Origin of the sequence: Micromonospora sp. NPDC048169, from assembly GCF_040652815.1 — a bacterium.
Classification (GTDB): Bacteria; Actinomycetota; Actinomycetes; order Mycobacteriales; family Micromonosporaceae; genus Micromonospora.
Genome location: NZ_JBEZMS010000012.1, coordinates 1 through 57,175, shown reverse-complemented (window position 1 = coordinate 57,175; position 57,175 = coordinate 1). Strand labels below are relative to the sequence as shown.

Below are 57,175 nucleotides of genomic sequence, written 5' to 3'. Positions count from 1 at the left end.
ATGGGCCCGTGGCCGTTCGACCGCCTGATCGAGGCCGTCGCACCGCTCTGTGCCGCGCACGAGGTGTTCGTCCAGACCGGCACGTCGGCGGTGACCCCGCCGTGCCCGCACGCCCCGTTCCTGCCCCTGGACGACCTGCGGAGTCGGCTGGCCGCCGCCGACGTGGTGATCACCCACGCCGGGAACACGGTGCGGCTGGTCCAGCGGCTCGGCCGGGTGCCGGTCGCGGTGGCCCGGGAGGCGGCACGGGGCGAGATGGGCAACGACCACCAGGTCGACTACCTGCGCGCGGAGGAACGCTCGGGCCGGGTGGTGGCGGTGTGGGACGTGGCCGAGCTGCCGGCCGTGGTGGCCGCGCATCCGCAACGGCAACAGCTGCTGCTCGCGGAACGCCCGTTGCCCGGCCCGGTCGACGGCGAACGCCTGGCCGCCACTCTGGACGCGCTCTGCGCCCGGCTGGTCCGATGAGCCGGGCCGACGAGGCGACGCGCCGGGCGGGTGTACGGCCCTTCGCCACCCACCCGCTACGCCGGTACGCGTTCGCCTGGGACGCGCTGTCCGGCCGCACCGGCCGGCACCTCGATCTGGGCTGCGGCACCGGAGACTTCCTCGCCGTGCTGCACGAACACGGCACCGTGACCTGCGAGGGCGCCGACCCGCACCCGGGCTACCTCGCCGAACTGGCGGCCCGCCATCCGGATCTGCCGCTGCACCGGCTCGGGGTCGGCGAGCCGCTGCCGTTCGCCGACCGCCACTTCGACTCGGTGAGCCTGCTCGACGTGCTGGAACACGTGCCCGACGAGACCGCGCTGCTGACCGAGACGCACCGGGTGCTCGCCCCCGACGGGCTGCTGGTGCTCACCGTTCCCCGGCGGCACGTCTTCACCTTCCTCGATCCCGACAACGCCAAGTTCGACTTCCCCCGGCTGCACCGCCGGATCTACTCGTGGCGGTTCGGGTCGCAGGTGTGGCACAGCCGGTTCGCCGACCTCTCCGACAACCTGCGCGGCGACATGTCGGTCGGCCGGGACCGGCACACCAACTACCGCACCGAAGACCTGCTCGGCCTGCTGCGCGCGACCGGTTTCACCCCGACCACTGTGACCGGCGCCAACCTGTTCTGGCGGTGGTTGCAGATCCCGGCGCTGCTCACCGGCGGCCCGGTGCGCCGCCTGCTGGAGCGCGGCATCCACCTCGACGGCCGGCTGTTCCGCTCGGCCAACCTCTTCGTCATCGCCCGGAGACTGCCGTGACCGTCGCCGACACCGCCCGCCTCGCCTGGTTCTTCGGCCGGCTCGCCGTCAAGGAACGGTTCGCGCCCCGGCTGCACGTACGGCCACTGGTCGCCGAGCTGTTCCTCACCGACAACTGCAACCTGCGCTGCACGAGCTGCGGCTGCTGGACCACGAACACCAAGGGTGAACTCTCCACCGACGAGTGGCGCGACGTCCTGCGTCAGCTCGTCGCGCTGCGCATCCACAAGGTCAACTTCACCGGCGGCGAGCCGCTGATCCGGCCGGACGCGCTGACCCTGATGGCGTACGCCCGCGAGGTGGGGGTACGCCACCTGCATCTGAACACCAACGGCATCCGTCTCACCCCGCCCGTGCTGGACGAGGTGCTCGCCGCGGGCGTACGCAGCTTCAACGTCTCCGTCGACGGCCCGACGGCGCTTGTGCACGACCGGATCCGCGGGCGGCTCGGCGCGTTCGAGACGACGACCCGGCACCTGCGGAACCTGATCGCCGCCCGGGACCGGCTCGGTCTGAAGGTACGGATGAACTTCACCGTCATGCGGGACAACGTGGACAGCCTGCCCGGCATCGCGGCGCTGGCCCAGGAGCTGGGCGTGACGCTCTATCTCAACCTCGTCACCGACCGGACGTTCCTGTTCCGCACCGACGCGGTCACCGACCAGACCGACGTGGCGGGCGACCGGCTCGACGCGGCGCTGGCCGAGCTGGAGGCGATGGCCCGGGCCGACCGGCGGTGGTTGCCGCGTTACTCGGAGCTGCGTTACCTGCGTGGGCACTTCGACGACCTCGTCCAGCGCGACCTGCCGTGCGCCGAGTCGCAGCTCAAGTTGATGGTGCACTCCCGGGGGGAGATCGGCGGCTGCTGGGCCCACGATCCGACCGCCTCGGTCCGGCAGCGCCCGATCGCCGAGATCGTCGACGCGCCGGAATACCGTGCCGAGCACGCGCGGCTGTTCCGCAAGGAGTGTGTCGGCTGCGGCAGCAACTACAGCCTCAACCTGCGCTGGCGGCCGGGCACCTACCTGGCCGACCGGCAGTGGCTGCGGGGGCGGCGCAGTCTTGCCTGAGCCGATGCGCCCGAGCCAGCCGCTGTACGACGCGCTGGCGTCCGGCTACGAGGAGCACTTCGCGGTGCCGCACCGGCGTGCCTACGACGACCTGGCGTGGGAGCGGGTGCTCGCGTTGGTGCCGCCGGGCGCCCCGGTGGTGGACGCCGGTTGCGGCGTGGGCCGGTGGGCGCGGCGGCTGCTCGACCTCGGCCATCCGGTGACCGGCGTCGAACAGGCGCCGGGGATGGTGGCCGAGCTGCGCCGCCGGCCGCCCGGTTCCGGCTTCACACTGGTCGAGGGTTCGATGACGGAGGTGACGCTGCCGGCTACGGCCGGCGCGGTGCTGGCGATGGGTTCCCTGCAGTACACAGCCGATCCCGAGCGGGCGGTCCGGCACCTGGCCGGGTGGTTGCGTCCGGGCGGGGTGCTGGCCGTGCTTGTCGACTCGCTGGTGGGCCTGGTCCTGGAGCTGGTCGGTGCGGGCCGGGATGACGAGGCGGTGGACCGGCTGGCCCGCCGGCGGGGTGTCTGGCGTGCCGAGGGGCACGCCGCCGACCTGCACCTGCTGGACCGGGCCCGGTTGGAGGCCGCGTTCCGCGCCGCCGGCCTGGTCGAGATCCGCAGCGCCGGGCTGCTGGTCAGCGCCGCCGCGCTGGGGCGGGCCGGGCTGGCCGGACGGCTGGACGCCGACTGGGACGCGCTGTTGGAGCTGGAGCGACGGCTGGGCGACGCCCCGGTCCTCGCCGACGCCGGCAAGCAGCTCCTGGTGACCGGTCGCCGCGCGCCGGGGTGACCGCCCGTCCCGGTTCAGTCCAGGCAGCGGCGGAGCGCGGCGACGACCCGTTCCGCCTGTTCCACTGTGAGCTCCGAGGACATCGGCAGGGCCAGCGCCTCAGCGTCCAGCCGTTCGGTCACCGGTAGGCGCTCACCGCCGCCGAGTGGGCCACTGTGGATTGCCGCGAAGTAGGGCTTGGTCCGCACGCCGAGTGCGGCCAGCCGCGTCGCCACGCGGTCGCGCCGGGCGAAGCGACCAACCCAGTGCACCCAGCAGTGCCGGTCCCCGGGGCGTACCCGCTGGACCTCCACCGGCAGGGCGGACGCCGCGGCGGCGTAGACCTCGGCCACCTCGCTCCGGCACCGGACCAGCGTGTCCAGCTCCGCGAGCTGGTCGACCGCGACGACGGCGTGCAGCTCGTTCATCAGCTCGGAGCGGGTCCAGCCGGCCGGTGCGGCGAGGACCGCCTCGGCGGCGTCGGTGGGCAGCACCAGCGCACCGCCGGCGCCGCCGGCCGACACCACCTTGGCGAAGCTCATCGAGTACGAGTGCGACAACGCCTGCTGTGCCACCGGCCGCCCCTGGTGCAGGCTGCCGAGGGCCGCGGCGGAGTCGGCCAGCAGGGCCACCCCGGCGGGGTCGCAGACCGCCCGCAGGGCCGGGTAGTCGCACGGGTTGCCGAACGTGTCGACGCAGAGCACCACTCGTACGCCGCCCCGCTCGATCGCGGCGGCGACGGCCACCGGGTCGATCGTCCAGGTCGCGGCGTCCACGTCGACGAAGCGCAGTCTGTAGCCGAGTTGGACCAGGATCTCCGCGGTCGCGGGGAAGGTGTAGGACGGCAGCACCGCCACGTCGCCGGGGCGGGCCGGGCCGACGGTGGCGGCCACCATGATCCGCAGGGCGGCGGTCCCCGAGGCGGTGACCAGCACCCGATGGTCGTCGTCGAGTTGCAGCTCCTTGCCGAGGCGTTCGGTCAGCTCGCGCGTCCACCGGTTGCCGTGCTTGACCTCCCCGCTGACGAGCGCCTCCTGCTGGCGGGCGACGACCGTCTCGGGGTGTGCCGGCGGGGGCGGTACGACGACCGGCAGCGGCGGCCGGAACAGGGGTGCCCGGTCGTCGTCGACCTCGGCCACCAGCTTCGCCAGGGCCGGGTGGAGCGGCTCGACCCGGTGGCCGGCGGCGGTCAGCTTGTCGGTGACCACCAGGCCGGAGCTGTCCGGCGCCGGGCGCGGCATGGTCAGCAGCGGCGCCGACGAGCCGCACAGGTCCCGGATCCAGGTGGCGAGGTCGGTCAACGGCACCGGTTCCCCGCCCACGTTCCATACGCCGGGGTCGATCCCGCGCAGGAGGAGCCGGGCGAGGGTGTCGGCGGGCAGGAAGCTGCGTACGGTGTCCGCGGTGACCGGCAGCGGCAGTCCCTGGCGGGCCCGGCGGACCAGCCGGGTGGCCACCCGGTGCTGGCCCGGGCCGAAGACGTTCGCGAGCCGGAGCACGGTCAGCCGGTCGGGCGGGATCGCGTCCGCGACGAGTCGTTCCTGCGCGAGCTTCGCCATCGCGTACGTCCACCGCCCTGTGGGGTCGGCGTCGGCCATCGCCCGGGCCAGTGGGGCGGCCCGCCACGGCGGGCAGGGTTCCCGGGCGAGGTCGCGCACGCGGGCGCACCAGCTGTCGAGTTCCCCGGCGGACCACGGCAGGTCGGGCGTGGTGTCCTCGGTGAGCGGGCCGGACGCGGCGCCGTAGACCTCGACGGAGGAGGTGAGCACCACCTGGCGTCCGGCCAGGCGGGGCAGGAGCCGGGCGGTGCTGACCGCGTTGTCCAGCGGCAGAGTCCAGGGGTGGCGGGGCCGGGGGTGGCTCGCGCCGAGCAGCACCACGACGATGCCGGGCGGCAACTCGGGTGGTTCGGCGGTGAGCAGGTCCGCCCTGATCCAGTCGAGGCCGGCGGCGGTGTTCGCCTCGGCGGGTGGGTGACGGTCCACGGTGGTGACTCGCGCGCCGGCGGCCAGCAGCACCTCGGCGGTAGCCGTGCCCAGGAAACCCGCCCCTCCGACGAGCACAAATTCATTCATGTTGTGCCTCCCCGTGATCCAGCACGATATCGCGGATGACGGCCGCGCGGAGGTGTCGGATAGCGGTCCGGGTTCGACGTCGGGGACGGCCAAAAAAGTCAGGCTTGACTGTTTGTTTTGGGCGGGGCAGGCTGTCTGCGTGTCGAGCCGAGTTCCACAGCAGGAGCGCAGCCGGGCCACCCAGGCCCGGTTGCTGGAGGCGACCGTCGAGTGCCTGGTGGAGCACGGCTGGTCCGGCACCACGACGACTGTGGTGGCGGCCCACGCCGGCGTCTCCCGGGGCGCCCAGTTGCACCACTACCCCACCAAGGCCGCGCTGGTGACCGCCGCCGTCACGCACCTGACCGAGCGCCGGGCGGCCGAGCTGCGCGCCGAGGCGGCGGTCCTGCCGTCCGGGCCGCAGCGCCTCGACGGAGTGGTGGACCTGCTCGCCGCCTCGTTCACCGGCCCGCTGTTCGCGGCAGCGCTGGAGCTGTGGGTGGCCGCCCGCACCGACGCCGAGCTGCGCGCCGCGCTGGTGCCGCTGGAGGCGCGGATCGGCCGCGAGATGTACCGGCTCACCGTCGAGCTGCTCGGCGTGGACGAGCGCCAGCCGGGGGTGCGCGAGTCGGTGCAGGCCACCCTCGACCTGCTTCGCGGCCTCGGCGTGGCCAACCTGCTCAGCGACGACTCGCCCCGCCGTTCCGCCCTGCTGAGCACCTGGAAACGCCAGCTCGCCGCGCTGCTCACCCCCGAGAGCCGGCGGCACTGATCACCTGACGCCCCACCCCCGCCCGGAGGCACAATGGTCGACCTGACAGCCCTGCTCGCGGACCTGGCCGCCGAGTCCGAACAACTCGACGCGCTCGTCGCGGACCTGCCGCCGGAGGGATGGGAGCGGCCGACACCGGCCCCGGGCTGGACCGTCGCGCACCAGATCGCGCACCTGGCCTGGACCGACCACGTCGCCTACCTGGCGGCCACCGACGAGTCGGCGTTCTTCGCCTCGGTCATGGCCGCGCCGGACCCGTCGCGTCTGGTCGAGGACGGCGCCGAGTCCTTCCTCGCACCGGCGCCCGCGCTGCTGGCCCGCTGGCGTACCGGCCGGTCGGCGCTCGCCGGGGCGCTCGCCGCCGTCCCGGCCGGGCAGAAGATCCCCTGGTACGGCACCAGCATGTCGCCCACCTCGATGGCGACCGCCCGGCTGATGGAGACGTGGGCGCACGGCGAGGACGTCGCCGACGCGCTGGGTGTCACCCGTACCCCGACCGGGCGCCTGCGCCACATCGCGCACCTCGGCTTCCGTACCCTCGGGCACGGCTTCGCAGCCCACGGCCGCGAGGTGCCCACGGCGCCGGTGCGGGTCGAGCTGACCGCGCCCACGGGCGGCGACGTGTGGGAGTTCGGTCCGGCCGACGCGGCCGACCGGGTGACCGGCCCGGCGCTCGACTTCTGCCTGCTCGTCACCCAGCGCCGGCACCGCGCCGACCTGGCCCTGACGGCCACCGGGCCGGTGGCCGACGAGTGGCTGGACGTGGCCCAGGCGTTCGCCGGCCCGCCCGGCGACAAGCGGGAGCCGGCGGACGGGGGCCCGGCATGAGCGAACGCACCGAGCGAAGCGAGGGCCGTGAGAGCATGCCCGACCGGCCCGCCATGAGCGTGCTGCGGATCGGGAACGCGTCGGGCTTCTACGGCGACCGCTTCGCCGCCTGGCGGGAGATGATCGACGGCGGCGAGCTGGACGTGCTGACCGGTGACTACCTGGCCGAGCTGACCATGCTCATCCTCGGCCGCGACCGGATGCGTGACCCGTCGCTGGGCTACGCGAAGACGTTCCTGCGCCAGCTGGAGGGCGTGCTCGGCACCGCGCTGGAACGCGGCGTCACGCTCGTCACGAACGCGGGCGGCCTCAACCCGGCGGGGCTGGCCGACGCGATCAAGTCGCTCGGCGACCGGCTCGGCCTCCAGGTCCGGGTCGGGTACGTCGAGGGCGACGCGATCCAGCGGCCGGACGCGCTGACCGCCAACGCCTACCTGGGCGCGTTCGGGATCGCGGCCTGCCTCGACGCGGGCGCGGACGTGGTGGTCACCGGGCGGGTCACCGACGCCTCGCTGGCTGTCGGCCCGGCGATCGCCCGCTTCGGCTGGACCCGCGACGACCTGGACGCGCTGGCCGGCGCCACGGTGGCCGGGCACCTGATCGAGTGCGGGGCGCAGGTCACCGGCGGCAACTTCAGCTTCTTCACCGAGTTGCCGGACGGCGGGCACCGGCCCGGCTTCCCGATCGCCGAGCTGCACCCGGACGGCTCGTCGGTGCTCACCAAGCACGCCGGCACCGGCGGCGCGGTCACCGTCGAGACGGTCACCGCCCAGCTGTTGTACGAGGTGGGCGGGCCGGACTACCTCGGGCCGGACGTGGTGACCCGGCTGGACACGGTACGGCTGGAGCAGGAGGGCCCGGACCGGGTACGCGTGTCCGGGGTACGCGGCACGCCGCCGCCGGACACGCTCAAGGTGGGCGTCAACAACCTGGGCGGCTTCCGCAACTCGATGACGTTCGTGCTGTGCGGGCTGGACATCCCGGCCAAGGCGGCGCTGGTCCGGGGCCAGATCGAGGAGTCGGTCGGCACGGAGGGGCTGGAGTTCACGCTGGCCCGCACCGACCACCCGGACACCGGCGACACGGAGGCGGCGAGCGCGCTGCTGCACGTACACGTGCGGGACGGCGACAAGTCGCGGGCCGGGCGGGCGTTCTCGGCGGCGGCGGTGGAGCTGGCGCTGGCCTCCTACCCGGGCTGCACGCTCACCACGCTGCCCGGCGACGCGACGCCGTACGGCGTGTTCACCGCCGACACGATCGCGCAGGACGCGGTCGAGCACGTGGCGGTGCTGCCCTCCGGCGAGCGGGTGCCGATCGCGCCGCCTACGGTGACGAGCAGTTTGCAGGGGGCCCTTATACAACACGAGGCGTTAACAGGGGGCCCTTCCTTGCACGACACCCGGCGGGGGGCGCTGGGTGAGCTGGTCGGCGCGCGGTCGGGCGACAAGGGCGGCGACGCCAACCTGGGCGTCTGGGCGCGTACCGATGCGACCTGGCCCTGGCTGCGCGACTGGCTGAGTGTGGAACGGCTGGCCGAGCTGCTGCCGGAAACCGCCGCGCTCACCGTCGAGCGGTACGAGCTGGCGAACCTGCGCGCTGTCAACTTCGTGATCCGAGGCCTGCTCGGGCAGGGCGTGGCCGCCTCCACCCGGTTCGACCCCCAGGCCAAGGCCCTCGGGGAGCTGCTGCGCTCCCGGGTGGTCGACCTACCGACGGAGGCACCCGCATGACCATCGTTGACACGCCGGAACGCCGGCAGCTGCGCGAGCTGACCCGCTCGTTCGTCACCCGGGAGGTGCTGCCGCACCTGTCCGACTGGGAGCGGGCCGGCGAGCTGCCCCGGTCGCTGCACGAGACCGCCGCGAAGATCGGCCTGCTCGGCATCGGCTTCCCTGAGTCCGTCGGCGGCAGCGGCGGCGACCTGCTCGACTCGATGGTGGTCACCGAGGAGATCATCCGCTCGGGTGGGTCGTCCGGGCTGGTCGCCGCGTTGTTCACGCACGGGATCGCGCTGCCGCACATGGTCGAGACCCAGGACGAAGGGCTGATCGACAGGTACGTCCGGCCGGCGCTCGCCGGGACGATGATCGGTGCGCTGGCGATCACCGAACCGGACGGCGGCTCCGACGTGGCGGGCATCCGCACCTGCGCGGTCCGCGACGGCGACCACTACGTCGTCAACGGGTCCAAGACGTACATCACCAGCGGGGTCCGCGCCGACTTCGTCACCACTGCTGTCTGCACCGACTTCCCCGGCTCGGGCTCGGTCAGCCTGCTGGTGATCGACAAGGGCACGCCCGGCTTCACGGTGGGCCGGCGGCTGGAGAAGCTGGGCTGGCACTGCTCCGACACCGCTGAGCTGTCCTTCGTCGACGTCCGGGTCCCGGTGACGAACCGGGTCGGCCCGGAGGACACCGGTTTCCTCGCCATCATGCAGCAGTTCGCCAACGAGCGGATCTCGCTCGCCACCCAGGCGTACGCGACCGCGCAGCGCTGCGTGGACCTGACGGTGCGGTGGTGCCGGGACCGCCAGACGTTCGGCCGGCCGCTCGTCGGGCGGCAGGTCGTCCGGCACAGGCTGGCCGAGATGCACTCCCGTACCGAGGCGGCGCGGGCGTACGTGCACGAGGTCGCCGAGCGGGTCGCCGCCGGGCAGCCGGTGGTGACCGAGGTGGCGGTCGCGAAGAACGTGGCGGTGTCCGCGTGCGACTTCGTCGTCGACGCGGCGCTGCAACTGCACGGCGGTTTCGGCTACATGCGTGACGCCGAGGTGGAGCGGCACTACCGCGACGCCCGGCTGCTCGGCATCGGCGGTGGCGCCACCGAGATCATGAACGAGATCATCGCGAAGGGCATGGGCCTGTGAGCACGACAGTTCTGCAGAGCACGATCGACCCGTCCGCGCCCGCCTTCACCGCCAACCGGGAGGCGCTGCTGGAACGCCTCGCCGAGCTGGAGGAGGCACTCGACCAGGCCCGGGGCGGTGGCGGCGAGAAGTACGTGACCCGCCATCACGGTCGCGGCAAGCTGCTGCCCCGGGAGCGCATCGAGCTGCTGCTCGACCCGGACAGCCCGTTCCTGGAGCTGTCGTCGGTGGCCGCGTTCGGCACCGACTTCCCGGTCGGCGCCAGCACCGTGACCGGCATCGGCGTGGTCGAGGGCGTCGAGTGCCTCATCGTGGCGAACGACCCGACGGTACGCGGCGGCGCGATCAACCCGTGGTCGCTGGCGAAGACCCGGCGGGCGGGTGAGATCGCGGCGGCCAACCGGCTGCCGATGGTGAACCTGGTCGAGTCGGCCGGCGCGGACCTGCCCACCCAGGCGGAGATCTTCATTCCCGGCGGCCGGGTGTTCCGTGACCTGACCCGGCTGTCGGCGCAGCGGATCCCGACAGTGAGCGTGGTCTTCGGCAACGCCACCGCCGGCGGCGCGTACGTGCCGGGCATGTCGGACTTCACCATCATGATCCGCGACCGCTCGCAGGTCTACCTGGCCGGACCGCCGCTGGTGAAGATGGCCACCGGCGAGGTCACCGACGACGAGTCGCTCGGCGGCGCGGCGATGCACGCCACCACGTCCGGCCTGGCCGACTTTCTCGCCGAGGACGAGCGCGACGGCATCCGGCTGGCCCGGCAGTGCGTCCGCCGGCTCAACTGGCGTAAGCAGGGCCCGGCGCCGCGCAACCCGGATCCGTTGCCGCCCCGGTACGACCCGGAGGAGTTGCTCGGCATCGCCAGCGCCGACCTGAAGGTGCCGTTCGACCCGCGCGACGTGCTGGCCCGGGTGCTCGACGACAGCGCGTTCGACGAGTTCAAGCCCGGCTACGGCACCGCGCTCGTCACCGGCTGGGGTGAGCTGCACGGCTACCCGGTCGGTGTGCTGGCGAACGCCCGGGGCGTGCTGTTCAGCCAGGAGGCGCAGAAGGCGGCCCAGTTCATCCAGCTCGCCAACGCGGCGGACACGCCGCTGATCTTCCTCCAGAACACCACCGGCTACATGGTCGGCACCGAGTACGAGCAGCGCGGCATCATCAAGCACGGCGCCATGATGATCAACGCGGTGTCGAACTCGAAGGTGCCGCACCTGACCGTCAACCTGGGCGCCTCCTACGGCGCCGGCAACTACGGCATGTGCGGCCGGGCGTACGAGCCGCGGTTCCTCTTCACCTGGCCGAACGCGAAGTCGGCGGTGATGGGCCCGGCGCAGCTCGCCGGTGTGCTGTCCATCGTGGCCCGGCAGGCGGCCGCCGCCCGGGGACGCGAGTACGACGAGGACACCGACGCCGCCATGCGGATGATGGTCGAGCAGCAGATCGAGTCGCAGTCCGGGGCGCTGTTCCTGTCCGGGCGGCTCTACGACGACGGCGTGATCGACCCCCGGGACACCCGTACCGTCCTCGGGTTGTGCCTGTCGGCGATCCACAACGGACCGGTGAAGGGCGCCGACGGTTTCGGCGTCTTCCGGATGTAGGGGGCGTACCCAAATTGATCACGAAGCTCTTGGTTGCGAACCGGGGGGAGATCGCCCGCCGGGTCTTCGCCACCTGCCGCGCCCTCGGCGTGGCCACCGTCGCCGTGCACTCCGACGCGGACGCCGACGCGCCGTTCGTGGCCGACGCCGACCAGGCCGTCCGGCTACCAGGCAACACACCGGCCGAGACGTACCTGCGCATCGACGCCATCCTGGACGCGGCCCGGCGCTCCGGCGCTGACGCCGTCCACCCCGGCTACGGCTTCCTGGCCGAGAACGCCGAGTTCGCGGCGGCGGTGACCGACGCGGGCCTGACGTGGGTCGGCCCGTCGGCGAAGGCGATCGCCGCGATGGGCGACAAGATGGCCGCCAAGGCGCTGCTCGCCGACGCGGGCGTGCCGATGCTGCCCACCTGGACCGACCCGGCCGAGGTGACCGCCTTCCCGGTGCTGGTCAAGGCCTCCGCCGGCGGCGGCGGCCGGGGCATGCGGATCGTCCGCGACGCGGCCGGGCTGGCCGAGGCCGTCGCGGGCGCGCGCCGCGAGGCGGCGGCGGCGTTCGGTGACGGCACGGTCTTCATCGAGCGGTACGTGGAACGCGGCCGGCACGTCGAGGTGCAGATCTTCGGCGACGCCCACGGCACCGTCGTGGCCCTCGGGGTACGCGACTGCTCCATCCAGCGCCGCCACCAGAAGATCGTCGAGGAGGCGCCGGGCGTGCTGCCCGACGACGTGCGGGCGGCGCTGCACGAGGCGGCGGTGGCGGCCGGGCGGGCCGTCGACTACGTCGGTGCCGGCACGGTGGAGTTCCTGCTGGCGCCGGACGGTCAGGTGTACTTCCTGGAGATGAACACCCGCCTCCAGGTGGAGCACCCGGTCACCGAGCTGACCACCGGGCTGGACCTGGTCCGGCTGCAACTGCTCGTCGCCGAGGGCGAGCCGCTGCCGGTCACCGCCACACCGCCGGCCGACGGCCACGCCATCGAGGTACGGCTGTGCGCCGAGGACCCGGCCCAGGGTTTCCGTCCGGCCACCGGCACGCTGCACCGGTTCGCGATCCCCGGGGTGGCCGCCGAGTTCGGCCCGGCCCGGGGGCTGCGCCTGGACTCGGGTGTGGTGGACGGCTCGACGGTGAGCGTGCACTACGACTCGATGCTGGCGAAGCTCGTCGCCTGGGCGCCCACCCGCACCGAGGCGGCCCGGGCGCTGGCCGGCGCACTCGCCCGCGCCGAGCTGCACGGCGTGGCCACCAACCGGGACCTGCTGGTCCGCGTGCTGCGCAGCCCGGAGTTCGCCGCCGTGGACCTGGACACCGGCTTCCTGGACCGGCACCCGGAGGTGTTCGAGCCGCTGCTCCCCGCCGAGCAGCTTCCGGTTGCGGCACTCGCGGCGGCGCTCGCCGGGGCCGCCGCGCGCCGGGCGGTCGCGCCGGTGCTGGCCGGTCTGCCCTCGGGCTGGCGCAACGTGCCGTCCTTCCCGCAGGTCACCCGCTTCACCGGCCCGGGTGACGAGGAGATCGAGGTGCACTACCGCCTCGACCGCACCGGCGCCCTCGCCGAGTGGGGAAGGAAGGGCCCCCTCTTAACGGATCCGGTAGAGGAAGGGTCCCCTGTTAACACCGAGCTGCCGGTGGTCGAGCTGGTGGCGGCCGCCCCGGACCGGGTGGTGCTCGACGTCGACGGGGTGCGGCTGGCCTTCCGCGTACACCGGGCGGGGTCGTCGGTCTTCGTGGACGGCCCGGACGGGGCGGCGAGCCTCACCGAGCTGCCCCGCCTGCCCCTGCCCACCGCGGAACTCGCGGCCGGGTCGCTGCTCGCGCCGCTGCCCGGCGCGGTGACCCGGGTGCACGTCGAGGTCGGTCAGCGGGTCGCCGCCGGTGACCTGCTGCTGACGCTGGAAGCGATGAAGCTCGAACATCCCGTGCTCGCCCCCGCCGACGGCGTGGTGACGGAGCTGCCGGTACCGGCCGGCGGCCAGGTCGAGACGGGTGCCGTACTTGCCGTGGTGGACCCCGAGGAGGACCCGCAGTGAACTTCGACCTGACCCCCGAGCAGGACCAGCTCCGCGACGCGGTGCGGGAGCTGGGCCGCAAGTACGGCCACTCCTACTTCGTGTCGAAAGCGAAGGCCGGTGAGCACACCACCGAGCTGTGGCACGAGGCCGGCCGGCTGGGCTACCTGGGCGTCAACATCCCCACCGAGTACGGCGGCGGTGGTGGCGGCATCACCGACCTGACGCTCGTCTGCGAGGAACTGGCGGCGGCGGGCTGCCCGCTGCTGCTGCTCGTGGTCTCCCCCGCCATCGCCGCCACGATCATCCACAGGCACGGCACGGAGGAGCAGCGCAAGAAGCACCTCCCCGGTCTCGCCGACGGCTCCCAGAAGATCGTCTTCGCGATCACCGAGCCGGACGCCGGTTCGAACTTCCACCGTCTCGCCACAGTGGCCCGCCGTGACGGCGACGACTGGCTGCTCAGCGGCCGGAAGATCTACATCTCCGGGGTGGACGAGGCGGGGCACGTGCTCGTGGTCGCCCGCACCGAGGACGCGTCCACCGGCAAGCTCAAGCCGGCCCTGTTCATCGTGCCGACCGACGCGCCCGGTTTCGAGAAGTCCAAGCTGGACATGGAGATCCTGTCGCCGGAGAACCAGTTCCTGCTCTTCCTCGACGACGTCCGGCTCCCCGCCGACGCGCTCGTCGGCGAGTCGCTGGACGCCGGCCTCCCGGCGCTGTTCGCCGGGCTCAACCCGGAGCGCATCACGGTGGCCGCGATGGGTGCCGGCACCGGCCGGTACGCGATCGACAAGGCCAGCGACTACACGTCCACCCGCAAGGTGTGGGGCGGGAACTCGATCGGCTCCCACCAGGGCGTGTCGCACCCGCTGGCACACGCGGCCGTCCAGGTCGAGCTGGCCCGGCTGATGATCTACAAGGCGGCCACGCTCTACGACGCGGGCCGCGACCTGGAAGCCGGCATCTCGGGCAACATGGCCAAGTACGCGGCGGGCGAGGCCGCCGCACTCGCCGTCGACACCGCCGTGCAGGCGCTCGGTGGAGCCGGCATGACCACCGAGTACGGCGTGTCGACGCTGCTCGGCGCGGTACGCGCCGGACGGATCGCGCCGGTGAGCCGGGAGATGATCCTCAACTTCGTCGCCCAGCACGTCCTCGGTCAGGACAAGTCCTACTGACCCACCCGTCCGGTGAGTGGAACGTCATGGGTGTCTCCGGCCCGCTTTGACACCCATGACGTTCCTCGCCTCGGCGAGCGCCGGGTGGGCCCGGGGTACGGCGGGTGCCCGATCACCCGCCGTACCCCGGGGGTCCATCAGCGGACGGTCAGCGAGCCGACCGCCGGACGCGGCGTCGCCACCGGCGGCAGCCGCTTCGGCTCGCCCCGCCTCGGCTCGCCGGCCCGGGCCAGCTCGCTCTTCGACGCGTCCGCCCGCTCGGCCGACGCCTCCTCCTGGAACGGCTGCGCGTCACCGACGCAGAGCGTGCCCTTGGCCGGCAGCTTGCCGGTGAGCAGGTAGGCGTCGATCCGGCCGGTCGCGCACGCCGAGGTGCCGTACGCGGTGTGCCCCCAGCTGTCGCTGCTCAGCAGACGGCTGTTCGGCAGCAGCTTCGCCGAGCTGACCGCGCCCTGGTAGTTGGTCGCCGGGTCCCAGTAGTTGCCGACCACCAGCACCGGAGCGGCGGTCACCCGGTTGAACGGCCCGGTCCAGGCGTCCTCGTCCCGCACCGTCCAGGTGTTGCGGGCACAGGGCGAGGTGCCCCAGGCCCACGCCCGACCGAAGTACGGCGCACGCTTGTCCTCCTTCGCCGACAGCGCCGGCCAGGCGTCGGCGTTCTTCGGGTGGTACGCGTCGGTGCAGTCGACGGTCAGGAACGTCTCCAGCCCGTTGTCGTACGGGAAGTCGTACCCCCGCTGCTCCCGGGCCTGCGCGGCGCGGGCGGCGAGCGCCTTGCGGGCCGACGCGGTGGCGGCCTTGCCGGCGGCCGGGTCGGTCAGCGCCAGAAGCTCGACGGTGATCTCGACCACCGACTGCCAGCCGTACGGGTCGTAGAGCGAACCGAGCGTGGCCCCGACGAAGTCGGCGTAGCTGACGGTGAACGAGCCGAAGTCCGGGTCGTCGATCACCACCGGCTTCTTGCGCAGCCGCTTGGCCACCGTGTCGTACACGGCCAGCGGGTTGCCGTGGGCGGCCACCTCGCACTTATCGGCGCCGGCCTTGCCGCACCGGACGAGAATCTCGCGCAGTGCCCGGTAGGCGCCGTCGGCGCTGCGCAGCCGCGTCTCCTGGAGCTGGTTGCGGGCGCTGCCCTGGCCGACCCAGGCGTTCGGGTCGAGCACGCCGTCGACGACGAGGGCGCGGAAGCGGTCCGGAAACATGTTGGCGTAGTACTGGCCCAGCGCGGTGCCGTAGCTGAAGCCGAGGTAGCTGAGCAACTTGTCGCCGACGGCCCGGCGCAGCACGTCCATGTCGCGGGCCACCTCGGCGGTGGACGCCGCGCCGGTCAGCGGCTTGCCGGTGGTGGAGCACGCCTTGCCGACCGCCTTGGACGCGGCGACGTACGCCTTCTCCTCCGCCTTAGTCCACGGGAACGCGACGTTCAGCCCGGCGTACGCCCGGGTCTGGTCCTTCACCGAGCGGAAGCACTTGATGTTCTCGCTCGCCTCGACGCCGCGCGGGTCGACGCCGACGATGTCGAAGCGGTCGAGCAGGTCGTCGCCGAGGAAGTAGGGCGCGGCGAGCGCGATGCCGGTGCCGGAGCCACCCGGGCCGCCCGGGTTGAGGAAGAGGCTGCCGACCTTGTGCTGCTGGTCGCGGGCCTTGACCCGCAGCAGGGCGACCTCGGTGGTGGCGCCCTTCGGGTTGTCGTAGTCCAGCGGCAGCCGGACCGTGGCGCACTCGGCGTAGTCGTAGCAGGCGTACCAGTCGAGCTTCGGCGTCGGCACGCGGTCGACACGGCGTGCCTCGGCGGCGCTGGTCCTGTCGTACGCGGGCGGTTGCGGGGTCGCCGCGGCGGCGGGCGCGACGGCCGGTCCGGCGAGGAGGACGCCGGCGATCCCGATTGCGGCCAGGGATCGGAATGTACGGGGCATGAGGCTGCCTTCCGTCGGGGAACAAGTGCGTCGAGGAGACCTCGACCCTCGTCACTCTAGGGATCGGGGGGCACGCTGGTGGGCCCCAAACGGGGATCGATACGGCAAACGACCAAAGGATGTAACGATTTTTTCTCGATCGTCGCTACTCGCCGCTCCGAAGTGGAGCGTTGCTGACGGGAAGCCGTCTCATCCCGCCGGTTGACAGGTCGACGTGCTGGGCCATGCTTGTCGGGTGAGATCGTTCCCGAAGCCCGATGCGCGGGTGAAGGCCGTCGTCGCGTCCATGGCGACGGTGGCGGCGGTGGTGGCCCTCGCCGTGTGGCGTCCGCCCGGCATCCTGTCGGTCGTACTGGCCCTGGCCTGCGTCCTGCTCGCCATGATCGCGGGAGTGACGATCACCGCCGCCCGCCAGCCCGGCGGCACCGGCGTGCCGGCTCCGCAGTCGGAGAGCTGGCCGGTCCCCCACGCCGGCTATGGAGTGGACGCCGACACGCTCGAGGCGATCGACCCGCGCGCGGTACGGAACCTGCGCACCCCGGCGGGTCAGCCGATCGACGCGGACACGCTGGAGACGCTCGACCCACGGGTGGTACGCGGCATGCGGACGCCGGCAGCCGTGGACGCCGACACGCTGGAGACGCTCGACCCGAGGTCGGTGCGGCAGGGCCGGACCGTGAACGGGCTCAGCGACCGGTGAGCGTGGGGCCGGCGAGGGCGTTGACGCCCCGGCCCGCCAGGCAGCGGTAGGTGCGGTCCGCCTCGGCCTCCGGCGGCAGCACCTCCAGGTTCCACCCGCTCGCCGACTTGCCGCCGCTGACCAGCCGGAACGTGTCGGCGTTGCACACCTTGCCGACGGCCGGGTCGGCCGCGACCTTCTCGTGCCGGGCACCGGTGAGCCCCGCCGGCAGGTCACCGGCGGCGTAGGTCTCCCAGGTGTGCTGGCCGTCGCACGGCACCCGGCTCGCCTCGGCGCGGTCGCGGCGCAGCCGTACCGGACCGAAGCACTCCAGCTCGTCCGCGCAGCGCGCCCCGGCGGGCAACCGCACGTCGGCGGACGCGCATCCCGGTGCCGGCGCCGCCCCGGCCACACCGCTTGTTGCCGGCGTCGGCACGGCGGCCGGCGTGTGGCCGGCGGCCACCCAGCCGCCTCCGGCCGAGGCGGCGAGCGCGAGCACCCCGGCACCGCCGAGGAACCAGCGCCGGGGCCAGCGGCGGCCACGCGAGGCCACCGTCGGGTGGTCGTCGTCCGAGGGCGGTCGCGGGTTCGGCCCACCGCCGCTGTGGAACCGGCCGCCGTCGTACAGGCCGCCGGTCGCCGGGGCGCCGTCCAGCGGCAACGAGGCGAGCAGGCCACGCAGCTCGACCGCCGAGGGCCGCGCGCCCGGGTCGTTCGACATGCCCAACCGGAGTACGTCGATCAGCTCGCCGGGCACGCCGGGCAGGCCCGGGATCGGCTGCTGGAACATCTCCAGCACGGTGACCAGGCTCGGGTTGCGTTCGGAGTGCCAGCGCGGCGGGCGGCCGTACATCAGCGCATAGAGTGTGGCGCACAGCGAGTAGACGTCCACGGCGGGCGTGGGCGGGCTGTGGTTGAACGTCTCCGGCGGCGCGTACGCCGGGGTGAGCGCCTCCAGCATGACCGAGGAGTCACGGAACTCGGCGAGCACCGCCAGGCCGAAGTCGGCGAGTACGGCCGAGTTGAACTCGGAGTGCAGGATGTTCGCCGGCTTGACGTCGCGGTGCAGGACGCCCGCCGCGTGCGAGTGCGCCAGCGCGTCGGCGATCTTAACGCCGAGGTCGCGGGTCTCCGCCGGGCCCAGCGGGGAGGTGCGCATCCGCTCGGCGTACGAGCCGTCGCACAGCTCCATGATGAGGTAGGGGTGCTGGTCGACGGTGACCCCGACGTCGAACAGGTCGACCACGTGCGGGTGTGACGACATCCGCCCGGCGGCGCGGGCCTCGCGCAGGAAGCGGGCCTGGTCGCGCTCGCTGTCCAGCGTGCGGTTCTCGATCTTCACCGCGACCTCGCGGCCCACCGAGATCTGGGTGGCCCGGTAGATGGTGGCGTAGCCGCCCCGGGCGAACACCTGCAAGTCGGTCAGACCGGGCACGATGGGCAGCCGTACGGCGCCGGGCGGGGTCTCGGTCACGGCTCGAAAATACCCAACGATCCGGGCCCGTCAGCGCGCCGCGTCGGTGGCCGGCACCGGACCCGGGACGGAGTCGGGCGTGACGGCGGCCCCGCGCCGGGCGTCCCACCACAGGCCGACGGCTGTCGCGACCGCGCCCAGCCCCTCCCACGCGGCGACCGCGAAGAAGCGGTCCGGCGCGACGTCGGAGAGCACCGCGATGGTGAACACGGTGAAGGTGACCAGGCGGAACCACACGGTGAACCGGTAGAACGGCCGCCACTCGGTGGCGACGGCGAGCAGGTAGTAGACCCCCATGTTGAACGAGGCCATCGAGGACGCGGTGAGGAACGTGCCGGTGTAGTCACCCGGAGCGCGCTCGGCCGGCACCTCGAAGCCGAGCAGGCGCAGCTGCGTCTCCGGCCAGATCAGACCGAGCGCGCCGAGCAGCAGCGCGAGGAGTCCGAAGACGGCGATCGTCCAGCCGGCGCCCGAGCGCGGCAGCCTCATCGTTCCTCCCCAGCGTGTCCTGCCGGTGACACGTACGCGCACCGGGAGGCGACAGTCGATCCACGACTGTCGCCGACCCACGCTAACCGGCCACCGGGCCGAACACATCCCCGGAACCGTCAGAACAAGCGGCGATCAGCCGCCGGAGAGGCGCACCCGCAACGCGTCCGCGACCATCCGCTCACTGCGCTGCTCGGTGGCGTACGCGAGGCGTACCGCCTCCTCCGCGCTCGTCAGCGCCTCGGCCCGGCGACCGCAGGCGTCGAGCGCCTCGGCCAGCACCAGCCGCGCCACCACCTGACTGCGCACGTCCTCGGCGGGCGCGGTGATCGACCGCTGGGCCCAGTCGAGCGCCTGCTCGCGCTGGCCGTGGGCGAGCAGCGCGGCGGCGTACCGGGCCATCGTCTGCCGCCGGGAGAACAGCAGCGAGGGCGCGTTCGCCGCACCGGTGGCGACCGGGGCGAGCAGCCCCACGGCGGTGCCCGGATCACCCGCCGCGAGCCGGGCCATGGCGAGCAGCACGCGCGGCGCGACCTGGGCCGGCGCCTGCGGGTTGTGCGGCTCCACCCGGGTCAGCACCGACCGGGCCTCCCGCTCGGCGGTCTCGTGGTCGCCCATGTCCAGCGCCACGAAGCCGCGCAGCGTGCCGGCCATGCCGGTGAGCAGCGGGTGGGTGGTCCGGTCGGCGTATTCGAGCGCGTCGGTGAGCAGGTCGCCGGCGTGCTCCGGCTCGCCCAGCCCGCGCGCCACCACCCCACGCACCACCAGCGCGAAGCCCTGCCCCCAGTCGTCGCCGACCTCGGCGAAGTCCCGGTACGCGCGGCGCGCGGCCCGGTCCGCCTCGGCCAGGTCGCCCAGCTCGGCGGTGGCGTACGCCTCGACCGCGCGCAACGTACCCACCGCCCACGCCTCGCCGACGCGCTCCCCGAACGGCAGGAACACCCGCGCCATCCGGCACGCCTCCCGCAGCCGGCCCGCGAGCAGCCGGGCGAACGCCGTGGTGCCGCGCAGCCAGGCCCGCCCGTACGGGTCCTTCAGCTCGGCGAACAGCCGGGCGGCCCGGCCGAGTACCGCGTCCGTGCCGGCGAAGTCGCCACGGGTGGTGGTCACCCAGGCCAGGTTCTGCAACGACCACGCCTGGCCGCGGGGATCCCGCGCGGCGAGACTGACCTGATAGGACGCGGCCAGCCGGCTGCTGGCCTGCCCGAGCCGGCCGGCGATGAAGTCGGCCATGCCGAGCCGCCGCATCGCCGACGCCCGCAGGGTGGGCAGGCCGGCCTCGGTGGCCACCTGCAACGCCTCCTGCCAGTTGCACTCGGCCCGCTCGGCGTCACCGAGGGTCTGCTGGGCCTGCCCGGCGAGCAGCAGCGCGGCGGTCCGGGTGGCCGGGTCGGCGGTGTTCGCGGCGATCTTCTCGGCGAACGCGAGCGCGTCGGCCGGGCGGCCGATCTGGAGCAGTGCCCGGGCGTGCGTCACCCGGTCGGCCGCCGGCACCCCGTCGCGGGCCAGCTCGGCGGCGCGCTCGGCGTACTCGACGGCCAGCGCCGGCTCCCCCGACCGCAGCGACCGGCGGGCGGCCCGGCCCAGCGCGGCCACGCCCAGCGGGGTGACCGCCCGGGCCGGTGCGTCCGGGCGCAGCTTGACCGCGTCGGCGAGGACTGTGGCCCGCTCCACGTGCTCGGCGACGAAGTCGTCCCGGGCGGCCTCGGTGAAGGTGCCACCCGGAGCGGCACCGGTCCCGTCGACGCTCTCCGGCGCGGCCCAGCGGGCCAGCGCCGCGTGCCGCTCGGCCAGTTCGGCCTTGCTCACCCCGGCGTACGCGGCCTCGCGCATCAGCGGGGTGGCGAAGGCGAACCCGCTGCGGGTGCGGTGCAGCATGCGCCGTTGCAGCAGCTCCTCCACCGCCCGGTCCTCCTCGACGGCGGCCACCGCGGCGGGCCGCCCGTCGCGTCCGACCCGCTGCTCTCGCAGCGCCTCCAGCGCGCCCGCCGGTACGGTGTCGCCCACCACCGCGGCGTCGCGCAGTGCCGAGCGGGCGTTCGGCGGCAGCGCGTCGATACGCGCCGCGAGCACTGCGGCCAGGTCCCGGGAGAGCAGCCGGCTGCCGAGCGAACCGGGTGCGAGCCGCCAGCCGACATCGACGCCCCGGCCGGGCCCGGCGGTGAGCGCTCCGCGCTCCATCAGCAACGTGACCAGCTCGGCCAGGTAGAACGGATTGCCCTGCGCGGTGGCGAGCAGCCGGTCCGTGTCGGCCTGGGGCATGCGGCCACCGGACAGGTAGCTGGTGAGCAGCCGGGAGGCGTCCGCGCCGCGCAGCGGCGGCAGCGCGTGCACCTCGGCGTCCGCGACGCGGGTGAGCGCGCCGGCGGTGCGTACCAGCTCGGGGCGGCCGAGCAGCAGCACCAGCACCGGCCCGCTGAGCCGGTTGAGGGTCAGCGCCAGCGCCTTGAGCGTCTCGGCGGTGGCGTCGTGCAGGTCGTCCACCACGATCACCAGCGGCGCCTCACCGGCGAGCGCGCTGAGCAGGTCCGCGACAGCGGTCGGCACCGCCTCGTCGTCGGGTGGCGGCCCGGCCGCGTTCCACTCGCCGTTCTCCGTGGCGGGCGGGAGTTCGGCGTACCCGAGCAGGGCCAGGAGCTGGTCCACGGCGATCGGCGGCGGGTCGCCGGGCAGCCGGGACAGGCGCTGGCCGAGGCGGCGCAGCCGCTCCTCGACGGCCGCCCGCGTCACCGCCGTGGCCGCGTCACCTGGCAGGCCGACGGCGGCCCGGACCAGGTCGGCCAGCGGCGCCAGCCGGCGGCGTTCGCCGAACGCCGCGCAGCGCACCGACAGCACCCGGGCGCCGGTGTGCGCCGCGTACCGCCCGGCGCCGACGTCGTAGCCGGCGGCGAGGCGTTCCACCTCGGCAGCGAACCGGGACTTGCCGATCCCGGCCTCGGCGGTCATCAGCAGCACCCGGGGCTCGCCCCGGTCGATCACCTCGGCGAGCCGGCCGGCGACCCGGCCGATCTCGGTCTCCCGGCCCACGAACGGCGCCTCGTCGCCGAGGCCGGACCGGGTGCCGGGCGCGTCGAGCAGGCCCAGCAGCTCGTACGCCTCGACCGGCTCCCGCTTGCCCTTGAGCCGCAGCGGGCGCAGCGCCCGCCAGGACGCGACGTGCCGGGTGGCGGCGGAGGTGCGCGCCCCGGCGTAGACCGCGCCGACGGCGGCGGCGTCGGCCAGCCGGGCGGCGGTGTTCACCGTGTCGCCGATGACCGTGTACTCGATCGCCGCCTGGATGCCCGCGATCACGTCCCCGGTGTTGAGGCCGACACGCAGGCCCAGCGGTGCGCCGCCGCCGCGCTCGTCGTCGAGCACCCGCCGCACCGCGCGCTGCATGGACAGCGCGGCGCGGACCGCCCGCTCGGCGTCGTCCTCGTGCGCGACCGGGGCGCCGAAGACCGCCATGATCCCGTCGCCGGTCAGCTTGTCGACGTGCCCGCCGAACGTCTTCACCGCACCCGCGAGGGCGGCGAGCACCCGGTCGGTGACCGCGCCGACCCGTTCCGGGTCCAGGTCCTCCGACCAGGAGGTGAAGTCGGACAGGTCGCCGAAGAGCACTGTCACCACACGGCGCTCGGCGGCGGGCAGTGTGGCGGCGGCAGGCAGCGCCGCCCCGCAGTTGTGGCAGAACCGCGCCCCGGGCACGGCAACGGTTCCGCACACCGGGCAGGTCACGGCTGCTCCACTCCGAGGTGTTCGAGCTGGGCCCGGACCGACCACTCGGCGGCCCACCACAGCGACCTGTCGACGTCGGCGTAGACCACCGCCACCACCTCGGCCGCGGTGGTGGCGCCCGCGGCGACGGCCGCGCGCACCTGGTCCAGCCGGGCCCGCCGGTGGGCCAGGTAGAAGTCGGCCGCCACACCGCAGTCGGCGAGCGCCGGGCCGTGGCCCGGCAGCGCCGGGATCTCCCGGTACGCGGAGAGCAGTTCAAGGCTCGACAGGTAGTCGCCGAGGTGCCCGTCCGGGTGGGCGACCACTGTGGTGCCCCGGCCGAGGATGGTGTCACCGGTCAGCACGACGCGGTCGCCGTCGTGCGCGGCGAGCAGGCAGACCGAGTCGGCGGTGTGCCCGGGGGTGGGCAGCAGCCGCAGGTCCAGCCCCAGGTCGAGGGTGGTGTCGGCGGTGAGCGGCTCGCCTCCGGCGGTGTGCGCCGGGTCGGCGGCGAGCACCGGCACGCCGTCGAGCAGTTCGCGCAGCCGGGGCGCGCCCTCGGTGTGGTCCGCGTGCCCGTGCGTGATCAGCACGAGCCCGATCGGCCCCTGCGCCGCGATCGCGGCCAGATGACCCTCGTCGGCCGGCCCGGGGTCGACCACGACGGCCGGCGCGTCCGGCCCGGCCCGCAGGACCCACGTGTTCGTCCCGTCGAGCGTCATCGGCCCCGGGTTCGGCGCACGCAGCAACGTCACCCACGCCGGCAGCTCCTCCGCGAGCGCTCCCGCGGCCCCGGCCATCCGCCCACCCATGGCTGCGATCGTACGACTCCGCCCGCCGCTCCCCGCGATCTTGCGGTACCGGCCCGAGCTTTGTCCCCGTCTGGGGCTTCTGCCGGGGCGGCAACCGCAAGATCGCGGGCGGGGGAACGGCCGGGTCACGCGACCTCGACGATGACCTCTACCTCTACCGGGGCGTCGAGGGGCAGCTCGGCCACGCCCACGGCGCTGCGGGCGTGGCGCCCGGCCTCGCCGAACACGGCGCCGAACAGGTCGGAGGCGCCGTTGATCACGCCGGGCTGTCCGGTGAAGCCCGGTGCGCTGGCCACGAAGCCGGTCAGCTTCACGACCTTCACCACGTTCTCCAGCCCGACCAGTGCGTCGATCGCGGCGAGCGCGTTGAGCGCGCACCGCTGCGCCAGGTCCTTCGCCTGCTCGGCCGAGACGCCGTTGCCGACCTTCCCGGTGGCGAGCAGCTTGCCCTCGGCCATCGGCAACTGGCCGGAGACGTAGACGTGCTGCCCGGACTGGACGGCCGGCACGTAGCTGGCCACCGGCGGCACCACCTCGGGCAGTTCGAGGCCGAGTTCGGCGAGCTTCGCGTGGGGTCCGTTGCTCATCCGGGTCAGCCCTTCGGACGCTTCAGGTACGCGACGAGCTGCTCCGGGTTCGGGCCGGGGACCACGGAGACCAGTTCCCAGCCGTCCTCGCCCCAGTTGTCGAGGATCTGCTTGGTCGCGTGGACCAGCAGCGGCACCGTGGCGTATTCCCACTTCTGCATCGGAGGAGGGCTCCCTTGCCTGACTTGGACTTCGGTCAGGCACAGCCTACGGTCCGCCGCCGTCACCAGGACGCGGGACGCGGCTCCGGCGGCAGTGGCGGCTCGCCGCACGGGCCCTCGTGCTCGAAGGGCTGCGGACACCGGCTGCGGTCGGGCAGCAGCAGGTCGCAGAAGACCCGGTGCCTGTTGTTCTGGTCGTCGGCGGTGGAGACGGTGGTCTCGCCCGCGTCCAGCTCCACGAGGAAGCCGAGCGAGGTCGCCACGGTGCCGGCGAGCGCGGTGGCCGCCGCCAGGTCGGATACCCGGACCGGCAGGTGGATGACGTAGCCGGGCTCGTCCTCGTCCCGCCCCTTCCCGCCGGGGCGGGGAAGCGTCCGGACCACCTCGGCGGGAAGGCCGTAGGACCGCTCGTTGAACGGCAGCTCCGCCTCCCCCGGCCGCCCGGCCCAGTCGCCCGGAAACTGGGCTCGGGGACTGTTCTCCGCGTCGCGCATCCGTCGCCTCCGGGCGTCGTACCTGTTCACCAAAACCGCCATTCGGCTCGGAACCGTCCCCGGTCCGGCTCTCCGCGTCTGGACGAACGTAGAGCCTCCACCAACTCCCGGCAACGGGACGCGCACGCCTGGTCACGTCGAGTCACATTTACGACACAAGGCTGGTCGGGAAGGCGATAGCCGGTTTCCGTCCGATGGGGCGTGTACGCGGGGCTGGCAAGCGCCTCGCCGACCGTTACCCTTCCGGCTGGACGCGCGCCGACGCGCGCCCGCACACCTCGACCCGTGCCCGTCGCCTGGGGCGGCGACGGGAGCCGCAACCCGGGGGAGACAGATGACCCAACCACCCGCCGGTGGCGACGCCGGCACGCCCGGCGACCCGAATCCGCAACCGCCGCCTCCCGGCGGCGCGCCGCCGGGATCCCCTCCCACAGCCGGTCCGCCGGCGTACCCGTCCGGCGGCACGCAGCCGCGCAAGCGACCGGCCGCGCTGATCGCTTCGCTGGTGCTGGCCGCCGCCGTCCTGCTCTGCGGCGGTGGGGGCACTGCCGCGTTCCTCGCGCTGCGCGACAGCGAGGACGGCCAGGGCGCGAAGGAGCCGCAGGTCGCGGTGGACGGCTTCCTCAAGGCCGTCTACCAGGAGCGCGACGCCGAGAAGGCGGCCGCGTTCGTCTGCTCGGCGGCCCGCGACGACGAGAGGATCGCCACCAAGGTCGCCGAGGTGCGGGAGTACGTCGCGCAGTACCAGAACCCCCGGTTCCGCTGGGCCACCCCGACAGTCGACAACCAGACCGGCGACCGGGCCACCGTCTCCGCCCGGGTGACCATGACCACCGCCGACGAGAAGGTCGCCGAGCAGGCGCTGCGCTTCACCGTGGTGCGGAAGACGGGTTGGTGGGTCTGCGAGGTCGGCTGATCCCACCGGCCGGACAGAGCTGGTCCCAACGGCTGGTTAGGCTCGACGGGTGGCAGCTAGTGAGCAGCCGGCCGAGTCCGCCGGCAGATGGCCGGCCCGCCTGCACGTGGTGACCGGCAAGGGCGGCACGGGTAAGACGAGCGTGGCCGCCGCGCTGGCCCTCGGCCTGGCCGCCGGGGGCCGGCGCACCCTGCTCGTCGAGGTGGAGGGCCGGCAGGGCATCGCCCAGTTGTTCGGCACCGACCCGCTGCCGTACGAGGAACGGCACCTCGCCGACGCGCCAGGCGGCGGTGAGGTGCGGGCGCTGGCGGTCGACGCCGAGGAGGCGCTCCTCGAATACCTGGACATGTTCTACAAGCTCGGCGCCGCCGGCCGGGCGCTGCGCAAGCTCGGCGCGATCGACTTCGCCACCACCATCGCGCCGGGCCTGCGCGACGTGCTGCTCACCGGCAAGGTCAAGGAGGCGACCACCCGGACCAGCGGGTCGCGCCGGACGTACGACGCGGTGGTGCTGGACGCGCCGCCGACCGGGCGGATCGGCCGCTTCCTCAACGTGACGGCGGAGACCGCCCGGCTGGCCAAGGTCGGCCCGATCAAGACCCAGAGCGACGGTGTCTCCGCGCTGCTCCGGTCGCCGATGACCGCCGTGCACGTGGTCACGCTGCTGGAGGAGATGCCGGTCCAGGAGACGCTCGACGCGGTGGCGGAGCTGACCCAGCTCGGTTTCCCGGTCGGCCGGGTGATCGTCAACGGCGTCCGCCCGCCGGTGCCGGCCGGGCGGGCGGTGATGGCGGCCGAGCTGAAGCGCGGGCTGGCCGCCGCCGGCCTGCCGACCGACGGCCCGACCGTGGCCGGGCTCGTCGAGGAGGCTCGTGACCAGCAGGTACGCCGTGAGCTGGAGGACTCGCTCCGCGGTGACCTGGTGGATCTCGGCCTGCCCCTGGTCGAGTTGCCGCTGCTGCCCGACGGGGTCGACCGGGCCGGGCTGGAGACGCTCGCCGAGGCCCTCGTCCGGGCGGATTGACTCACACCTGCGGCCGGCACGGAGCAGAGTGCCCCTCGGGACCGATACGCTCGATTGGTGCCTTCCGAAGACGCGGCGCCTCCGCTCGACGTCGACCAGATCCTCGCCGACGACGGCGTACGGATCGTGGTCTGCTGCGGGGCGGGCGGAGTGGGCAAGACGACCACCGCCGCGGCGCTGGCGTTGCGGGCCGCCGAGCGGCACGGCCGGCGGACGGTGGTGCTCACCATCGACCCGGCCCGCCGGCTGGCGCAGTCGCTCGGCCTGACCGAGCTGGACAACACACCCCGCCAGGTCAAGGGCATCGACGTCGAGGCCAGCGGCGGCGAACTGCACGCCATGATGCTGGACATGAAGCGCACGTTCGACGACGTGGTGCTTCAGCACACCGACCCGGCGAAGGCGGCGGAGATCTTCGCCAACCCCTTCTACCAGGCCATGAGCTCCACCTTCGCCGGCACGCAGGAATACATGGCGATGGAGAAGCTGGGCCAGTTGCACGCCCGGGGCGAGTGGGACCTGATCGTGGTGGACACGCCGCCGTCGCGGTCCGCGCTCGACTTCCTTGACGCGCCGGCCCGGCTCTCCCGGTTCCTCGACGGCCGGATGCTGCGGCTGCTGCTGGCCCCCGCGCGCAGCGGCGGGCGGAGCATGTTCAGCCTGGTCACGGCGAGCTTCGGGATGTTCTCCAAGGTGGTGCAGAAGGTGATCGGCGCCCAGCTGCTCACCGACCTGTCCGGCTTCGTGGCCGCCCTCGACTCGATGTTCGGCGGGTTCCGGCAGCGCGCCGAACAGACGTACCGGATCCTGCAGGCCCGGGAGACGGCGTTCCTGCTGGTCGCGGCGCCGGAGCCGGACGCGGTCCGGGAGGCCGCCTACTTCGCCGGCCGCCTGCGCGAAGAGCGGATGCCGCTGGCCGGGCTGGTGCTCAACCGGGTGCACCGGCCGGCGGCGGACCTGTCCGCGGCGGAGAGCCTGGCCGCCGCGGAGCGGCTGGCCGGCATGGGCGGGCACGAGGGCGCCGCCGAGGTGTTGCGCGCGCACGCCGCGCTGGCCCAGCAGGCGGTACGCGAGGAGCGGGTGGCGGCCCGGTTCACCGAGGCGTTCCCGGCGGTGCCGGCGGTGTCGGTGACCGCGCAGCCCGCCGACGTGCACGACGTCGACGGGCTGCGGACGATCGGCGAGGCGATCAGCCGGAGCTGACCGGGCCGGTCAGGTGGCCGTGGTGACCAGGACCTTGTCCTTGCCGGCCTTCTCCTTGGCGTTCTTCTTCATGGCCGCCTCGAACATCTTGCGCCAGCTGGTCACCTGCGGGTGACGGCGCAGCAACGCCCGGCGCTCGCGCTCGGTCATGCCACCCCACACGCCGAACTCGATCCGGTTGTCGAGCGCGTCGGCCAGGCACTCGTACCGAACTGGGCAGCTCCGGCAGATCCTCTTCGCCACGTTCTGTTCGGCGCCCTGTACGAACAACGCGTCCGGGTCTCCGTTCTGACACGCCGCCAGTGACGGCCAGTCAGTGATCATGCCCATCTGTACACGTCCCCCCTTGCAGTACCTACCGACTTCGCGCGAGCAGCCCCTCGTACATCCCCCGGTCGTTCGCGCCGGCCTCCCCAGGGAGGCACGAACGACACATGGCTGCGGTCGCCGCCACCATCATGCTGTGTAGTCGCCCGATTACGCAACGTTGTCGGCGAAATCCATCATTCCGGACACTCCCGGCTTCCCGGGCTTTCGCCCCGCGACTACCCGGCCCGACTACGTGAAAACGCTGCGCCGCTCCCGGAGTTCGGCGAGACTTCCGCCGGATCTCACGCAACCTCGGACCAGGGCTCGTGCGTTTAGCACAACGAGGCCGGCGCGTGCAGGAAATGGGGAAAGTTCCCCGCGCGCCCGCCGTTCCCTGCTCGCGTACCCTGTCGAGGTGACCTGGATGCGGAAACGTGACCACAACGTGCTGACCAACGCCGCATCGCTGCTGATCTGCGGCCTACTGGCCGGAGTGGTGGTCGCCGCGGCGGCCTTCCCCGTGGCGGCGATGTCCGGACTGGCCGCCAAGGCGGGTGCGGAGACGTTCGAGGCGCTGCCCAAGGAGCTGACAGTCGCCCGCGCCCCGCAGATCACCAAGCTGCTCGCGTCCGACGGCAAGACCGTGCTGGCCACGATGTACGACGAGAACCGCAAGGACGTCAAGTTCGAGGACATCTCGCCGTACATGAGGCAGGCCATCATCGCGGCCGAGGACCACGACTTCTACAAGCACAACGGCGTGGACATCAACGGTGTGGCGCGCGCCTTCGTCAACAACCAGGCCGCCGGCTCCTCCCGGCAGGGCGCGTCGACGCTCACCATGCAGTACGTCCGGCTGGCCATCTCCTACTCGGCCACCCACCCGGCCGACGTCGTCGCCGCGACCGAGGACACCAGCGGCCGCAAGCTGCGCGAGATGAGCCTGGCGCTCCAGGTCGACAAGGAACTCTCCAAGGACGAGATCCTCCGGCGCTACCTGAACATCGCCGCGTTCGGCAACGGCGCGTACGGCATCTGGGCGGCCAGCCAGGTCTACTTCAACAAGCCGCCGAGCAAGCTCGACATCCAGGAGTCGGCGATGCTCGCCGGCATGGTGAAGGCCCCCACCTCGTTCGACCCGACCACCAAGTCGGGCTACCCGGAGGCGGCCGGCCGGCGCGACTACGTCATCCAGAACATGGTGCAGATCGGCGCGATCACCCAGCAGGAGGCCGACGCCGCCAAGAAGATCAAGCTCGTGGTCAAGGGCAAGCGCACCCCGAACGGCTGCACCCAGACCACCACCCGCTCGTGGGGCTTCTTCTGCGACTACCTCTACCGCTGGTGGCTCCAGCAGGAGACGTTCGGCGCCACCTCGTACGACCGTGAGCGGCGGCTCAAGAGCGGCGGCTACACCATCATCTCCACGCTGGACGTCCAGGCCCAGAAGGGCGCCGACAAGGCAGTCCGCAACAAGCTCGGCGAGAGCAGCAAGGCGGCCCGCATGGTGGCCGCCATCGAGCCGGGCACCGGCCGGGTCCGCGCCGTGGCGGTGAACCGGAACTTCAAGCTCGACGACCCGGCCGACCCGCAGAACAAGATCTCCAGCGACCCGAAGAAGGCCAAGAAGAAGATCCGGGGTAACTACCCCAACACGGTGAACCCGCTGGTCACTGGTGGTCCCGGCATCGCCGGCTACCAGGCCGGCTCGACCTTCAAGATCTTCACGCTGGTGGCGGCGCTGGAGAAGGGCTACCCGCTCAGCTACCCCATCAACGCGGGGCCGGTCTTCAAGTCCGACTACCCGGTCGAGTTCAACTCGCCCGCCGCCTGCCCGGGCACCAACAAGTACTGCCCGAAGAACGCCAACCCCGCGATGGCCGGCATGCACAACATGTGGAGCGGCTTCGGCTTCTCGGTCAACACGTTCTTCATCGACCTGCAGCAGCGGGTCGGCGCGGAGAACGTGGTGAAGGCGGCACAGAAGCTCGGCATCTCGTTCCGCTCGTCGAGCGACGCGCAGCTCGCCGCCAACCCGCACCAGTGGGGCGCGTTCAGCCTCGGCGTCTCCCAGACCACGCCGCTGGAGCTGGCGAACGCGTACGCCACGCTGGCCGCCGACGGCAAGTACTGCGAGCCGATCCCGGTGCAGGAGATCCGTGGCCCGGACGGCGACAAGCTGGACGTCGCCAACCCGCGCTGCGAGCAGCGGATCAGCACCGAGGTGGCCCGCGCCGCCGTGGACGCCGCCCGCTGCCCGGTCGGTGACCGCTCCTCCACCACCAAGTGCGGCACCCCCACCGCCGGCAACGTCCGTGGCATCGTCGACGCTCCGGTGGCCGGCAAGTCCGGCACCACCGACTCGGAGAAGACCTCGGCGCTGGTCGCGATGACCAAGCAGTACGCGGTGGCCGGCATCATGGCCGACCCGGACTGGCCGCAGACCACCCAGAAGATGGGTCACGACGTGCCCACCGGCATCAACCCGGCGGTCTACCAGACGCTGCGCGACGCCATGAGGGGCAAGGAGCGGAAGAACTTCACCCCGCCCAGCGGCAAGATCGTCCTGGGTGACCAGCGTTCCATCCCGGGCGTGAAGTGCGAGTCCGTCGAGACCGCGAAGTCCCGGCTGAAGGGCGCCGGCTTCGAGCCGGTGGTCTCCAGCAACAAGGTGCCGTCTGAGTGCCCGGCCGGCACCGCGGCCGGCACCAGCCCGGACGGGCGCACCATCAAGGGCGGCGTGGTGATGATCGAGGTCAGCTCCGGCAAGGGCACCACCCCGGAGCAGGGCGGCGGCGCGACGCCGGACCGGCCGGGTGGCCCGGGCGGACCAGGTAACGGCCGACCGGGACGACCCGGGAACTGATTCCAGACAGCAGACAGCGACGGCCACCTCCTACGGGAGGTGGCCGTCGTCCTTTCCGCACTACGGGAGCGCCGGCTCAGAGGCCGAGCTGGCGGCGTACCTCGGCGGCCACCCGGCCACCCTCGGCCCGGCCGGCCACCGCGGCCTGGGCGGCCTTCATGGCCGGGCCCATCTGCGCCTTGCCGGTGAAGCCACCCGCGGCGAGCGCCCCCGAGACCAGCTCGGCCAGCTCCTCGTCGGGGAGCTGCCTGGGCAGGTAGCGCTCCAGCACCTCACCCTCGGCGGTCTCCTTGCCGGCCTGCTCGGCGCGCCCGGCGTCGGCGAAAGCCACCGCCGCCTCCCGGCGCTTCTTCGCCTCCTTGGTCAGCACGGCGAGCACCTCGTCGTCGCTGAGCTCGCGCTTTTCCCGGCCGGCGACCTCGGCGTTGCCCACGGCGGCCAGGGCCATCCGCAGCGTGGAGGTGGTCAGCTCGTCGCGCGCCTTGAGAGCGGCGCGCATGTCGGCGGTGAGACGGTCCTTCAGCGTGCTCATGGACGGTGAAACTACCCTGAACGCCATGCGAAAGCGCACACTATTCCGGCTCGCGGCCGGAACCGTCGCCGCCGGTGCGGCCACCCTGGCGTACGCGTCGCTCATCGAGCGCAACATGTTCACCCTCCGCCGGTACGACGTACCGGTCCTCCCGACCGACGCCGAACCGCTGCGGGTACTGCACCTGTCCGACCTGCACATGACGCCCGACCAGCGACGCAAGCAGGACTGGGTGGCCTCGCTGGCCGCGCTCGACCCCGATTTGGTGGTGGTCACCGGCGACAACATGGCGCACCCGGAGTCCGTGCCGGGCGTGCTGCGCGCCCTGCAACCGCTGCTCGACCTGCCCGGCGCGTTCGTCTTCGGCTCCAACGACTACACCGGGCCGGTCTTCAAGAACCCCTTCACCTACTTCCTGCCCGACCGGGAGTACACCGAGGGCGTGCCGCTGCCGTACGAGGAGCTGCGCGACATCCTCACCGGCGCGGGCTGGGCCGACCTGAACAACGCCCGCACCACGCTCAAGGCCGGCGGGCGGGAGATCGAACTCGTCGGCGTCGACGATCCGCACATCGAACGCGACGACTACGACGCCGTGGCCGGCCCGGTCAGCGGCGACGCGGCGCTGTCAATCGCGGTGTCCCACTCCCCCGAGCCCGTGGTGCTGGACCGGATGGCGGCCGACGGCTTCGGTCTGCTGCTCGCCGGCCACACCCACGGCGGCCAGGTGTGCGTGCCCGGGTACGGCGCGCTGGTGACCAACTGCGGGCTGCCCCGCTCGATGGCGCGCGGACTGCACCGCTGGCCCGGCTCGGACTCCTGGCTGCACGTCTCCGCCGGCCTCGGCACCCACCCCACCGCCCCCATCCGCTTCGCCTGCCCCCCGGAGGCCAGCATCCTGACGCTGATCCCCCGCTGACGGTTCCCCGCCCCGCCGCCCTTCAGATCTTGGTACGCGCCCGCCCCTCCGGGGGCCGATCCGTACCAAGATCTGCCGGGGGCGCGGGGCGGGGGGTACCGAGTTTGACCGTGCGGGCGGGTGGGCTACTATTTGTCGGCACGCCTCGGGGTGTGGCGCAGCTTGGTAGCGCGCTTCGTTCGGGACGAAGAGGTCGTCGGTTCGAATCCGGCCACCCCGACCAGGTAAGAGGGCACATCCTATCGACGGATGTGCCCTCTAGTGCATCCTGGGTGACCAACTGAGTGACTACGCCTCAGCCGTCGGCGCGAAGATGCGATCCATGACCGCCGCGCCTTGGAGCAATACCGGCCGGAGCTGATGCCGGTAGACGAGTTCCGTGACGGTCGTGCCGGAGTGGCCGCACAGGTCGGCAATGTCTTCCAGGCTCACCCCGCTGTCGGACAGCAGCGACACGAAGCTGTGCCGGAGTTCACGAGGGGTCCAGGCGGCCGGATCGAGACCAGCCAGGGTGACGACGCGGCGGAAGGCCCGGCGGACGTTGGCCGCGTCAAGGGCGGTGCCGACAGTCGAGGCGAAGACCAGTCCGAGCGGTTGCCAGTCCTTGCCGGCACTCTGGCGCTCCTGGTCCTGACGCTGGCGATGACGGGTGAGCGCGGCAACGCACCGCGCGGGTAGGGCGAGAGTGCGCCGAGACTTGCGGGTCTTGGTATCGCCGCCGTCCCGGTCAGAGCGCCACACCTGCATAGACGGCGGAACCGGCGGCACGGCGTCCGACTGCCCGTCGAGGTCGACATGGTCCCAGCGCAGAGCGCGCAGTTCTTCGGTGCGCGCACCGGTCAGCAAGGAGAGCACGACGTAGGCGTGCAAGCGGGTTCCCTCAGAGGCGTCGAGGACAGCCTTTGCCTGATCCAGCGTCAGGGACTTGGAGGGCCGTCCCTCCTGGCCGCGCGGGACGGTGCACAGCGCGACGACGTTGCGCTTCACCTTGTCCCGGGCCATCGCCCGACTCACCGAGCGGTTGAGGCACCCGTAGAGGTCACGAAGTGTGCGGGTGCTGAGGCTGGTGGCCTTGTCGGCTAGCCACCGGTCGACGTCCTGGGCGCGAAGCTCGCGGAGCTTCCGAGCGCCGAGCGCGGGGATGATGTGGGTGCGGCACAGGATCTCGCACTTGCTCTTGGTGCGGTCTGATCGGCCGTTGAGTCCGTAGGTGAGCCAGTCGGTGACGGCTTCGGTGACGGTGTAGTGGTGCTCGGCGATGGCGAGCCCGTCTTCGTAGTCGCGGATCTTCTCCCGCAGTTTGGTGCGGGCTTCGGTCTTGGTCTTGCCGCTGCCTTTGCGCACGATGCGCTTGCCCGCCGGGGTGTAGCCGACGGTGACGGTGGCGATCCAGCGTTGCCGGGACTCATCCCAGTGCAGGCCGCCTTCTCCTCGGGCGCGGCGGGTGGTCATCGGGTGCCTCCTTTCATGGCTTCCAGTTCGAGCAGGTCGACGTAGGCGGTGATCGCGGCAGCGGGAACGAGCCGGGTACGGCCCTGCCGGACGGTGCGCAGCCGACCGGCGCGGATCTGTTCGTAGATCACGGACCGGGAGAGGCTGAGTAGGCGCATCGCTTCGGGGATGCGGTAGAGCGCCTTGGCGGGTGTGTGGAGGGCGGGTGCGGTCAAACGGTGCTCCTTCCATCGGGGACAGGCTGACCGTCAAGGCTGTCTTGACGGTGGATCGGTGGCCGGGTCAGGCGGCGGCGAGTAGGGCGTCTCGGGCTGCTTCGTGTCGCTCTCTGGCCATGGCGGCGGCGGTGTTGGCCAGGAGGGCGTCTCCGGTGGTGCGCCAGCCGGAACCGGCGTAGGTGAGCAGGCCGACGATCAGCGTTGTCTCTTGGTCGTCGGGTTGGTCGGCGTGTTCGTGGCCGGTTTCGGTGCGTCGCCAGATGGTGCGGGCGTCGCGGAGGAGGCGGAAGGTGACGGAGTAGCGGCGGCTTTTGGTGAGGAAGTGGCCGCCGAAGCCGAGCATGTGCGCCCAGCGTCGGAGCTGTTGCCAGTCGCGGTGGCCGCCGAGGGTCCAGCAGGCGTCGATGAGCCGTTCCGGGTGGGTGCCATGCTCATTCGCGTAGAGGTCGATGACGTCGCCGTCGAGGCGGCGGGAGACGTGCCCGGTGGCCTCGGTCGACTTGGTGGCGTACTTGGCGAGGTAACCCGCGACCTTGCCGTCGGTGATCTCACCGTCGGCGGTGATCGCGCGCACGTCGATGCCTTTGCCGGGGTCGCCCCAGGTGATGTGCCAGCCTTCGGGCCGGTTGGGGTGGGGGCGGGTGGTGAAGGCGACGGTGGCGGCAGCGTGTTCGATCGCTGCGACCAGGTCGTCAACGCCGAGGCCGACCGGGGCGACGATGGCGTCGGGGTCGGGGTCGACGCCGTCGAGGCGGACGATGGCGTGGTAGTGCACGACGGCGCGGCGTTGCATCTCCGCGACCTTCCCGAACGAGGGTTTGACCGGTGCCACGCGGCGGACCGTGCCGCTGGCGGTGACCTGAACGACCGGCGGGAGGCCGAGTTGCCGGGCGCGGCCGTTGAGGTGGCGGGTGACGGCGATGGTGGTGCGGCGCCACAACTCCGGCGCGGCATGGTTCCACACCACTTGGGCGTCGTAGTCGTAGCAGTCCAGGCACAACGGCTGTCCCAGCCGGGCATCGTCTGCCTCGTGTCTGGCCCAGCACACCGTCTGCTGCCCGTGCTGGCAGGGCCGGGCGGTGGGGTCGGTGGCGCGGCGGGGGTGGCAGGGTTCGGCGCGGCAGTCGCAGCGGCGGCGGCCGGCGCAGGTGTGGCGCTTCACGACCCGGGTGTGCACGGTGCCGAACGACGGCGCGGTGAACGTCGAGAACACCGCCGGATGTCCGGCGACTGTTGCCGGGATGCCTTTGCCGCCGGTCAGGCCCGCGCGGAGGAGTTGGTAGGCGTCGCGTTGGTAGGTGCGGGCGCAGGACGGGCAGACCGCGTGGCGGCGGTTGCCGCACGGCTTGTAGATCTCCCCATCCGGCAGGTCGGCCGTGGCGGTGGAGGCGAGGAGTTGGCCGGTGGTCCGGTCGATGGTGGCGACCTCACCGGCCAGGCGGATGGGGTGGGAGCAGCCCGCGGCGGCTTTCACGTGGTCGAGCCAGCCGAAGTAGTCGGGGGTGGTGGCCCGGTGGAACGCGGACTCGTCGCGGCCGGTGAACGAGCCCGGCGAGCCGACGACGGGGCGGGTGGGCCGAAGCCCCGGACCAAGACGAGCCTGGTCCGGGACAACGGCGATCAGGTCAGCGGCCACGGGTGCGGGCCGCCTTCATCGGGAGGTGGGTGATGTGGCCGGTGGCGAACGGGTTGGGTCCGTCGAAGATCCGGCCGAGCAGGGACGCCACAGCAGCGGGCAGCTCGGCCCGGTGGTGTTCCCACAGGTAGATGTCGCGGACGAGTTGGTAGGTCTTCGGCAGCTCGATCCCGTCACGGGCGGCGAGGATCTTCATGCGGCCGATGAGCTGGACAGGTTCCCAACCCCGGGCAAGCCGGGGTTGACGCCAGCGGTAGCCGGCAGGGGCGGGGATGGTGGTCATTAGGCCACCGCCCGCATGGTCGTGGTGACGGGGATGGCGGTTTCGGTGATGGTGTCGAGGCTGGTCAGGTACAGCCGGGACAGCGGCCCGTTCGGCAGGGCTCGCAGGTGGATGACCGGGGCGAAGGCGGCGGGGCAGCCGTCGATGCCGGTACGCACGATCAGGTCGTCATCGACCCGCAGGATCGTGGTGGACAGGTGGCCGGGGTAGCGGGCGACCGTGACGCCCTGGTCGACCAGCGGCAGGTAGGTGGCCTCGGCCGCGATGGCGCGGGCCGTGTCGATGGGGTTGGTGGCGGTGTGCGGGTCGCTGACGATGACCCGCACTTGAACGCCCCGGGTGGCCTTGGCGACCAGGAGACGGGGCAGGTTGGGGATGAGGTCGGGTAGCCCGAAGTCGCCCATGATGACGACCTGTCGGTTGGCCTCAGCGAACAGGCGGGGCCACAGGTCGTGCGGGACGGTGGCCCGGCCGGGCCAGCAGGCGGTGAGTTCGTCGGTGCCAGCGATCTTGCTGGTGCGGTTGCCGTGGATGGTGGGCCACAGGTAGGTGACATCCACGTCGAGCAGCCGCGCGGCCTGGTAGGCGGTACGCGGGTGCGGGTGACGATTGGCGTTAAGGATCCACCGTTCGACGGTCTTCGGATCCACACCGAGCTTGGCGGCGAAGTCAGCCGGCGACTCGTTGAGCGAGAGCAGAGTCTCGCGGAGCCGTTCGTTGCAGGGACTGGTAACGGTGCGCAGGGTGGTGGGCCGAAGGTCAGCGAGGGACAGGTGCGAGTGAGCACCAGTCGGCGTGTCGAACGCCGTCACAGGGTGGCGGATCGACGTGGCCGTCATCGGGCCACCGCCAGCGTCTCCGCCTCGACCTGGGTAAGACCGCCCCAGCAGGAACAAGGGAGAGATGAGGCGGGGTCAGCCCCGTAGCCGTGGCACTGGTCGCAGACGCCCCAAACGGTCTGGGTGAAGTCGGAGATGCACTCCGAGGACTGGCAGCCCTGGTGGCCGCACATGATGCAGTAGCCGGCGAAGTTGTGACGCGGCGGTCGGGCAGAGGTGTCCGGTGCCGGGACAGTGGTTGGGTTCGTGGTGAGCACGGACAGGCAGGCCAGCAGAGCAGCCCGATCGAGGACTGCGGGCAGGTTCAGCGCCTTTCCAGGGGCCAGCGTGTCCCGAAGCGTCGCCAACGCAGACAGCAGGCGAGCATCAGACAACGCCGGAGAATGACCCGAGGCGCAGACAGCAGGGTGAACGGTAGGCTGGACAGGCATCGTGTTGGTCCTTTCGCAGAGGGAACCGATGCACCTGGCCTCAGCGGGTAGCCGCCCGCTGGGGCCTCTTGTTGTCAGGTTGTACCAACAACAATGCCTGTCTATCAGTCCGATGGTGCACGGGTCAAGGGGTTGTTAGCGTGTAGGTACAACTCCCGTTAGGAAGTGCCATGACCCTCAATCCGGCCGACTCTCGGCCGCTCTATCAGCAACTCGCATCGATGCTCAGGCAGCAGATCCAGAGCGGCGAGCTTGCACCGGGTGACCGGTTCCCCACCGAAGGCGAGCTTTCCGACCACTACGGCATCAGCCGGAACACCGTGCGTCTCGCCCTGGACGTCCTCCGCAATGAAGGACTGATCGTGTCCCGACGCGGACGCGGCAGCTTCGTACGCTCCGAGCCGCCTATGCGCTACTACGCCTCACTCACTGGCTCCCGTCGCAAACGGTTGGAGGCCGACCGGCGACGAGACACCTTCAGCCAGCAGATCGAAGCCCAGGGCAAGACACCTCGACAGGTCAGCACCGTCGAGGTTGTGCCCGCGAGCGACGAGATCGCCTCACACTTGCAGCTCCGGCCCGGCGATCCCGTAGGTGTGCGGCGCAGGGTCATGTACGCCGACGATCAGCCGCTACAACTCGGCGACAGCTACTACCCGCTGAACATCGTGCGAGACAGCAAGATCATGAACCCGGCCGACATCATCGAAGGCACGGATCAAGTGCTCGAAGACTTGGGCCACATCCCGACGCGCTATGAGGACGAGATCACCTGGCGGATGCCGAGCGCGGACGAGGCCACGAAACTTCACCTCGGTCCGGCAACGCCAGTCGGCCGACTTCTGCGAACCAGCTTCGACCAGGAGGACCGACCGATCGAGGTGTATCAAGTGATCCTGCCCGGAGACCGTCACGTTCTGCTCTACGAGGTTGACGCCGAATGAAGCCAACACCGGTGACACTGACGGGTTGTCTGATCCGGCTCGAACCTCTCGGGCCGCAGCACGCCGCCGATCTACTGGCAGCCGCAGCGCACGACGAAATCTGGACGCACCTCGACGAGCCCACGCCTCGCACCAGCGAGGCGATCAACGCCTTCATCAGCGACGCGCTACGGGATCAGGAACGCGGGCAACGACTCCCATTCGCCGTGGTGGACCTTCGCAGCGGGAAGGCGATCGGAAGCACGAGCTACATCGACATCCGCCCGAACGATCGCACGCTAGAGATCGGCTGGACCTGGCTCACGCCCAACTCCTGGGGAACCGGTGCCAACACCGAAGCCAAGTTTCTCCTGATGCGGCACGCGTTCGAGGTGCTCGGCGTCGGACGAGTAGCGATCAAGACCGACCTACGGAATACAAGATCACAGCGCGCCATCGAACGGCTCGGAGCACACCGGGAAGGCGTGTGGCGCAACCACCGTCTACTCAGCACCGGCCGATACCGCGACAGCGTCTACTACAGCGTCATCGACTCCGAATGGCCCACCGTCCGCGACAAGCTCGCACCAGCAGTCCAGTAGCCCAAGACGACCAGGCCAGCGGCCGACTGCCGACCGCCGACCAGGCGGTGAGAACTTTCTGTACGTCTTCAAGGCGGCCCGCAACGGGCCGCACGCGCCGCCGCCTGGGCGCGCGTCCGTCGCTCCGCTGGCGCTCCGACTCCGGCCACGCAACACGCCCGGCGGCTGGCGCGGAAGCGGGAAGCCCAAGGGGCCGCCGCAGAACGACAGGGGCGTTGACCGGATGGAGGGTGGGCCGGCAGCCGGCCGGGCCGCGCGGCCACGAGCCCGCGCGACGTAGGGGAGCGGACGCCGGCCGCGTCGGCGAACTGGCGGCGGTCGCGGGGTTGCGGTTACTGCGCCTCCGGCGGGGGCGCTCGGGCTCCGAGATGGCTGCAACCCCGTCGGCGCGTTGCGGTCCGTGGGTGGTTGCGCGGGCCATCCCGCCAGCCGACGACCCGGGCGAGCCGAGCAGACCACCGCCCGACCCGCCAGCGTCCGAACGTGCGTCAAGGCCGTCTTGACATGGCGGGCCGGGCGGCGGCCCGCTCCCCGGTGGGCGGGTCGACGGCAGACGGGATGGCGAGCAAGCCGCAGCTTGCGATGCAGCAGTAGCCTCAACTCCCGTGAGCTTCGACCTCGTGGCGCAGATCGTTGTGGGTGTACTTGGTGTGCTTAGCGCGTCAGTGCCGCTACTAGGCAACCGACAAGATCGCAAGACGCTTCAAAGCGACCTCAGACAAGATCTTGACCTCTTGACCCGAATGCCAGACGGGGACTTGAAGCGACGGTTTGAACAGCATGCAACTCGCACTATGGATGAGCTTGAAGCGGCTCGCGATCGTCGCCGTGATCCGTTCGGTATCACCCTTGCGATATGCTTCATTGCTTTTTCTACGCTTGGCGGCATTTGGGCTATTAACGCGGGTGGCTGGTGGCTGTGGAGCCTGATTCTGGTTGCCTTCGCGTTCACTCTTGGGGCAGGTGGGTTGGCCCAGGACATGAGCAAGAAGAAGCGTGATGCGAAGGGGCGTCCGGTCGAGTGATCTGGACTAGGACCGTGAGTGACTAACTGAGCGACAACGAGGGTGGACAAGGCTGGACGTGCAGGGATGCCGGGGGATCATTGTGGCAGCTCGGCCCTCCGGCTGGCGCAGGTAGGCCGGCGGCGATCGTTCCTTCGGGACGAAGAGGTCGTCGGTTCGAATCCGGCCACCCCGACCAGAGGTAAGAGGGCACATCCGATGATCGGATGTGCCCTCTGCGTTTCCCGGCCCCGCCCACCGTCGCAGTAGGATCCCGCCATGCCACGGCCGGTCGTCTTCGACCTCTTCCACACTCTGGTCCACGGCGCCGACGACGAGCGGGACCGGGTGGTCGGCGAGATGGCTCCGATCGTCGGGGTGGATCCGGCGGCGCTCGTCGCCGCGTACCACGCGACCTGGCGGGACCGGCTGGTCCGGTGGGATGCGGAGGAGACCGTCCGCATCCTCGCCGGGCGGCTCGGCGGTACGCCGACCGACGAGCAGGTGGCTGAGGCCGCGGCACACCGGCGCGCGCTCGCCCGTCGCGTGCTCGGCCGCGTCTCGCCCGCCACGCTGGACGTGCTCGACGCACTGCGCGAGCGCGGGCACCGGCTGGCGCTGATCAGCAACGCCACCTCGGAGACGGCCGAGGCGTGGGCGGACGCCCCGCTGGCCCGGCGCTTCGACGTCGCGGTCTTCTCCTGTGCCGTCGGGCTGGCCAAGCCGGATCCGGCGATCTACCGCACCGCCGCGCAGCGGCTGGACGTCACGCCCGCCGACTGCGTGTACGTGGGTGACGGCGCGGACGGCGAGCTGGCGGGGGCGGCGGCGACCGGCATGATGGTGCTGCGCACCATCGAGCACCAGGACACCGACCCGGGCTGGATCGGAACCGTGATCGCGAACCTCCGTGACCTACCCGCTCGGCTCGTGGAGCCGGTCCTGACGGGATCGGACGAGATCGACACGACTACGCGAAGCCACCCCGCCACTCGGGGTTGACAGTGCCTCCTGGCAAAGTATCCGCATGCCGCCGATGATCCGATCCCGACTCACCGATTGGACCACCGTCGCGCCCCTGGTCGCCGTGCTCGTGCTCGTGATGACCTGGGGACGGGAGCTGCCCGGCCCGCTCATCTTCGTGGTGGCGGCCCTGCTCGCGGCGGCTGTGCTCGCCGCTGTGCACCACGCCGAGGTGGTCGCGCACAAGGTCGGTGAGCCGTACGGGTCACTCGTGCTCGCGGTGGCTGTCACCGTGATCGAAGTCGGTCTGATCGTCACGCTGATGATCAGCGGCGGCGACAAGACGCAGGCGCTGGCGCGGGACACCGTCTTCGCCGCCGTCATGATCACCTGCAACGGCATCCTCGGCCTGTCGCTGCTGCTCGGCGCGCTGCGGCGAAAGGTCGCGGTGTTCAATCCGGAGGGCACCGGCGGGGCGCTCGCCACAGTGGCGACGCTGGCCACGCTCAGCATGGGGGTGCCGACGTTCACCACCAGCCGGCCGGGGCCGGAGTTCTCCCCCGCGCAGCTCGCCTTCGCGGCGGTCGCCTCGCTGGCGCTCTACCTGCTGTTCGTGATGGTGCAGACCGGTCGGCACCGCGACTACTTCCTCCCGGTGACCCAGGAGGGCAGCATCCTCGCCGAGGACAAGACCGGAGACGGGCACGCCGAGCCGCCGTCCACGCGTACCGCGCTGGCCAGCCTGGCCCTGCTGGTGGTGGCGCTGGTAGCGGTGGTCGGTGACGCGAAGACGATCTCCCCGGCGATCGAGACGGCGGTCAGCGCGGCCAACCTGCCGCAGGCGTTCGTCGGCGTGGTCATCGCGCTGCTGGTGCTGCTGCCGGAGACGCTCGCCGCCGCCCGGGCGGCCCGGCGGGACCGGGTGCAGATCAGCCTCAATCTCGCGCTCGGCTCGGCCATGGCCAGCATCGGCCTGACCATCCCGGCCATCGCGATCGCCTCGATCTGGCTGGACGGGCCGCTGGTGCTGGGCCTGGGCGGCACCCAGATGACGCTGCTGGCGCTGACCGCCGTGACAGCGGTGCTCACCGTCGTGCCGGGCCGGGCGACTGTGCTCCAGGGCGGGGTGCACCTGGTCCTGCTCGCCGCGTTCGTCTTCCTGGCCGCCAGCCCGTAAGCCGGCAGCCGCCAGGCCGTGAACAGGCCAGGCCGTGATCAAGCCCGCCGAAGAGGAGGGTCGACAGAACCGTCAGTCGTGCGTCTCCGTGCGCGCCACCTCGGCGAACGCGGCGGTCAGGTAATCGGCGAACGGCCGTCCGGTGACCGCGAGCAGATCGGCCACGAGCAGCGGCGCGTGCCGGGCGACCGCCGCCGGGTCGGGCGGGCTGTCGTCGTCGCCGGGGTCGTAGACGCCGAGCGCGCCGGCCAGCAGCACCAGCAACACGTGCGGGTCGACGTCGGGCCACCACGGCGCCGCCGACCTGACGCACTGTTCCAGCACCTGCCGTACGTCGTCGCCGTCCAGCCCGTCCGGGTGCCCCTCCTCCAGCAGCAGCCGGACCACGCCGCCCAGCACCAGCCCGGCCCGGTCGGCGGCGGCCAGCCGCTCGACGGCCGGGGCGTACGCCTCGGTGTCGCGGGCCTGCGCGGCGCCCACCGCGTCGGTGGCCGTCTTGGCGATCTCGCGGGCCGGTGCGGGCAGGTGCCGCCAGGTCGTCGTCACCGGGTCAGCATGGCAGAGCACGTGTGCTCGCTCACCTTCCGGCCCGGCGACGGCGGGTGTAAGGAGTAAACGGGTCGCGGTCGTCGTACCCGCCGAACAGAATCCCTGCCATGCTGCGCCGCGCCCTGCCCGCCCGTCCCGAAGCCCGCCGGATCCTGCTCGGCACGCTCTTCTCCGCCGTCGGGCGCGGCCTCACCCTGCCGTTCCTGTTCATCTACCTCACCGACGTACGCGGCCTGACCGACACCCGGGCCGGTCTGGTGATCGGCTGGTTCGGCGCTGTCACGCTGGCGCTCTCGCCGCTGGCCGGCACGTTCATCGACCGGTTCGGTGCACGCCGGGTGGTGCTGCCCTGCCTGGTGATCGAGGCGATCGGCACCGGCTCGCTGGCGCTCGTCGACTCGACCGCGTCGGCGTTCGGCGTGATGACGCTTGTCGCCGTGGGCAGCTCGGCGATCTGGGCCGGGCAGAACACGATCCTGGCGTCGCTGACCGACGACGGCGAGCGGCAACGCGTCTTCGGGCTCAACTTCGCGCTGCTCAACCTCGGTATCGGCACGGGCGGTCTGATCTCCGGCGCGGTGGTCGACGTGGCCCGTCCGTTCACCTTCGAGGTGATCTACCTGCTGGACGCGGTGAGCTACCTGATCCCGGCGCTGATCCTGCTGAGCCTGCCGCGGGTCGGGCGCCGGCCGGCGGTGGCCGCGGATGCGAAGTCCGCCGGCCGGAGCACCGGCGGCTACCTGACGGTGCTGCGGGACCGGCCGTTCCGCCGCCTGGTCCTCTTCGGCCTGGTGCTCACCACCTGCGGGTACGCGCAGATCGAGGTGGGCTTCGCGGCGTACTCGGTCCGGGTGGTGGAGGTGACGCCCCGGGTGGTGGCGTGGGCGCTCGCCGCGAACACCGTCATGATCGTGCTCTCGCAGTTGCTGGTGATCCGGCGGCTGGAGGGACGCAGCCGCACCCGGGCACTCGCCACAGTCGGCGCGGTCTTCGCCGGCGCGTGGCTGGTGCTCGGCGCGGCGGGCGTGGTGGGCGGCGGCAACGCGGTGCTCGCGGCGCTCGGCGTGGTGGCCTGCTCGGCGATCTTCGGGTTCGGCGAGACGATGCTGTCGCCGGTCATGCCGGCGCTCACGAACGCGCTGGCCACGGACGAGTTGCGCGGCCGGTACAACGCCATGAGTTCGATGATCTTCGGGATCAGCGGCGTGGTCGGTCCGGTCACCGCCGGCCCGCTGATCGGTGCGGCCGACGGGCGGGTCTGGGTGGCGGTGGTGGTGGGCGGCTGCCTGGCCGCCTCGCTGCTCGCGCTGTCGCTGCGTCCGCTGCTCACCGCCGCGCAGGACGGCCGTCCGACGGCCGCCGCGACGCCGGAGCCCGAGCCCGCGCGGGCGACCTGACACGAAGCCGGCGGCCTGCGACGAAGCGCGCAGCCTGACACGCGAACGGGCCCCGGAGCGAACGCTCTGGGGCCCGTCGGCGGTGCGGTCGGCCGTCAGCCGGCCGCGACCTCGGTGGTCGTGCGGATCCGGTCCAGCGCCGGCGGGGAGACCGGCGACTTCTCGGTCAGGTACGCGGTGAAGGCGTCCAGGTCGATCTGGCCGGTCACCGCGTTGGTGCCGCCGGTCAGGACGCTGAAGCCGTCGCCGCCACCGGCGAGGAAGTTGTTCACGGTGACCCGGTAGGTGGCGGTGTCCGCCACCGGGGCGCCGTTGATGGTCAGGCTGCCCCGGACCACCCGGGTGCCCGCGCACGGCGTGCCGGCCGGCGCGGTGGTGCCGTTGACGTCCACGACGTAGTTGACGGTCGAGGACGCGTAGAGCACACGCGCCACTGTGAACTGCTGCTCCAGCATGCAGTAGAGCTGCGCGCCGGTCAGGTCGAGCGTCACCAGGTTGTTCGCGAACGGCTGCACGGTGAACGCCTCGGCGTAGGTGACCGGGCCGGCGTCGAGGTCGGCGCGTACGCCACCGGGGTTCATGAACGCGGCGACCGCGTTCTGCTCGGTGTCGGTGGCGGCGAGCTGGGCGTCGGCGATCAGGTTGCCCAGCGGCGACTCACCGGTCTGGTACGTCGGCTTGCCGTTGACGTCGACCCCGGTCTGGTACAGGTTCTCCTGGGTCTTGGTGATCGCGGCGGTGGTCTCGCCGACCACCCGGTCGGCCACCGGGCCGAGCGCGGCCTTGTACCTGTTGATCAGGTCGGTCGAGGGCTGGTCCGGCTTCACGTCCCGGGTGACCACCACGTTGTTCGCGGACGCGCTCACCACGTCGCGGGTACGTGGGTCGATCTTCAGGTCGATCTGGGTGACCAGGCGGCCGAACGAGCTGGCGCTGGTGACCAGCTTGCCGTTGATGTTGCAGTTGTACGCGGCGTGAGTGTGCCCGCTGACGATCACGTCGATCGACGGGTCCATCCGGTTGGCGATGTCGACGATCGGGCCGCTGAACCCGGTGCAGTCGTTGATGCCGCCGCCGTTCTGCACACCACCCTCGTGCAGCAGCACGACGATGCTCTTGACCCCGAGCAGGCGCAGGATCTTGGCGTACTTGTTGGCGGTGTCGGCCTCGTCGGTGAACCGCAGGCCGGCGACGCCCTGCTGGCTGACGATGTTCGGGGTGCCCTCCAGGGTCATCCCGATGAAACCGATCGGGACACCCTTGACGATCTTGATGCCGAACGGCTGCATCAGCGGCAGGCCGGTGGAGGTCTTGAACGCGTTCGCCGAGAGGTACGTGAACTTGGCGCCGCCGAACGGCGTGCCGTCGGCGCAGCCGTCGACCGGGTGGCAGCCACCGCGCTGCATGCGCAGCAGCTCGGCCGCGCCCTCGTCGAACTCGTGGTTGCCGACGCTCGCGAACTCCAGCCCGGCGAGGTTCATCTCCTCGATGGTGGGCTCGTCGTGGAACGCGGCGGACAGCAGCGGCGAGGCGCCGATCAGGTCACCGGCGGCGACGGTGACGGTGCCCTTGCCCTGCTGCTTCGCGGCGGCGCGCATCGACTTCAGGTGGCTGGCCAGGTATTCCGCACCACCGGCCGGCTGACCGTCGATGGTGCCGCTGGACCCGCTCGGCGGCTCCAGGTTGCCGTGGAAGTCGTTGAGCGCGAGCAACTGGACGTCGACCGGCTTCGGGCGGGCCTCGGCCTGGTCGGGGGTGACGGCGACCGCGGTGAACGCGGTCGCGGCGAGTGCGGCCAGGCCGACGGCGGCCCGGCGTCGCATCCCGGTGACGGACATGGAACTCCTCGTGAGATGCAGGTATGTGGCGTCCGGACGATGGTTCGCCCGGCGACCCTTATCCGTGCCGTGACAGGTGTCGATCGCGGAGAGCGGTACTCGGGGGAACGCCACCCCGCCGGGGTAGCTTCTCATCCACCAGCCGCCAGGTCGAACGGGGCGGCATCAGGAATCGTCGCTGTCTCGGACGGCGGGTACCGGTCTGCCGGACGAGTCGGACATGACGGTCAGATGAAATTCCGCGCGGCGCACGCTGTCGGCGCCGGCCGTCGTCGAAGGCGCCGGCTCCCAGGGACAGGGAGCCGGCGCCGACGCTCATGTCACGCGGAATTCCTTGCGCTGGCAACCGTCTTCGCCCGAATCACCTCCTGCCGGACACCCATCGCCGACCGAACGGTCGTTCATCTTCGACGGCCCGGCATATCGAGCAAACTGTCCGAACTCGACTGACGCCCCGGAGGGCCGGTCCGGCGGTCCGCTGTAGGCGGCGCCGACGAGCGCGCGCAACGCGGACCGGGTCCACCGCCCGGCGACCCCCGGCCGGCCCGCCAGGTAGCCGACGGTGCGCGCGGCGTCCCATCCGTGCGCCTCGCGCAGCCCGCGCGCCAGCAGGCCGAGGTAGACCGGTGCGGGCCGGGTCCAGGGCACCTCCACCGCCCGGTGCGGCGCGGTGAACGTGAGCATCGGCAGGCCCTCGTGGACACCGACGCGCAGCAGCGTCTCGTAGCGGCCCGGCCCGAGCCTCGCCCGGCCGGTCTCGACCGCCACGCGGATCCCGGCCAGGTCGGCGCCGAGCGGCCGGTACATCTCCTGCGCGGCGATGTCCGCGAACTGCTCGACGGTCACCAGGTAGCCGCGCGCTGCCGCCCGGCCGGGCAGCAGCGGGTCGTAGAACGCCATGCCGCCGGTCCAGGCCCGCGACTCCCCGGCGAAGTAGACGCCGCCGGGGATCAGCACCGGGACCGTCCGGCGCGGTGGCCGGCGGTCCCGGCAGCCGGGGTACGTGCGCAGCCCGCCGGGTGGACACCCGCCACGCAGATACCAGTCGAGCCGTGCGGCGTGCAGATTGGACCCGTACGCGACATACCAGAGCATCGGCGTCAGAACCAGCAGGTGCGCCCGGCGGCGTGGCTGACCTGGACGGTGTGCGTCACGCAGCCGCCGTCGGCGATCAGGTGGAGCAGGAAGGCGGTCGGCTCGGCGACGAAGCCGAGCACCTCCTCGTCGGTCATGGCCAGGCTCACCTGGATCCAGGTGCTCGGCGCGACGGTCAGCACCGTACCGGCGAACGCGCTGGTCACCTGGCGGTGCAGGTGCCCCGCGGTGACGCGTACGACATGGGGGTGCCGGCCGACCACGGCGGCGAGCCCTTCGGCGTCGGCGAGCCCGACGGCGTCCATGCCGGGTACGCCCACCGCGACCGGCGGATGGTGCAGGCACACGACGGCGGGCACGTCGGTACGCCCGGCGAGCACCCCGTCCAGCCAGGCGAGCTGCTCTTCGCCGAGCCGGCCGCCGGTGCCGCCCGGGGTGAGCGAGTCGAGCACCACGAGCGTCGCGTCCGGCAGGTCGACGTGGTAGTGCGCCGAGAAGCCACCGGCCAGGTAGGGGGTGCCGCCGAACGTGTCGAGCAGCGACTCGCGGTCGTCGTGGTTGCCCGTCGCCAGGTGCACCGGCAGCGGGAACGCGCCGACGATCTCGCGCAGCGCGAGGTATTCGTCGGGGCGCCCGTTGGCGGTCAGGTCACCGGTGATCACCACGCAGTCGGGCCGCGGGCGCAGGGCGAGCACCGCGCCGAGCGCCCGGTGCAGCCCGGACGCCGGATCGGCCGCGAGCGGGCCGGTGGTCACATGCGGGTCGCTGAGCTGGGCGATGAGCATCGGCGGCCTCCTCGGGTGCCCGGGCCCTCACGCTATCGCCGTACGCCCTCCTCGCGCAGGCCCGATTCCGCCCACAGGCTGCATCCACAGCCTGTGGATAGCACATGTGTACGAAGGTCGGCGGCGGTCGCGCTGAGTACCCTTGATCGCGACCCGACCCCCCTCCGAGCAGGAACGACGTGGATCACGAGCGAGTTCTCCGCGACGTCACGGTGCGCCTCCCCACGGCGTCAACCGTCCCGGAGGCGTGCCAGTGGACCGTCGCCGCGCTCGCCCGGCACACCCCGGCGACCGCCACCGTCCTGCTCCGCGTCCACGACCGGTTGCGCTGCGTCGCCGCCACCGGCGCCTGGCAGGTCTTCTCGCACGTACCGGCCACCGCCGACGGCACCCCGCCGGGTCGCCACCGGCCCGAACCGTCGGTGGTGCGGCGGGTATACGCCTCCGGCCTCACCGCCGCCGTGCCCGACGTCGGCGCCGACCCCGACTACCTCGAGGTCCGCCCGGACGTCACCGCCGAACTCTGCGTGCCGGTACGCGACCCGGACGGCCGTCCGATCGGGGTGCTCGACCTCCAGTGGAGCGAGCCGGTCGTGCTCACGGCGTGGCGGGAGGCCGCCGAGCTGGTGGCCGACCGCCTCGGCGGGCGGATCGCCGCGCTGGGCGGGCCACCGGCCGAGAGCCGCAGCGAGAAGCTGCTCCGGCACGCCGCCGCGTTCACCGCAGCGCCGACCGACTGGGACCTGATGACCGCCGCGCTCGCCGCGGCCCGGGACGTGTCGGCGCTCTCCGCCGCGGTGCTGGTGCTCACCGGGCGGCAGGGCCCGCGCCTCGGTGCGCCCACCGGCACACCCGGCGAGTTGGAGGCAAGGATCCGGGCCGAGCTGGACGAGGCCGGACCGGCCGCGCTCGATCGCATGATCGACCGGGCCCACCGGTACGGCTCGGCGTACACGCTGGGCGAGGCGGGCCACCCGCCCACCGAGGAGTACCTGCCGCTGACCCGGGCCGGAGCGCGCACGCTGGTGGCGGTGCCGGTCGGCACACCGGCCGCCGGTGGCGTGCTGCTGGTCGCCGACGAGCAGCGCCTGCGTCCCGACCCGACCACTGTCAACCTGATCGAGCTGCTCGCCGGACAGGCGTGGACCTGCCTGGACCGGTTGCGTACGCTCGCCCGGCTCCGCGAGCAGGCCAGCTCCGACCCGCTCACCGGGCTGCGGCACACCGGCCCGTTCGGGAAGCGGATCGCCACCGCCACGCCGGGGCGTACCGCGCTGCTGGCGATCGACGTGGACGGGTTCAAGGACGTCAACGACACGTACGGCCACCAGGCCGGCGACCGGCTGCTGGTGGGGCTGGCCCGGGCGCTGGAGGGCGCGCTGCGCCAGGGCGACGAGTTGTACCGGACCGGCGGCGACGAGTTCGTGGCGGTGATCGAGGTGAGCCGCCCGGAGGAGGCCGTCCGGATCGCCGAACGGCTCACCGAGGCGGCCCGCCGTACCGGCCGGACGATCAGCGTCGGCGTGGCCCTGCCCCGACCCGGCGAGTCCCCGGAACGCACCCTGCACCGAGCCGACCAGGCCCTCTACGCGGTCAAACGCCACGGCCGAGACGGCGTCCACCTCTCCGCCGCCTGACAACGCATAGACACCGGGCGCGGCGAGCGGACACCGCTCAGGGGCGGGTCAGGTCCTTGGCGAGGAGTTCGGCTATCTGGGCCGTGTTGAGGGCGGCGCCCTTGCGGAGGTTGTCGCCCGTGACGAAGAGGTCCAGGGCGCGGGGGTCGTCGACCGCGCGGCGGATCCGGCCCACCCACGACGGGTCGGTGCCGACCGCGTCGATCGGCATCGGGAACTCCCCGGCCGCCGGGTCGTCGACCAGGATCACGCCGGGCGCGTTGCGCAGCACCTCACGGGCGCCCTCGGCGGCCACCTCGGTGGCGAAGACCGCGTGCACGGCGACCGAGTGACCGGTCACCACCGGCACCCGTACGCAGGTGGCGGAGACCTTGAGGTCGGGCAGTCCGAGGATCTTGCGCGACTCGTTGCGCAGCTTCATCTCCTCGGAGGACCAGCCGCCGTCGGCCAGCGACCCCGCCCACGGCACGACGTTGAGCGCCAGCGGCGCCGGGAACGGACCCAGCTCGTCGCCCACCGCCTGGCGCACGTCACCGGCGCGGGAACCGAGCACCCGATCCCCGGCGATCTTGCCGAGCTGGAGGTGCAGCGCGTCCACGCCGGCCTGACCCGCCCCGGAGACCGCCTGGTACGACGCGAGCACCAGCTCGCGCAGGCCGTACTCGCGGTGCAGTGGCGCGACCGCCACGATCATCGCCAGCGTGGTGCAGTTGGCGTTGGCGATGATGCCCTTGGGCCGGTTGCGTACCTGCTCAGGGTTGATCTCGGGCACCACGAGCGGCACGTCGCGGTCCATCCGGAACGCGCCGGAGTTGTCCACCACGACAGCGCCGCGCGCGACGGCGACCGGGGCCCACTGCGCGGAGACCTCGTCCGGTACGTCGAACATCGCCACGTCGACGCCGTCGAGCGCGTCGGCGGTGAGCGCCTGGACGGTCAGCTCCTCGCCCCGGCACTGCACGCGCCGGCCGGCCGACCGCTCCGAGGCGAGCAGCCGGATCTCGCCCCACACGTTGCGCCGGGAGGAGAGGATCTGGCACATCACCGTACCGACGGCACCTGTCGCCCCGACCACGGCGAGGGTGGGCAGCGACGCCACGGCGCGTTACCGCCCGGTGCCGGCGTAGACGACGGCTTCGGTGTCACCACCCAGCTCGAAGGCGTCGTGGATGGCGCGGACCGCCTTGTCCAGGTCGGTGTCCCGGCAGACCACGGAGACCCGGATCTCCGAGGTGGAGATCATCTCGATGTTCACGCCGGCCGCGCCGAGGGCGGCGAAGAAGCCGGCCGCCACACCCGGGTGCGAGCGCATGCCCGCGCCGATCAGCGAGACCTTGCCGACGTGGTCGTCGTAGAGCAGGCCCTTGAACTTGACCGTCTCCTGGATCTTGCTGAGCGCGGTCATCGCGGTCGGGCCGTCGGCCTTGGGCAGCGTGAACGAGATGTCCGTGCGGCCGGTGCCCTCGGTGGACACGTTCTGCACGATCATGTCGATGTTGATCTCCGCGCCAGCCACGGTGTCGAAGATCGACGCCGCGGCGCCCGGCTCGTCGGGCACGCCGACGATCGTGATCTTCGCCTCGCTGCGGTCGTGGGCGACCCCGGTGATCAGTGCCTGTTCCACGGGAAGGTCCTCCATCGATCCGGTGACCATCGTGCCGGTGTTTGTCGAGTATGACGAACGGACGTGGATCGGCAAGCCCGCGCGCCGCGCGTACTCGACGCTGCGCAGATGCAGCACCTTCGCGCCGCAGGCCGCCAGTTCCAGCATCTCCTCGTAGGTGATCTGCTTGATGTGCCGGGCGTTCGGCACGATCCGCGGGTCGGCCGAGAAGATGCCGTCCACGTCGGTGTAGATCTCGCAGACGTCCGCCTCCAGCGCGGCGGCGAGCGCGACGGCTGTGGTGTCCGAGCCGCCCCGGCCGAGCGTGGTCACGTCCTTGGTGTCCTGCGAGACGCCCTGGAAGCCGGCCACGATGACCACCGCGCCCTCGTCCAGCGCGCCCTTGAGGCGCCCCGGGGTCACGTCGATGATCCGGGCCCGGCCGTGCACCGAGGTCGTGATCACGCCCGCCTGCGAACCGGTGAACGAACGGGCCTCGTACCCCAGGTTGTGGATGGCCATGGCGAGCAGCGCCATGGAGATCCGCTCCCCGGCGGTGAGCAGCATGTCCAGCTCGCGGCCCGGCGGCAGCGGGCTGACCTGGTTGGCCAGGTCGAGCAGCTCGTCGGTGGTGTCGCCCATGGCGGACACCACCACCACCACGTCGTCGCCGGCCTTGCGCGCGGCCACGATGCGCTCGGCCACCCGCTTGATCCGCTCGGCGTTGGCGACGGAGGACCCGCCGTACTTCTGCACCACGAGTGCCACGACGTGCACTCCCTCCCAGCGACGACCCTGAGCGTGCCGACGCCGCCGGGTTTCTCGGTCCGGCGGCGCGTGTCAGACCGCCTCAGCCTATCGGGCGGGCCGCGACGCCGGGCCGGGTGATCCCACCATCCGGCCCGGGCGTGGGGCGGCTCACGAGCCGGGGACTACGCGACACGCCAAGCGGTACAGCCGTACGGTGGGCTGACCGCGACCGCCCTCACGACGCAGAATGACCCGGTGCACGCTCATCGACGTGCGGCCCGCCGGCTGACCGGCGTGCTCGCGCTCACCCTGCCGGCATTGCTGGCCGCCTGCGGCGGCGCCCACCCCGAGGCGGCGCCCACCGGCACCGCCGACCCGGTCCCGGTGCAGGTCGACGCCGCCCGCGAGGAACTGGCCGGGCTGGCCGCCGCCGCGCAGGACCGGCACCTCACCGCCACGTACGCCTTCACGCCCGCCGAGGGCACGCCCCGCACGGTATCGGTCACCAGCGCGAACGACGGGAGCTGGCGGGTCGACGTGCCCGGCTGGGGGCACGCCGGCACCGTGGACGTCTCGCTGGCCGCCACCTCCGACGGGCTGTTCCAGTGCGCGCTGCCCTCGGCCGGCTGGGCCCGGGCGGCGACCTGCGTCCGCCTCGGCGACGCCGACGACGCGGTGCCGCGCCGGCTCGACCCCCGCGTGCAGCACCCGTTCACCGACTGGCTGGAGGTGCTCACCGACAGGCGTGCGCCGCTCGCGGTCTCCCCCGCCGAGTCGCTGCCCGGCACCGACGGCCCGTGCTACACGGTCGACAGCACCTCGGCGTCGCTGAACGCGCCGCTGGACGTGGGCACCTACTGCTTCCGGGCGGACGGCACCCCGGCGGCGGTACGGGCCGGGTTCGGCACCCTGACGCTGACCGGCGAGCCGGGCGCCGCGCCGGGCACCGTCGAGCTGGCCGGCGCGGTGACCGAGGGCGAGCCGGTGGGCCGGGACGCCCCGAGCCCGGGCACGCCGTGACCCGTCCCGCTCAGCCGCCCCGGGCCGCGCGGAGCAACGCGGCACCGACCTCGGTGTTGCGGTAGAGCACGTGCCGCCCGGCCCGGTGCCGGGTGACGAGACCGGCGGCGTGCAGCGCGGAGAGGTGCTGGGAGACGTTCCCGGCGGACAGCCCGGTGAGCCGGGCGAGGTCCGTGGTGGTCGTCGCCGCGTCGAGCAGGCGCAGCAACGCGGCACGGCCGCCGCCGACCACCCGGGCCAGCGCGTCGCCGGCCGGTACGGGTCCGCGTTCCCACAGCGTCCCGACCGCCCGCACCGGGTACGCCCCGGCGGGGAGCGAATCCTCCAGCAGGTTCCACAGCACCCGCCGGTCGGTGAACACGCTCGGGTTCAGCGCCAGGCCCCGCCCGCGCAGGTCGAAGTCCCGCTCGAACGGGTCGTCGCTGACCACGCGGTCACCGAGCCACCGCAGGCTGGGATGGATCCGCTCGAACAGCTGCCCGGCGCCGCCCTCGGCCAGCTGGGCCGCCCGGTACGCGACGTCGGCGTCGAGCAGTGCCCGCATCCGCGGCCAGTCGGCGGCGATCGCCTCCTCGTGCCAGACCCGTACCGCCTCGACGAGCTGCGGCAGCAGCCCGGCCGGATCGGCGAGCAACGCCCGCCCGAACGGGTTCAGCGGCCGCCTCGGGGTGGTGGCCAGCAGGTCCCGGACCACCACGTCGGGCGGCGTCGACGCGATCTGGTCGAGCTGGCCGTCCATCTCCGCCCCGGGCCGGGCCGCCGGGGTGAGGAAGTCGGGCAGCCAGCGCCGCGGCCGGGTCAACTCGACGAGCGGACGGACCCGCTCGGCCACCTCCGGGCGGCGCAACGTCGTCCGGGCGCTGTCGATCCACCGCAGGTGCACCGGGTAGCGGGCCGGGTCGGCGAGCGCCCACATGCTCATGACCGTCTCGTTGGCCGGCGACACGCCGAACCGCACGCCGGCTACATCGGCCGGAGTGAACCGCAACTCGGACATGCGCACCCCCGGATTCGGTCCAGCCTAAAAGGCTCGACCGATGCGTGGGGGGCGCGATCTGCTCACCGGCCATGGGGGCACGAGAGAGCATCCGCACCGCCGTCCGCGACGTCGTACCGCCGGCCGGGCTGACCCGCGCCCTGGCCGTACAGGCCATGGTCTACGCCGTCGGCAACGGCCTGTTCAAGGCCGGCAGCGCGGTGTTCTTCACCCGGGCGCTGGGACTCGGCCCGGCCCAGGTGGGACTCGGCCTGTCGCTCGCCGCCGGGGTGTCCCTGCTCGGCAGCGTCCCGCTCGGCGGGCTCACCGACCGGTACGGCCCGCAGCGGGTGTGGATCGTCTGCCTGCTGCTCGACGCGGCTCTCTTCGCGGCGTACCCGCTCGTCGGCGGCTTTGCCGGGTTCCTCGCCGTGGTGATCGCGCTGGGCGTGGCCGGCACCGCTCTCGGCAGCGCCCGCCAGGTCTACTCGATCAATGTGCTGCGGCCGGAGGAACGGGTCACCGCGCTGGCCTACCAGCGCTCCTCGATGAACGTCGGCTTCGGCCTCGGCGCGCTGATCAGCGGCCTGGTGCTGGCCGTCGACACGATCTGGGCGTACCGCGGGATGGTCTGGTTCATCGCCGTGGTCTTCCTGGTGACAGCCGTCTTCGTGCACCGGCTGCCGCGACTGCCGGAGGTGACCCGCCCGGCGGAGCCGACGAGCCGGCTCGCGGTGCTGCGGGACCGGCCGTTCATGACCGTCGCGCTGCTGTCCGGGCTGCTCACCGCGCACCAGACGCTCTACCTGACGGTGCTGCCGCTGTGGATCCTCACCCGTACCGACGCGCCGAAGACGATCATCGCGGCGCTGGTCCTGCTCAACACCGTGCTGATCGTGCTGCTCCAGGTGCGGGCCAGCCGGGGCGCGGACACCGCGCCGGGCGCGGCCCGGGCGTCCCGCCGGGGCGCGCTGCTGATCGCCCTGTTCTGCGTGGTCCTGCCGGTCTCCGGCGTCACCCGGGGCTGGCTCACCGTGGCGGCGCTGGTGGCCGCCGCGATGCTGCTCATCCTGGCGGAGCTGACCGAGGCGGCGGGCGCCTGGGGACTCACCGCCACGCTGCCGCCCGCCGACCGGCGCGGCGCGTACGTCGGCGCTTTCGGGCTCGGCTCGCAGGTGCAGTTCCTGGTCGCTCCGGCCGGGCTGACCGCGCTCGGCGTGAGCACCGGCGGCTGGGGCTGGTATCCGGCGGCGACGCTGTTCGTCCTGGTCGGGCTGGTGATCGTGCCGGCGGTGACCCGGGCGGAGCGGACCCCCCGGCTACCGGGCGTGCCGAGGTCCACCGGCTCCGTGACTCTGATCCCATAGTCCGGACCAGCCTTCCCACGACCCGTCCCACCACGTAGGGTGACCTTGTCATGTGGCGCGCGTACCTTCTCCTTGGCTGCCGCGACGAGGCCTGACCGGCCGGCACCTCGTCGCGGAGTCGCTACGCGCCGTCCAGCACATCCGATCTTCTCCTCGGCACCGCCGCGCACCGTCGCCCGGCATCCCGCCGACACCTTTCCGATCTGCTGACGCCACATGTTCCAGGGAGCACTCCGAGATGGCTCAACCTGTCACCGCCACCGATCCGTTCGCCCGCCAGCGCCCCAGCCGGATGCCGGTCCACCGCTACGTCCCGTACGACAGGGAGTTCGGCGTCGACCTGCCGGACCGCTCCTGGCCCACCCGCCGCGTCGAGGCCGCGCCCCGCTGGTGCGCGGTCGACCTCCGCGACGGCAACCAGGCCCTGATCGACCCGATGTCGCCCGAGCGTAAGCGGCGGATGTTCCAGCTCCTGGTGCAGATGGGCTACAAGGAGATCGAGGTCGGCTTCCCGTCGGCGAGCCAGACCGACTACGACTTCGTACGGCAGCTGATCGAGCAGGATCTGATCCCCGAGGACGTCACCATCCAGGTGCTGACGCAGTGCCGGGAGCACCTGATCGAGCGCACCTTCGAGTCCCTGCGCGGCGCCCGCCGGGCCATCGTGCACTTCTACAACTCCACCTCGACGCTGCAGCGCCGGGTGGTCTTCGGGCTGGACCGCGACGGCATCACCGACATCGCCACCCAGGGCGCGCGGCTGTGCCAGAAGTACGCGGAGATCCACACCCCGGACACCGACATCCACTACGAGTACTCGCCGGAGTCGTACACGGGCACCGAGCTGGAGTACGCGCTGGAGGTCTGCTCGGCGGTCATCGACGTGATCGACCCGACCCCGGACCGCAAGCTGATCATCAACCTGCCGGCCACCGTCGAGATGGCGATGCCGAACGTCTACGCCGACTCGATCGAGTGGATGCACCGGCGCCTGCCCCGGCGGGACAGCCTGGTGCTGAGCCTGCACCCGCACAACGACCGGGGCACCGGCGTGGCCGCCGCCGAGCTGGGCCTGCTGGCCGGCGCCGACCGGATCGAGGGCTGCCTGTTCGGCAACGGTGAGCGCACCGGCAACGTCGACCTGGTGACGCTGGGCCTGAACCTGTTCTCCCAGGGCATCGACCCGATGATCGACTTCTCGAACATCGACGAGATCAAGCGCGCCGTCGAGTACTGCAACCAGCTGCCGGTGCACGAGCGCCACCCGTACGCGGGCGACCTGGTCTACACCGCGTTCTCCGGCTCCCACCAGGACGCGATCAACAAGGGCTTCGCCGCGCTGAACGCCGACGCGGCGGCGGCCGGGGTGCCGGTGGACGACTTCACCTGGGCCGTGCCCTACCTGCCGATCGACCCGAAGGACCTGGGCCGCACGTACGAGGCGGTCATCCGGGTCAACTCGCAGTCCGGCAAGGGCGGCGTCGCGTACATCATGAAGACCGAGCACCAGCTCGACCTGCCTCGCCGCCTCCAGATCGAGTTCTCCGGCGTGGTGCAGCACGTCACCGACCACGACGGCGGCGAGGTCGAGCCGGGCGCGATGTGGGACATCTTCGCCCGCAACTACCTGGTCGACCACCAGGTCGACCCGGCCGTGAAGCTGGCCGACTACACGATCGGCACCGTCGACGGCAAGGTCGAGATCGACGCCCGCGTCGGCTTCGGCGGCGAGACCCGCGCGCTCACCGCCGTCGGCAACGGCCCGATCGACGCGTACGTCAACGCGTTGCAGTCCCTGGGCGTGGCGGTACGGGTGCTCGACTACCACGAGCACGCGCTGTCCTCCGGTGGGGACGCGCAGGCCGCCGCGTACGTGGAGTGCGAGGTGGACGGCCGCACGGTATGGGGCGTCGGAGTGGACGCCAACATCGTCACCGCCTCGATCAAGGCGGTCACGAGCGCGGTGAACCGCACCCGCGCCTGAGGTGCTTGAGGTGTAAGGAAGGGCCCCTTCTTAACGCATTCTGCATAGGAGGGGGCCCTTCTTAACGCCCGCGCCCGAATGGCCTGTCAATCCCCTGGAATCGTGGAGGGCTCCGTTATGCGGCCTGGGCCTCCAGGGCGCGGGTCTCTGGTCGTTCGTAGTCGGCGGGTGAGCGCCA

The 57,175-nt window shown here is 72.3% G+C and carries 50 protein-coding genes and 1 tRNA gene (1 of these 51 cut by a window edge); 28 read left to right on the top strand and 23 right to left on the bottom strand.

Features of this window, described 5'->3' with window-relative positions:
- The 4 genes in view from AB0D28_RS13380 to AB0D28_RS13365 are tightly spaced (at most 4 nt apart) and all read left to right on the top strand, a layout consistent with a single transcriptional unit that may run on beyond the window.
- On the top strand, positions 1-468 hold the 3' portion of the coding sequence (locus AB0D28_RS13380) for a hypothetical protein (protein ID WP_357385422.1). 27 nt of this gene lie to the left of the window's left edge; only the last 468 of its 495 coding nucleotides appear in the window; the start codon falls outside the window, past its left edge; its stop codon occupies positions 466-468.
- Positions 465-1,253 (top strand): methyltransferase domain-containing protein, encoded by a 789-nt coding sequence (locus AB0D28_RS13375; protein ID WP_357385420.1) that lies wholly within the window; start codon positions 465-467, stop codon positions 1,251-1,253. Before AB0D28_RS13380 ends, AB0D28_RS13375 begins: the two co-directional genes overlap by 4 nt.
- Positions 1,250-2,323 (top strand): radical SAM protein, encoded by a 1,074-nt coding sequence (locus tag AB0D28_RS13370; protein ID WP_357385418.1) that lies wholly within the window; start codon positions 1,250-1,252, stop codon positions 2,321-2,323. Before AB0D28_RS13375 ends, AB0D28_RS13370 begins: the two co-directional genes overlap by 4 nt.
- A gap of 4 nt (positions 2,324-2,327) precedes the next feature.
- On the top strand, positions 2,328-3,098 hold the full coding sequence (locus AB0D28_RS13365) for a class I SAM-dependent methyltransferase (RefSeq protein ID WP_357385416.1): 771 nt from the start codon (positions 2,328-2,330) through the stop codon (positions 3,096-3,098).
- 14 nt (positions 3,099-3,112) lie between these two features.
- Here AB0D28_RS13365 and AB0D28_RS13360 read toward each other — a convergent pair whose 3' ends face one another.
- Positions 3,113-5,152 (bottom strand): aminotransferase class I/II-fold pyridoxal phosphate-dependent enzyme, encoded by a 2,040-nt coding sequence (locus AB0D28_RS13360; protein ID WP_357385415.1) that lies wholly within the window; start codon positions 5,150-5,152, stop codon positions 3,113-3,115.
- A 139-nt stretch (positions 5,153-5,291) separates the two neighbouring features.
- Here AB0D28_RS13360 and AB0D28_RS13355 point away from each other — a divergent pair, with 139 nt between their 5' ends.
- Genes AB0D28_RS13355 through AB0D28_RS13325 form a run of 7 tightly spaced genes read left to right on the top strand, consistent with a single transcriptional unit; the run spans position 5,292 to position 14,391 of the window.
- On the top strand, positions 5,292-5,903 hold the full coding sequence (locus tag AB0D28_RS13355; RefSeq protein ID WP_357385413.1) for a TetR/AcrR family transcriptional regulator: 612 nt from the start codon (positions 5,292-5,294) through the stop codon (positions 5,901-5,903).
- Between the two features lie 33 nt (positions 5,904-5,936).
- The gene (locus AB0D28_RS13350; protein WP_357385411.1) at positions 5,937-6,731 is read left to right on the top strand and encodes a TIGR03084 family metal-binding protein; all 795 of its coding nucleotides are present in this window, start codon (positions 5,937-5,939) and stop codon (positions 6,729-6,731) included.
- 53 nt (positions 6,732-6,784) lie between these two features.
- Positions 6,785-8,461, top strand: coding sequence for an acyclic terpene utilization AtuA family protein (locus AB0D28_RS13345; protein WP_357385584.1), 1,677 nt, complete (start codon positions 6,785-6,787; stop codon positions 8,459-8,461).
- Positions 8,458-9,597, top strand: coding sequence for an acyl-CoA dehydrogenase family protein (locus AB0D28_RS13340; RefSeq protein ID WP_357385409.1), 1,140 nt, complete (start codon positions 8,458-8,460; stop codon positions 9,595-9,597). The genes AB0D28_RS13345 and AB0D28_RS13340 overlap by 4 nt, the downstream gene beginning before the upstream one ends.
- Positions 9,594-11,201, top strand: coding sequence for a carboxyl transferase domain-containing protein (locus AB0D28_RS13335; protein WP_357385408.1), 1,608 nt, complete (start codon positions 9,594-9,596; stop codon positions 11,199-11,201). Before AB0D28_RS13340 ends, AB0D28_RS13335 begins: the two co-directional genes overlap by 4 nt.
- Positions 11,202-11,215: 14 nt before the next feature.
- On the top strand, positions 11,216-13,231 hold the full coding sequence (locus AB0D28_RS13330) for a biotin carboxylase N-terminal domain-containing protein (protein WP_357385406.1): 2,016 nt from the start codon (positions 11,216-11,218) through the stop codon (positions 13,229-13,231).
- Positions 13,228-14,391, top strand: coding sequence for an acyl-CoA dehydrogenase (locus AB0D28_RS13325; RefSeq protein ID WP_357385404.1), 1,164 nt, complete (start codon positions 13,228-13,230; stop codon positions 14,389-14,391). Before AB0D28_RS13330 ends, AB0D28_RS13325 begins: the two co-directional genes overlap by 4 nt.
- Before the next feature lie 137 nt (positions 14,392-14,528).
- Here AB0D28_RS13325 and AB0D28_RS13320 read toward each other — a convergent pair whose 3' ends face one another.
- The gene (locus AB0D28_RS13320) at positions 14,529-16,307 is read right to left on the bottom strand and encodes an alpha/beta hydrolase (RefSeq protein WP_357385402.1); all 1,779 of its coding nucleotides are present in this window, start codon (positions 16,305-16,307) and stop codon (positions 14,529-14,531) included.
- Between the two features lie 235 nt (positions 16,308-16,542).
- On the opposite strand from AB0D28_RS13320, the gene AB0D28_RS13315 reads away from it, so the two are divergent.
- Positions 16,543-17,007, top strand: a complete 465-nt coding sequence (locus tag AB0D28_RS13315) for a hypothetical protein (protein ID WP_357385400.1) — start codon at positions 16,543-16,545, stop codon at positions 17,005-17,007.
- Here AB0D28_RS13315 and AB0D28_RS13310 read toward each other — a convergent pair.
- The 7 genes from AB0D28_RS13310 to AB0D28_RS13280 form a co-directional block, all read right to left on the bottom strand.
- Positions 16,994-18,460, bottom strand: a complete 1,467-nt coding sequence (locus AB0D28_RS13310; RefSeq protein ID WP_357385398.1) for a serine/threonine-protein kinase — start codon at positions 18,458-18,460, stop codon at positions 16,994-16,996. The two genes, AB0D28_RS13315 and AB0D28_RS13310, sit on opposite strands and share 14 nt — an antisense overlap.
- Before the next feature lie 30 nt (positions 18,461-18,490).
- Complete coding sequence (locus AB0D28_RS13305; RefSeq protein ID WP_357385396.1) at positions 18,491-18,949, bottom strand: hypothetical protein; 459 nt, start codon at positions 18,947-18,949, stop codon at positions 18,491-18,493.
- 135 nt (positions 18,950-19,084) lie between these two features.
- The gene (locus AB0D28_RS13300) at positions 19,085-22,666 is read right to left on the bottom strand and encodes an adenylate/guanylate cyclase domain-containing protein (RefSeq protein WP_357385394.1); all 3,582 of its coding nucleotides are present in this window, start codon (positions 22,664-22,666) and stop codon (positions 19,085-19,087) included.
- Positions 22,663-23,445 (bottom strand): MBL fold metallo-hydrolase, encoded by a 783-nt coding sequence (locus AB0D28_RS13295; RefSeq protein WP_357385582.1) that lies wholly within the window; start codon positions 23,443-23,445, stop codon positions 22,663-22,665. Before AB0D28_RS13295 ends, AB0D28_RS13300 begins: the two co-directional genes overlap by 4 nt.
- Before the next feature lie 137 nt (positions 23,446-23,582).
- Positions 23,583-24,044: a RidA family protein gene (locus tag AB0D28_RS13290; protein ID WP_174535414.1), complete on the bottom strand. Its 462-nt coding sequence runs from the start codon at positions 24,042-24,044 to the stop codon at positions 23,583-23,585.
- A gap of 5 nt (positions 24,045-24,049) precedes the next feature.
- On the bottom strand, positions 24,050-24,205 hold the full coding sequence (locus AB0D28_RS13285) for a DUF4177 domain-containing protein (RefSeq protein ID WP_013289021.1): 156 nt from the start codon (positions 24,203-24,205) through the stop codon (positions 24,050-24,052).
- Positions 24,206-24,267: 62 nt separating this feature from the next.
- On the bottom strand, positions 24,268-24,699 hold the full coding sequence (locus AB0D28_RS13280; RefSeq protein ID WP_357385580.1) for a hypothetical protein: 432 nt from the start codon (positions 24,697-24,699) through the stop codon (positions 24,268-24,270).
- A gap of 334 nt (positions 24,700-25,033) precedes the next feature.
- Here AB0D28_RS13280 and AB0D28_RS13275 point away from each other — a divergent pair, with 334 nt between their 5' ends.
- The 3 genes from AB0D28_RS13275 to AB0D28_RS13265 are packed head-to-tail and all read left to right on the top strand — an operon-like array spanning position 25,034 to position 27,842.
- Complete coding sequence (locus AB0D28_RS13275) at positions 25,034-25,615, top strand: hypothetical protein (protein WP_357385391.1); 582 nt, start codon at positions 25,034-25,036, stop codon at positions 25,613-25,615.
- 49 nt (positions 25,616-25,664) lie between these two features.
- Complete coding sequence (locus AB0D28_RS13270; protein WP_357385389.1) at positions 25,665-26,639, top strand: ArsA-related P-loop ATPase; 975 nt, start codon at positions 25,665-25,667, stop codon at positions 26,637-26,639.
- 54 nt (positions 26,640-26,693) lie between these two features.
- Entirely contained in the window at positions 26,694-27,842 is a 1,149-nt protein-coding gene (locus tag AB0D28_RS13265) for an ArsA-related P-loop ATPase (RefSeq protein ID WP_357385387.1), read from the top strand.
- 9 nt (positions 27,843-27,851) lie between these two features.
- Here the strand turns inward: AB0D28_RS13265 and AB0D28_RS13260 are convergent, their stop codons facing one another.
- Positions 27,852-28,172 (bottom strand): WhiB family transcriptional regulator, encoded by a 321-nt coding sequence (locus tag AB0D28_RS13260; protein ID WP_043327856.1) that lies wholly within the window; start codon positions 28,170-28,172, stop codon positions 27,852-27,854.
- A 403-nt stretch (positions 28,173-28,575) separates the two neighbouring features.
- Here AB0D28_RS13260 and AB0D28_RS13255 point away from each other — a divergent pair, with 403 nt between their 5' ends.
- On the top strand, positions 28,576-31,017 hold the full coding sequence (locus AB0D28_RS13255) for a transglycosylase domain-containing protein (protein WP_357385385.1): 2,442 nt from the start codon (positions 28,576-28,578) through the stop codon (positions 31,015-31,017).
- 76 nt (positions 31,018-31,093) lie between these two features.
- On the opposite strand, the gene AB0D28_RS13250 is transcribed toward AB0D28_RS13255, so the two are convergent.
- Positions 31,094-31,549, bottom strand: coding sequence for a GatB/YqeY domain-containing protein (locus AB0D28_RS13250; protein WP_357385383.1), 456 nt, complete (start codon positions 31,547-31,549; stop codon positions 31,094-31,096).
- Between the two features lie 25 nt (positions 31,550-31,574).
- Between AB0D28_RS13250 and AB0D28_RS13245 the strand changes: the two genes are divergently transcribed.
- Together AB0D28_RS13245 and AB0D28_RS13240 are read left to right on the top strand one after the other, a co-directional pair.
- Complete coding sequence (locus tag AB0D28_RS13245; protein WP_357385381.1) at positions 31,575-32,468, top strand: metallophosphoesterase; 894 nt, start codon at positions 31,575-31,577, stop codon at positions 32,466-32,468.
- A 146-nt stretch (positions 32,469-32,614) separates the two neighbouring features.
- A tRNA-Pro gene (locus AB0D28_RS13240) sits at positions 32,615-32,691 on the top strand.
- Between the two features lie 65 nt (positions 32,692-32,756).
- On the opposite strand, the gene AB0D28_RS13235 is transcribed toward AB0D28_RS13240, so the two are convergent.
- The 5 genes from AB0D28_RS13235 to AB0D28_RS13215 all read right to left on the bottom strand — a co-directional run bounded on the left by AB0D28_RS13235 (position 32,757) and on the right by AB0D28_RS13215 (position 36,896).
- A complete protein-coding gene (locus AB0D28_RS13235) occupies positions 32,757-33,920 on the bottom strand; it encodes a site-specific integrase (protein ID WP_357385379.1) in 1,164 nt (387 codons plus the stop codon).
- On the bottom strand, positions 33,917-34,135 hold the full coding sequence (locus AB0D28_RS13230) for a helix-turn-helix domain-containing protein (protein ID WP_357385377.1): 219 nt from the start codon (positions 34,133-34,135) through the stop codon (positions 33,917-33,919). Before AB0D28_RS13230 ends, AB0D28_RS13235 begins: the two co-directional genes overlap by 4 nt.
- A 67-nt stretch (positions 34,136-34,202) precedes the next feature.
- Positions 34,203-35,774, bottom strand: a complete 1,572-nt coding sequence (locus tag AB0D28_RS13225; RefSeq protein WP_357385375.1) for a replication initiator — start codon at positions 35,772-35,774, stop codon at positions 34,203-34,205.
- Positions 35,764-35,970, bottom strand: coding sequence for a hypothetical protein (locus tag AB0D28_RS13220; protein WP_357385373.1), 207 nt, complete (start codon positions 35,968-35,970; stop codon positions 35,764-35,766). Before AB0D28_RS13220 ends, AB0D28_RS13225 begins: the two co-directional genes overlap by 11 nt.
- An 86-nt stretch (positions 35,971-36,056) precedes the next feature.
- A complete protein-coding gene (locus tag AB0D28_RS13215; protein WP_357385371.1) occupies positions 36,057-36,896 on the bottom strand; it encodes a helix-turn-helix domain-containing protein in 840 nt (279 codons plus the stop codon).
- Positions 36,897-37,497: 601 nt separating this feature from the next.
- Between AB0D28_RS13215 and AB0D28_RS13210 the strand changes: the two genes are divergently transcribed.
- From AB0D28_RS13210 to AB0D28_RS13190, 5 genes are all read left to right on the top strand, one after another.
- The gene (locus tag AB0D28_RS13210) at positions 37,498-38,271 is read left to right on the top strand and encodes a GntR family transcriptional regulator (RefSeq protein ID WP_357385369.1); all 774 of its coding nucleotides are present in this window, start codon (positions 37,498-37,500) and stop codon (positions 38,269-38,271) included.
- Positions 38,268-38,852, top strand: a complete 585-nt coding sequence (locus AB0D28_RS13205; protein ID WP_357385367.1) for a GNAT family protein — start codon at positions 38,268-38,270, stop codon at positions 38,850-38,852. Before AB0D28_RS13210 ends, AB0D28_RS13205 begins: the two co-directional genes overlap by 4 nt.
- Positions 38,853-39,457: 605 nt before the next feature.
- Positions 39,458-39,877 carry a hypothetical protein gene (locus tag AB0D28_RS13200; protein WP_357385365.1) on the top strand — a complete coding sequence of 140 codons (420 nt, stop codon included), beginning with the start codon at positions 39,458-39,460 and terminating at the stop codon, positions 39,875-39,877.
- Positions 39,878-40,135: 258 nt separating this feature from the next.
- Entirely contained in the window at positions 40,136-40,858 is a 723-nt protein-coding gene (locus tag AB0D28_RS13195; protein ID WP_357385363.1) for an HAD family hydrolase, read from the top strand.
- Positions 40,859-40,892: 34 nt separating this feature from the next.
- Positions 40,893-41,996 carry an ionic transporter y4hA gene (locus AB0D28_RS13190; RefSeq protein WP_357385361.1) on the top strand — a complete coding sequence of 368 codons (1,104 nt, stop codon included), beginning with the start codon at positions 40,893-40,895 and terminating at the stop codon, positions 41,994-41,996.
- A gap of 72 nt (positions 41,997-42,068) precedes the next feature.
- Here AB0D28_RS13190 and AB0D28_RS13185 read toward each other — a convergent pair whose 3' ends face one another.
- A complete protein-coding gene (locus AB0D28_RS13185) occupies positions 42,069-42,542 on the bottom strand; it encodes a hypothetical protein (RefSeq protein WP_357385359.1) in 474 nt (157 codons plus the stop codon).
- A gap of 110 nt (positions 42,543-42,652) precedes the next feature.
- On the opposite strand from AB0D28_RS13185, the gene AB0D28_RS13180 reads away from it, so the two are divergent.
- Positions 42,653-43,942, top strand: coding sequence for an MFS transporter (locus AB0D28_RS13180; protein WP_357385357.1), 1,290 nt, complete (start codon positions 42,653-42,655; stop codon positions 43,940-43,942).
- A 95-nt stretch (positions 43,943-44,037) separates the two neighbouring features.
- Here the strand turns inward: AB0D28_RS13180 and AB0D28_RS13175 are convergent, their stop codons facing one another.
- The 3 genes from AB0D28_RS13175 to AB0D28_RS13165 all read right to left on the bottom strand — a co-directional run bounded on the left by AB0D28_RS13175 (position 44,038) and on the right by AB0D28_RS13165 (position 47,660).
- Entirely contained in the window at positions 44,038-45,780 is a 1,743-nt protein-coding gene (locus AB0D28_RS13175) for a bifunctional metallophosphatase/5'-nucleotidase (RefSeq protein ID WP_357385355.1), read from the bottom strand.
- Between the two features lie 315 nt (positions 45,781-46,095).
- Entirely contained in the window at positions 46,096-46,875 is a 780-nt protein-coding gene (locus tag AB0D28_RS13170; RefSeq protein WP_357385353.1) for a histone deacetylase, read from the bottom strand.
- A gap of 5 nt (positions 46,876-46,880) precedes the next feature.
- On the bottom strand, positions 46,881-47,660 hold the full coding sequence (locus AB0D28_RS13165; protein WP_357385351.1) for a phosphodiesterase: 780 nt from the start codon (positions 47,658-47,660) through the stop codon (positions 46,881-46,883).
- A 179-nt stretch (positions 47,661-47,839) separates the two neighbouring features.
- Here AB0D28_RS13165 and AB0D28_RS13160 point away from each other — a divergent pair, with 179 nt between their 5' ends.
- A complete protein-coding gene (locus tag AB0D28_RS13160) occupies positions 47,840-49,297 on the top strand; it encodes a diguanylate cyclase (RefSeq protein ID WP_357385349.1) in 1,458 nt (485 codons plus the stop codon).
- Positions 49,298-49,334: 37 nt separating this feature from the next.
- On the opposite strand, the gene AB0D28_RS13155 is transcribed toward AB0D28_RS13160, so the two are convergent.
- Both AB0D28_RS13155 and AB0D28_RS13150 read right to left on the bottom strand, forming a co-directional pair.
- Positions 49,335-50,396, bottom strand: coding sequence for an aspartate-semialdehyde dehydrogenase (locus AB0D28_RS13155; RefSeq protein WP_357385347.1), 1,062 nt, complete (start codon positions 50,394-50,396; stop codon positions 49,335-49,337).
- Positions 50,397-50,402: 6 nt separating this feature from the next.
- Positions 50,403-51,668, bottom strand: a complete 1,266-nt coding sequence (locus AB0D28_RS13150) for an aspartate kinase (protein WP_357385345.1) — start codon at positions 51,666-51,668, stop codon at positions 50,403-50,405.
- A 237-nt stretch (positions 51,669-51,905) separates the two neighbouring features.
- Between AB0D28_RS13150 and AB0D28_RS13145 the strand changes: the two genes are divergently transcribed.
- Positions 51,906-52,670: a hypothetical protein gene (locus AB0D28_RS13145; RefSeq protein ID WP_357385343.1), complete on the top strand. Its 765-nt coding sequence runs from the start codon at positions 51,906-51,908 to the stop codon at positions 52,668-52,670.
- 10 nt (positions 52,671-52,680) lie between these two features.
- Here AB0D28_RS13145 and AB0D28_RS13140 read toward each other — a convergent pair whose 3' ends face one another.
- Positions 52,681-53,667 (bottom strand): DUF5937 family protein, encoded by a 987-nt coding sequence (locus tag AB0D28_RS13140; protein WP_357385341.1) that lies wholly within the window; start codon positions 53,665-53,667, stop codon positions 52,681-52,683.
- Positions 53,668-53,738: 71 nt separating this feature from the next.
- On the opposite strand from AB0D28_RS13140, the gene AB0D28_RS13135 reads away from it, so the two are divergent.
- Both AB0D28_RS13135 and leuA read left to right on the top strand, forming a co-directional pair.
- Positions 53,739-55,013, top strand: a complete 1,275-nt coding sequence (locus AB0D28_RS13135; RefSeq protein ID WP_357385339.1) for an MFS transporter — start codon at positions 53,739-53,741, stop codon at positions 55,011-55,013.
- Between the two features lie 238 nt (positions 55,014-55,251).
- Entirely contained in the window at positions 55,252-56,997 is a 1,746-nt protein-coding gene (gene leuA / locus AB0D28_RS13130) for a 2-isopropylmalate synthase (protein ID WP_357385337.1), read from the top strand.
- Positions 56,998-57,175: the final 178 nt, after the last annotated feature.

Coding starts and splice junctions, on each gene's coding strand:
- AB0D28_RS13180 (WP_357385357.1), top strand. CDS start 42,653: ATGCTGCGCCGCGCCCTGCCCGCCCGTCCCGAAGCCCGCCGGATCCTG.
- leuA (WP_357385337.1), top strand. CDS start 55,252: ATGGCTCAACCTGTCACCGCCACCGATCCGTTCGCCCGCCAGCGCCCC.
- AB0D28_RS13285 (WP_013289021.1), bottom strand. CDS start 24,205: ATGCAGAAGTGGGAATACGCCACGGTGCCGCTGCTGGTCCACGCGACC.
- AB0D28_RS13175 (WP_357385355.1), bottom strand. CDS start 45,780: ATGTCCGTCACCGGGATGCGACGCCGGGCCGCCGTCGGCCTGGCCGCA.
- AB0D28_RS13350 (WP_357385411.1), top strand. CDS start 5,937: ATGGTCGACCTGACAGCCCTGCTCGCGGACCTGGCCGCCGAGTCCGAA.
- AB0D28_RS13280 (WP_357385580.1), bottom strand. CDS start 24,699: ATGCGCGACGCGGAGAACAGTCCCCGAGCCCAGTTTCCGGGCGACTGG.
- AB0D28_RS13365 (WP_357385416.1), top strand. CDS start 2,328: ATGCGCCCGAGCCAGCCGCTGTACGACGCGCTGGCGTCCGGCTACGAG.
- AB0D28_RS13275 (WP_357385391.1), top strand. CDS start 25,034: ATGACCCAACCACCCGCCGGTGGCGACGCCGGCACGCCCGGCGACCCG.
- AB0D28_RS13245 (WP_357385381.1), top strand. CDS start 31,575: ATGCGAAAGCGCACACTATTCCGGCTCGCGGCCGGAACCGTCGCCGCC.
- AB0D28_RS13290 (WP_174535414.1), bottom strand. CDS start 24,044: ATGAGCAACGGACCCCACGCGAAGCTCGCCGAACTCGGCCTCGAACTG.
- AB0D28_RS13205 (WP_357385367.1), top strand. CDS start 38,268: ATGAAGCCAACACCGGTGACACTGACGGGTTGTCTGATCCGGCTCGAA.
- AB0D28_RS13340 (WP_357385409.1), top strand. CDS start 8,458: ATGACCATCGTTGACACGCCGGAACGCCGGCAGCTGCGCGAGCTGACC.
- AB0D28_RS13210 (WP_357385369.1), top strand. CDS start 37,498: ATGACCCTCAATCCGGCCGACTCTCGGCCGCTCTATCAGCAACTCGCA.
- AB0D28_RS13165 (WP_357385351.1), bottom strand. CDS start 47,660: ATGCTCATCGCCCAGCTCAGCGACCCGCATGTGACCACCGGCCCGCTC.
- AB0D28_RS13215 (WP_357385371.1), bottom strand. CDS start 36,896: ATGACGGCCACGTCGATCCGCCACCCTGTGACGGCGTTCGACACGCCG.
- AB0D28_RS13140 (WP_357385341.1), bottom strand. CDS start 53,667: ATGTCCGAGTTGCGGTTCACTCCGGCCGATGTAGCCGGCGTGCGGTTC.
- AB0D28_RS13360 (WP_357385415.1), bottom strand. CDS start 5,152: ATGAATGAATTTGTGCTCGTCGGAGGGGCGGGTTTCCTGGGCACGGCT.
- AB0D28_RS13260 (WP_043327856.1), bottom strand. CDS start 28,172: ATGGGCATGATCACTGACTGGCCGTCACTGGCGGCGTGTCAGAACGGA.
- AB0D28_RS13220 (WP_357385373.1), bottom strand. CDS start 35,970: ATGAAGATCCTCGCCGCCCGTGACGGGATCGAGCTGCCGAAGACCTAC.
- AB0D28_RS13255 (WP_357385385.1), top strand. CDS start 28,576: ATGCGGAAACGTGACCACAACGTGCTGACCAACGCCGCATCGCTGCTG.
- AB0D28_RS13320 (WP_357385402.1), bottom strand. CDS start 16,307: ATGCCCCGTACATTCCGATCCCTGGCCGCAATCGGGATCGCCGGCGTC.
- AB0D28_RS13345 (WP_357385584.1), top strand. CDS start 6,785: ATGAGCGTGCTGCGGATCGGGAACGCGTCGGGCTTCTACGGCGACCGC.
- AB0D28_RS13235 (WP_357385379.1), bottom strand. CDS start 33,920: ATGACCACCCGCCGCGCCCGAGGAGAAGGCGGCCTGCACTGGGATGAG.
- AB0D28_RS13195 (WP_357385363.1), top strand. CDS start 40,136: ATGCCACGGCCGGTCGTCTTCGACCTCTTCCACACTCTGGTCCACGGC.
- AB0D28_RS13250 (WP_357385383.1), bottom strand. CDS start 31,549: ATGAGCACGCTGAAGGACCGTCTCACCGCCGACATGCGCGCCGCTCTC.
- AB0D28_RS13170 (WP_357385353.1), bottom strand. CDS start 46,875: ATGCTCTGGTATGTCGCGTACGGGTCCAATCTGCACGCCGCACGGCTC.
- AB0D28_RS13295 (WP_357385582.1), bottom strand. CDS start 23,445: ATGGCCGGGGCCGCGGGAGCGCTCGCGGAGGAGCTGCCGGCGTGGGTG.
- AB0D28_RS13135 (WP_357385339.1), top strand. CDS start 53,739: ATGGGGGCACGAGAGAGCATCCGCACCGCCGTCCGCGACGTCGTACCG.
- AB0D28_RS13305 (WP_357385396.1), bottom strand. CDS start 18,949: ATGAGGCTGCCGCGCTCGGGCGCCGGCTGGACGATCGCCGTCTTCGGA.
- AB0D28_RS13375 (WP_357385420.1), top strand. CDS start 465: ATGAGCCGGGCCGACGAGGCGACGCGCCGGGCGGGTGTACGGCCCTTC.
- AB0D28_RS13190 (WP_357385361.1), top strand. CDS start 40,893: ATGATCCGATCCCGACTCACCGATTGGACCACCGTCGCGCCCCTGGTC.